Below are 55,800 nucleotides of genomic sequence, written 5' to 3'. Positions count from 1 at the left end.
ATTTCTTGCACGAGCCCTTGATGGAGCAACAGCTGGGAATATTTCTGTAGCTTCTGCTGTAATTGCCGATGCCACAGATGTAAAAAATCGAGCAAAAGGATTTGGATTGATAGGGGCTGCATTTGGATTCGGCTTTGTGTTTGGCCCTGCAATTTCAGCATTTGCAATTGGTTATTCAATCAAGCTTCCTTTTATCATAGCCGGCTCAGTTTCTATACTTGCGGTATTGGTTACTGCGCTCTTTCTCCCAGAAACCAATAAGCACATTGGACAAATTGAACATAAAAAATTATTTGACTTCCCGCGATTATGGCACGCATTATTTGAAGGACAGGTAGGTAGAACTTTACTAATCTCTCTTTTGTATGCAACCTCCTTTGGATTATTTATTTATGCTTTACAGCCAGTTGCACTAAAGGTTTTACATCTAACTCCTCAACTGCTTGCTGTTCTTTTTACAGTCTTCGGCATTGCCGGATTGATCACTCAAGCGATTATATTTTCTCGACTTACAAAGCGATTTAAACTGACTTCACTCTTTACATTCGCTCTTTTTGGGGTAAGTATAGTTTTTGCTTCATTATTTTTTGCAAACATTTTTTCCATTTTTGTGGGACTTTGTATTTTGCTGAGTTTAGGTAACGGAATTGTCAATCCTCTTACCCAAACGATCCTTTCTCGAGAAACTGATGCAAAATCACAAGGTTCAATTCTTGGTTTACAAGCTTCATACTTGAGTATAGGGCAGATTATGGGTCCTATAATTGGTGGCACAATAGCTCTTTATTCAATTCAAGCGCCATTTTTAATTGCATCACTTTTTTGCGTTACCTCATTTCTACTTTCAAGAAATATTATCCTCACTGTTCATAAGGAGTCTGCGTTCTCTTAAGTCCTACATCTCTGATACCATTAATGCATGTCGAGAAAAAAAAGCATATTTAACGATCTTTATAAAAAATGGGGAGGCAATGAGCGAGATCTTCACAATAAAATCTGGAGTAGACACGGTTCGATACTGAATCCACTTCAAAGCACTATGAGGCATGTAGCTGCTGGGTCGTTGGCAATTCTCTTATTTATGTCGCACCCCGTGACAACCTCCATTATTGCACAGGGACTACAGCCGGACATTGTTCCGGTTCAAGAAATTGTACATACTCAGGGAGAGCTCATATCTACCCTTTCACAGAACTTACCGCAGGATGTTTCAATTCTCACACCCGATCAGGAACTCAAAGTAGGTGCGGAACTATCGAAGTTTTTCAAACTTCCTATAAAAAGCAGCTTGGATGGTAAGCGTTTAAACAGAAGCTATGGGTATATTGGAGCAGAGCAACATCTTATGAGATTTGCTGGAGACACAATTCTTAATCATTTTAGTAATGCAGAAGAGCTCGATAGATTCGGAGCATCGGGGATGGCTCCAGGACGAGGTGCGTGGGGCTATTTTTCCGAATCATTTGATCAAATGACTCAGAAAGATATTGAACGAGAGAAGTATTATATTGCGGTTCAGACTTTTTTATCACCAGGATGGGATGAAAATACCAAGGAGTTGTATGAATTTTTTAAGTTTAGAAAAATGCTCATTGTAAATCCTGAAAACGGAAAGGCGATGGTAGTGGTAATTGGTGATGCGGGGCCATCACCTTGGACAGGGAAGCATCTAGGTGGATCTCCTGAGGTAATGAAGCATCTGGAGCGAGTTGATGGTTCGGCTAAAGGGCCGGTGTTATACTTTTTTATCGATGATCCTGAAGATAAAGTTCCATTAGGACCGATTGAGATTAATTAGCATGAGACAAACACCGAAACATTTCTATCACTCAATTGTATCGATGGACTCACTCCGCGTAAGGTTGGATCTTTTTGATCTGAGCGATCTTGATAAAGATCAATTAATGGAGCTGGCTGAACGAACTTTACATCATTCAATTTTAGACCTCGTACTGTCAGAGCTTAGTGACAAAGATAAGAAAATATTCTTAGAGCATCATGCATCTGAGAAGCATGAAGAAATCTGGAAATTACTAAATGTTAATGTGAAAAATATCGAAAATAAAATACAGGTAACAGCCGAAAATATTTCTCAACGACTTCACAGCGATCTTAAGAAAATGAGTAAACACAAATCCTGATCTTGACTTTAATATCTAATTTTTTTATCATTTATCCATGAATAAGCGACTCTACTTTATTTTACTGACACTGCTCATTCTCATTCCGCAGACCGTAACTGCAACCACACCCTCAGGAAATGAAGTTGAAAATCGTCCAGAAAAACAAGTCGAAAAACGGCTTGAAAACCGACAGGAACTCAATGAAAAATTTGAGGTGCGTAAAGACAAATTAGCGTCTAGAGCAGCCGAGATTAGAAGCAAAATACAGGAGAGACGAGAAGAGTTTAAGGGGCGACAGGAAGAGCTTGCTTCAAAAGCCGCAGAGACAAAGGAGAGGCTGAAAGAGAGGAGATTAGCTTTTAGAGAAAAGTTGAGCGAATTTAAGGACGACAAAAAAGCTTCGCTAGCCGCAAAAGTAGATGCCAATATCGATCGATTAAATAATAAACATACTGAAAGGATGACTAATGCATTAGAGAAGTTAAATGAGGTTGTTGGAAGATTAGAGGACTCAGTATCGTCTGCCAATACACTAGGTAAAGATACCGCGTCTACCGCCGCCGCATTATCTACAGCCAAGTCTAAGATTAGTTCAGCACAGACTAAGGTATCGGAACAGTCAGGAAAAGACTATGCCCCGGAAGTTACCGATGAAACGACCTTAGGAGCCGTAGTAAGTGCGGCCTTCAAGGCTTTTATGGTAGATATGAAGGCAACTCAGGCATTAGTAGTTGATGCAAAGCAAGCTGTAAGAACCGCTGCTGAAGCTGCTATATTATTGAAATAAAATGGATTCGGTAAACTCACCACTAACAAGCGCTCTAATAGTAAATCCTGTAAATCCAGAAGTTCAACCAGTGGTACAGGAAGCTCAGGCAGCCGTAACGGTTCCAAACCAAGGTTCTCCAAAATCCTCAAAAGCATTAATTGGTCTTTTAATATTTGCAATTGTGGCCGTACTTTGTTCTATTAGTTACTTTCTTTATGTCCGGTCAAATAATCAGCCAGCTACTCCAACCTCAGTTGTAGTAACTCCAGTTCCAACCAAAATAATGGTGAGTCCAACAACAAAAAATGAGGTTGAGACCTTGGATCAAATTGACACCTCCTTTCCTTCAACTGATGCAGCGAGTATCCAAAGCGACCTTCAAGGGTTATAATAATTCTCCATGCTAAAGATTTTTATCGCGGTTATCACGGTGTTGGCGCTTTTTAGCGGGATTATCATTTACAATGAGAGAAACAGTAAGGACAAATTAGACATCGTTTTTACCGGAGCAAAAACTCAGAGTGTTCCAGTTACAAATAATCAGATTTCACCAACCACAAAACCTATGCCAGACTCAAAGCTAATTATCGATCCTAAGGTGACCTATACCGCAAAGGTTTCCACTACGAAAGGTTCATTTACAATCGAGCTCAATCAAGGAGAGACTCCTAAGACCGTGAATAACTTTGTTACTCTAGCAAGTAAAGGATTCTATGATACTACGATTTTTCATAGAGTTATCAAGGGTTTTATGATTCAAGGAGGAGATCCAACCGGAACAGGTCGAGGAGGTCCAGGATATAAATTTGATGACGAAAAATTTATCGGAACATACACCAGAGGAACCGTTGCGATGGCTAACTCGGGACCAAACACGAATGGTAGTCAATTCTTCATAATGCATGAAGATCAGGATCTACCGCCAAACTACACCATCTTCGGTCATGTGGTAGATGGTCTAGATACTGTAGATGCAATTGCAACTCAAGAAGTAACCTACGGAGACTCAGGCGAACAGTCGACACCTGTCAGTCCCGTTAAAATAACTTCGGTCGAGATAGTCCCAAGTGTTACCGTAAAGTAAATACTTCGTCTGACTCGAGAACTTTTTTAATTATCTTCGTTTCGCCTCTGCTGTAGACTACCGTGACAAGAGGCGTTCCTGCACCTAGCTGTTTCTTAACCTCGATTTGACTTAATAAGCCAACTAAAGGAAGCCGATACTCAATCGTTACTGAGGTGCTTGACGCGGGTGGGGTCTCGAAATATAGTCCGAAGATTGTTTTATTATCTACGCGAGTCGTAACAATCTCATTGGTTACTTCTTGATTGTTCAGGCGCGCTCTAATCAATGTGATGTTCTTTGGTAGATATAATTGTAAGTAGTTTTTAAACGTTTCCTTATTTGGGGCATCTGAGCTTATAGGGTTCGAATATGTAGATCTGAAGGAATGAATTACAGAATCATTCGATTGGATGAGTTGAAGGTTCAAGGTCTTGTGAACGATCTCGTTAAGTTTATTAACCCCTACATTTGTATCAACTGGGAGTATCCAGTCTGGATAATAAAACTTTTGATCGCCTGAAGCCTGCAGATTTGACATTGCAGCTTGAAGTTCTCTATTTTGAAAGTACAGCACTAGGTTTTTTGATGTGATCGATCTATATATAAATTTTATAAGGACAAATGGAGGAAGTTCTTCGAGTTTGTGTCTGACAGCGTTACCTAGAGCCGCGAGAATTGAGCGCTTTTGTTTTGAACCAGGGAAAAAATTTGTTTCAATTTTCTTTTGAGTAATTGCAAAGAAGTTGCTGCTTGAGATAGTTGTCTGAAAATCCGAAAGTTCTATTGGTCCAGTTAAACGAAGTAAATCTTCGAAAGCCGAAGTGGTTACGCCAATTGCTCCGATATAATCCCTATTGTATGGAGGCACAGATTCTAGATATCTGAGTGCATTTTTTACATTCTGGCTAAAGTCTGGAGAAAAATTCGAGTCCCTGAGATATTCATTAGGTTGATTTAGATATTTTCTTACGATGGAGTGCGGTTCATGATGATCCCTAATCTGACCATCAATTTCATATACATCCTGTACCTCAAACTTTGTTAATGTGTAGTTCTTGAAAGTGATGAAGCCCAGAGATCCTATAAAACCACCTCCTGGGCGAAGTTCGTAGTTGTTATAAAAGAAAAGAACATAGTGGGCTTCGTATTTATTTCCTAATAGTTCAGGTAACTGGGAAGAGACGGATGAGATCGAGTCAGCGTAGGTAACAAGGTTTTTTAGCGGTAGAGTCTTCGATAACATCTTGATAAGAGTTGAAAGTGTTGACGATTGTTTTTGGACTAAAGCCAATGATCTCTGAATGTACTCAAAATCATCAGAAGTTTTCTCGGTTTTATTAAGTAGCGAAATAAATTTCCTTTGATGGACTAGGGAGTGGCTCAGAATATTGGTAAAAGGGCTGTAAATAAGCATCGCCGTATGGGCAATGAGAAGTACGGAGATAATTACGGAAAATAACAGGGTCTGAAGGGTTTTTCGCATCTTTCCAGTATAGTACACTTCGACTAGCTCAGTGTATCTGCGAACGAGTCAAGAATACGATATAATCGTGAGTATGAACAACCAAATAATATGCCCTCACTGTAAAAAATCATTCCTTCCTGAGGAGGGAATGCGACATCAATTAGATGAGGAGCGAGCTAAGTTTCGTAAAAATGAGGAAGCCAGGTTACGTAAAGAGGTTGAGGAGGAAACGTCAATTAAGTTGAAGGACAAACAAAATGAAACAGAGGAGTTGAGAGTAGAAAAACGAAAACTACAGGAAGAACTTCTTGAGAACAATAAAAAGGAAAGAGAACTGAAAAAACTACTCGAGGACAAGGATCTTGAAATGCAAAAAAAACTTCAGCAAGAGGAAGAAAAGATTAGACTCGATGCTCGTAAAAAGGTTGAGGAGGAACAAAGTCTCAAATTTCTAGAAATGCAAAAAAAAATGCAGGAACAATCGATGGCGTTAAAGGATATGGAGCGTAAACTTCAACAAGGGTCACAGCAGACTCAGGGTGAGGTGCTCGAGGAGTTCCTTGAGACCACTCTCAAATCACTATTTATCTACGATGAGATACAGCCTGTGCCAAAAGGAATACGAGGCGCAGACGTGATTCAGATCGTTAAAAATAATAGAGGAAGTGTTGCTGGGAAGATTATATGGGAGTCAAAACGTACAAAGTCATGGAGCAATGACTGGTCTTCAAAACTAAAAGAGGATAAACGAAGTGTTGGTGCCGATGAGGCGATTTTAATTACGAACAATTTACCTGCAGGAATAAAAAGCTCAGGAAGACATGAGGGATATGGGTTGCCGACTACGACTCGATTATTGGCTCTGCAACATTTCTACGAACGATGCTCTTGATGGTAGCAGGCGCAAAGGCCGGAGCAATAGATATGTCACAGAAAAAGATTTATTATTCCAATATGTTCACAGTGTTCAGTTTCGCAATAGAATGGAAGCGGTAGCGGATGCATTTGCTGAGAGAAAAGACGATATAGAGGTAGAAAAGCGCTACTTCACTAAGAAATGGGCAAAAGAAGAAAAACTTATTTCTGCAATTTTGAACAACAATGCAAGTATTCAGGGTGAGCTTGAGGCAATTACAGGCGTAAAATTGGACGATGATGTTTTAACCTTGGAAAGCGGAGAGGAGACTGAAGTACATGGATAAAAAAATTATTTCTTTTTTTACTCGTTGGAAGGTTATCCTGCCTTTAGCAGCGATCGTCTTAGTCTGGTTTTTTTGGCCGCAACCTAAACAGGTAATAAAAAAACAAATCTCCGCAAATTCTTCTTTATCAGCGGTGCCACAGTCATCAAAGGAGGTTTCAATCGCTTCGTTATTTGGAGTAAATAAAAAAGTAAAATGTTCCATAACTTCAGCAACTGCCTACATTGATGATTCAAAGATCACTGCAACGCTTATTGAGAATAAAAAAAGGAGCAGAATCATCTTCGATGGTGACTGTTTATATCGGTGGAATGAAGGAAGTAGTGGAGGTGACAGGTCCTGTGGACTCAAGTCCTATCTACCATTTGTATCACAGCTTGCGAGCAATGATTCTCTGAAAAAACTCTATCCACAGGTTGGAGAACTTTCAACAGCATGTAAGGAAGTCTCGACCATCGATCAGAAGTTATTCGAGGTACCAAAGAAAGTTCTTTTTAAGAACAAGAAGTTATTTTAAAAAAATGTCCTGGCTACGACCGACTTTCCCCAGCTCCGCTTTGGAGTGAGTATCATTGGCGCTGGTTCGTTTCACTTCTCTGTTCGGGATGGGAAGAGGTGGTTCCAAACCGCTCAAGCAACCAGGACAAGCACTATTATATCAAATTGTTTATAATTAGGAAATGGAAGATTTAAAGATTCCTTCTCACTCCCTCCTACATTCGTTTTGTATTCGTCCAAAAGCCAAGTTTGAAACCCAGATGGATAAGGAAGAAATCTTTCTCGTACTTCGAGCTCATCCAATCACTCAGCTTCCTTGGATATTAAACGGAATTTTTCTCATAATCCTACTCATATTTGTAAATATAGTTGCATCGCAAGTATTTAGCACCGGGCAACTTTTTATACTTAATATAGGTGTAGTGGCCTTCGTATTCGGTTATTACTGGTTTAACTTTTTATCATATTTTTTCAATGTTGGGATTGTGACAAATCACCGAATTGTTGATGTGGATTTCCATGCAGTTATTTATAAGGAAATTACCGAGGCAAGAATTAATAAAGTGGAAGACATAACTGCAAAGTCAGGAGGATACATAGCGTCATTATTTAACTTTGGAAATGTATATGTTCAGACCGCTGGAAATGAGCTCAACATTGAGTTCATAGCAATTCCTAGGCCAAGCGATGTTGTAAAGATTATTAACAGTATAATGCGATAAAATGCAGGAATTACTAAACTTATTTTCAACTAACAGATCGATATTCGATCTACTTTTTAAATTATTCGCAATCGTTATTAGTATCCTGTACCTTATTTATGCCTTTATTGTACTCAGACAATCTAGGCTCATGTTGCGCGCGATCGAGGAGACTGGTGGTACCGCAATTCGATTTATTTCAATCATTCAGGTTTTTCTTGCGATCTTCCTTATACTCCTCAGCTTTGGTATCATCTAATAATGATCACTTCTCGAGTAAGAGCCCATCTTAATCACGATCAGGAAAGCGGCATAAGCATCTTTAAGGAGGATAATGGTTTTTCGATTCTCTTGATGATTCCTGAGGAGCGTGATGCTGAGGTGTTGGGACGATACTGTCATTTCTTAAGCGAGTTTGTGACCTCTTCTTCCTTTCATAATGCGACGGAGTTTGATGGAGTGGTCTCCGATGCATTTCGGACCGCAAACCTGCCTCTTTCTTTTTCAATCGCCTGTCTTTTTCGACAGGACACCGTGGTTTATCTTAAGACCTATGGTGAAGGTACGGTCGTGCTAAGACGAGATGTGAGAACAGTGCCCTTAGTAAGTCACGGAGCATTTGCATCGGGAAAAATTGAGCAAGGCGATGAGATCGCTCTTTCAATTGGTGGAAAGGATCCCTTTACTAATTTAGACAACTGCGTACATATAGAGTTTGGGACAGAAGAGCGGTCTGAGGAACGAGTAGCTTCACCGGAGGTCAAGATCATGGCGCGATCTCAGGTGGGAAATTTTAGCAAGACAATAAAAGATCGTTTGAGTGGAAGAAGACCATTAGTTCTTCTTGCCGTTCTGGTTATAGGGGTGCTCTTGTCTATAAGTATTATCCGAAGTTACACGAATAAGACAGCGCAGGAGGACAGGCAGAACCTTGCAAAAATGAGTGAGTTGATTTCGCAGAAACTAGAGCAGGCGCAGGACGTATTTGAGCTAAACTCAGGACGATCGGTAGCACTTCTGTCCGAAGCTAAACAGGATCTGAAAAATCTGGAATCTAAACTCCACAGTACACATAAAAATGAGATAGAAGTGCTGTCGAATAAAATTGAAGAAACAGAGAAGAACATCCTCCAGAAGAACGTAAAGAAGGCTGAGGAGTTTATCGACTTAGGTCTTGAGGAGAAGGGCGCTACCGGAACCATGATGTGGAGATATGATGATAAGGTCGTGATCGTAAATCCTAAAGGAGCCGTTTACATCTTGTCTCTCGAGAAAAAAACTCTCGAAGCACGATCATCTCCCGCCTTGGTCGGAAGTAGTCTAGCCGGACTTGATGACTCTGTAGTGTACACGTATAGGAAAGGTAAAGGTGTGATAAAAATGGACCCAGAAGCTGCAAAACCCATAGTTGCAATAAAACTAGACAAAGACTGGGGAAACATTGCAGATCTGAAGGTCTTCAACAAAAACATCTATCTCTTAGATAGCTATAAGGGTCAGATTTATAAATACATCCCGACCGATGATGGATTTGCCACACGCTCTTCATATTTTAAGTCTGGTGCATATGCTCAGAATGCAACCTCGTTTGCTATAGATCAGTCTATCTTCGTTGCACAAACGAAACTAATCACAAAGTACACAGCTGGACTTCAGGACGGATTTAATCCAACCTATCCTAACGATGGTCCAACTATTGCACGAGTTATCACAGGAAGCGATGTAGACGATCTCTACATTTGGGATAGATCACATGGGAGTGTAGTAATTTTATCAAAAGGGGGAGATTACAAAAAAACGATAGAGTCGTCTGCCTTAACAAAGGCAACAAGCGTTGAGGTGTTCAATGGATCAGCTTACGCGCTACAAGGCTCCAAGATATTCAAGATAGACCTGAAATGATATAATGTGCGTATGAAACTACAAAGTGTTTCTGATCTGGAGCTAGTTGATCTTCTCCTGCAAAAAAACGATTCTGCTTTACGCGAACTAGTCCATAGATACGAGAAAAAGCTACATAATTTCGTTTACAAGAAATTAAGAAGCAACGAGGTTGCCCAAGAAGTTGTGCAGGATGTTTTTATTGAGTTATTCGATGCACTTAGAGGATACAAAAAAACTGCTTCGCTACAAACATACCTCTTTACCATAGCTAACTATAAGGCGATCGACTACATTCGCAAGCAAAAGATTAAGCGTGTTCTTTTCTCTGCTATACCCCCATTTATTCTCGAGCGTATAAAAACGATTTTAATCGATGATGAAATAGAGAAAAATGAGCTAGGTCAAAAAATAGAGACCGTAATTCAAAAACTACCGAATGATTATAAGCTCATCATACGACTCAAGTATATGGAGGGCTATCAAGTTGAGCGGATAGCTCAGGAAATGTCGCTAAGCTTTAAGGCTACGGAAAGTTTACTCTATAGAGCTCGGAAAGCCTTTATTAATCTATATAAAAAATCAACATGAACTTTGCCTATTTAAAACATAAATACCACGAGTCATTTATTGTGGACCCAAGTGATCTTGGCAATCCAACTCTCACCAAGATCTATAAAAGAGTAAGCGGGCGACTAAAGATAATGCCTTTTTTGTATCTAGTACCCATTTCGGTAATGGTAATTGTGGGAATCTCTTTGGTTTTTGGATTGTCCGTCGTGAAAATTGCCACCTTACTCCAGAATGGTATCTAAATTCAGATTTTCGAAGATCTCTTCTTTTGTTGCGTCATTTCTTATTGTCCTACGTCGGAGTATTTTACTAATCCTCACTCCATATAGGACCATGCGAAAGATAAGTCTAGAGACCGATAAGTTACAGATTTTCTGGATAGCCTTCTTTCTCGTCACGTATTTTTTAACAGTAGGTCTTGTTAAGATCTTAACTTTTATAGTGCTATTCGTTAGTACGATTCTTTTTATGCTTGCGGTTGGAATAAGTTTGAAAAAGAAGATAAAGATTTCGAGCATGCTCTTTACATTTAGTTATGGTCTTTTACCCACCACAATATGGTTTTATATGAGTTTGGTATTACTCTATCTCCTACCTCCACCACGTACACAGTCCCTTCAGGGAAAAGTATTTAGCGTACTGTATGTAAGCTTTTCATTATCGTTGCTCTTATGGAAGATAATATTGAGCTATCTGGCAATCAGATTTTCACTCAAGCTTGGGTTTTACTCAACAATGATTGCACTCATTTTTTATATAGGATTTATAGCTATTCTCAGCTACTTCGGTCTGACCCTTGGATTGTCTAAAGTTCCGTTCATCTAGTCGCGAATGATTTGGTCGCTAGCCACGACTCATATAGTATGAATGTACATAGAGATACAATTAAAATTAGGACGAAGGAGTTTTGTGAATTTATCGATATTACTGAAAAGATTGAGAAATTTCTCAAAAAAACAGGAATAAAGGATGGAGTTGTGAGTATTCACTCCAAACATACAACTCTAACCATCAGAGTAAACGAGCGGGAGTCTGGACTAATCGCCGACTTTAAAGACTTTATATCTAAGCTTATACCCAAGGATAATTATTACCGCCACAACGATCTGAGTGTGAGAACCGAGAACTTAGTCTGCGATCCAAACGCCTCAGACTGCTTAAATGCGCATTCACATATCGGTCACTTATTTATGGGAACGTCAGAGTTTTTGCCAATAATTGAGGGCAAATTAATGCTTGGCACGTGGCAACGAATTTTCGCAATAGAGCTTGACTGTAGTAGGAACAGAGAAGTATTTATTCAAGCTATGGGAGTATAACCTATGACAATCACTGAAAGAAGACCGGCGCGTGAAATGGTTGATGAAAAACGAGTATTTCTTCCTGATTTCCCACACACCCTGCCAGAGTTAAAAACTGCAGGGTATGACTCGGTTGGTCTGGATATTTTAATTGGAGCTACGGATCCAGCTACTGGCGGTCCAGTTTTTTTATTCGAGGTATGTGCCGAGACAGCCAAGACTAGAGCCGGACAGTTAACACACCCAAAAGAAACGATGAAACGTGACGAGTCTTGGAATCCTGAAACTTTTGATGATACTGTAAGACGGTGCTTAGCCGATGAACTTCTCATTGATGTTGTTGAAACCCCACTTTTCGCAGATTCTAATAGAATGTTGATTCCGACCGAAACGCATAGAATTAAAAACGGAGTTCGTGAAGGCTACAAAGCTTTTATTCTCGTACTGTGGTCGGACCAAGGATTTCCTTGGATGACTCAAGACGTAAGTACTCCAGAGGTTCAAGGTTGGAGGATAATGCCACTAGGAGAAATTCTCAATGGTGATCCTGAGGACTTTAGACCCTGTACGCAAGATATCTTTAAAAAAGCGATGGATGGCGGCTTCTTTCAACCTCCTCTAACTGCATTAAAACCAGTTGAGTTTAGGCCACAAAACCCAGGATTCGTATTTGATATTCGACTTAAAGATCTTCATGCTTAAAACTACTCCAAAAGTTGAAGGAATTTATCTTGCGGGCCCTCGTGGCTTCTGTGCAGGAGTTGCGCGAGCAGTGAATGCGCTTGATGAAGTTCTGAAATTACACGGAGCGCCTGTCTACGCACGACATGCAATTGTCCATAACAGAACCATTGTCGAACGTTTTGAAAAAAAAGGCGCAATCTTTGTTGAGGAATTGAATGAAATACCAGACGGAGCAACGGTTGTCTTTAGTGCGCATGGAAGTCCACCGAACTTCTTCAAAACAGCAAAGAAGAAAAAATTTAAGTTGTATGATGCCACCTGCCCTCTAGTTTTAAAAGTTCATATAGAGGCCAAAAAATACGCAAGCGATGGTTATTTTATTTTTTATGTAGGGCACAAAGGACACCCAGAGCCCATAGGCGTCATGGGCAACGTACCAACAGAATCAATCGTACTCGTTGAGTCCGCTGAGGAGGCGAGAAAGATCATGCCTCCACAGACCGAGAAATTAATTGTACTAACTCAGACAACGCTGAGTTTTGATGACACGAAAGAAATCTTGAATAGTCTCCAGGAACATTTTCCCACAATGATTCGACCTCCAGCCTTTGACATCTGTTATGCAACTCAGAACAGACAGGTCGCTGTGAAAGCGATGGCAAAAGAAGTAGATGTTGTAATTGTTATAGGATCTCCAGAAAGCTCAAATTCGGTACAGTTAAGAGAGACAGCAAAAAAAGAGGGTATTCCCGCATATCTCATTGATGGACCCGACCAACTCGAGCAGGGATGGTTTAGCAACGTTAAAAACGTTGGCATAACTGCAGGTGCCTCAGCTCCTGAGGATGTGGTGTTAGATGTAGTGAAAGCGTTAAGCGATGAGGATACCAAGATGAAAGAGCTTATTGTGAAGGTCGAGAACGTTAAATTTTTGCCACCAACAGGGCTGTCATGATGAAAAAAATAATTTTCATTAAGTTTGGTGGAAGTATTATTACCGATAAAAGTATACCTTTAACTCCAAATCTATCGACGATAGAAAGTCTTTCTAAACAGTTCGGTCGAGTAGCGAAAGAAATGTCCGATGAGCACTCGTTCGTGATTGGTAATGGAGCGGGATCCTTCGGTCACTATTTTGCTGACAAATACGATCTTGTGCACGGAATCCATACAAAGGACCAAATTGAGGGGTTTTCCACAGAGCAATACTACGATACGGATCTGAATCATTTAATTGTGAAGAATATTATGGTGCATCACCCACTCATACAAGCATTTCATCCGTCTTCCATGTTCTTAATGAGAGGTGGGAAGTTTAAAAAATGCTTAGTAGAGCCAATAATTAATGCCTTAACTCTAGGAATAACTCCAAGCATCTATGGAAATATCGTTACCGATGAGCAGTCGGGATGCTGCATATTGTCTACCGAAACAATCTTTCATGAGCTCATAAAACAATTTTCACGCAAGAAGATTCAGGTTGCTAAGGTCATATATCTGACATCGATAGATGGATTTCAGAGGGAGGATGGCTCGGTAATACAAAAAGTAGACAAAATATCTTTCTTGAAAAACGAAAAATACCTATATAACACAAAAGGATTTGATGTGACCGGTGGCATGAGGCAAAAAATTACAGAAGCATTGAAACTTGCTTCATTAGGAATTCAGACACATATCGTCAACGGAAATGAGAAGGATGTGCTAACTAAAATATTACTAAAGAATGAAGGTTTAGGGACGACTGTATCGTAGTTATCCGAGTATAGATTACCGAGGGCCAAACCTAGGCTCTACGTTTCTGGAGGGCGAGCTATTAAAACTCGGTATTGAAAAATTGAAACCTCCGTTTGAAGGGGTAATTATTCCAGAGTTTGGAAAGGCAATACTGAACACCGCGTTAAACAATACTAAGACAACAATTGCAATAAAGATTCCAATAAGAGCGCTTCGAATACGGGCCTGTGCTTTTTGTAGTCTATCCTTATCGCCACTTGATGTTACCCAACTAATAGCTCCCCACATCATGTAAACCAATGCGAGAATCCCAATTGCTACAAGAAAAGTGTTAATTAATCCAGCAATGAGAGTGGAAATATCTTGTCCAGGATTTGAGCCTCCAAGACCTCGTACTGGTGGAGTAATTTTTCCGAATACATCCTCTACATTTCCCATAGTTTATATAAATAAAGTTATTCCCGTGATCATGCTTACTACCTGTACGATTAGATAGCTTAAGAATATCAGAACGAGTCCAACGAGTGAGTAGGTAATTGTTTTTCGAGCTTTTTGGATTTTTTCTTGCTCCCCGCTGCTGGTGACGAAAGTAAACGCTCCATATAGGAGGATTGCCAAGAAAACTAGAGAGGCAGCAATCATAATCGTTGGAAGAATTTGATTGAGGAGTGTTCCGATATCCCCAAACTGTGCTACCGGATTGACCGATGGCTGGCTGATGTCAATCACGGCTAGCAAGCGAGAGTTCATAGATAAAGTCTATAAAAATTGTCGAATTGTTGCAACCTAAGCACGTTATAATAGATCGTTGCATGGTTAGCTATGTAGCAATATAACTATGAAGCAATTACAACACATTGCGATAATTCCTGACGGCAACAGAAGATGGGCTAAGCTTAATGGACTCCCAACAATTGAAGGGCATCGAAGGGGATTCGAGATGATTCAAAAGCTCGCTAAGTATCTTCGAAGTATTAATGTAAGAATTCTAACGGTCTGGGCTTTTTCTACCGAAAACTGGAACAGAGACAAAAGCGAGATAGATTATCTTATGGGCATATATGAACGCTGGCTCGACATAGACCTGAAAACTGCGTTAAAAGAGGAAATTCGAATCATTCATCTCGGACGAAAGGATCGACTAAACGAGTCTCTACGTAAGAAGTTGGAGGAGGCTGAAGAGAAGACGAAGCACTTTACCAAGTTTTATCTAGGCGTTGCGCTTGATTACGGCGGAAGAGATGAACTGCTGAGAGCAACTCAGCAAGTTCTAAGTTCTAAGTTCTCCCGACACGAAGTCGGGATCCGCGATTCTGAGGAATCGGGAAAAATTCTTAGTGAAAGCGATTTCGAACAGTTTCTCGATACTAAAGACTTTCCATATCCAGACCCGGATTTGATCATTAGAACAAGTGGTGAGATGAGAACATCTGGTTTCATGAGTTGGCAGTCTGCTTACAGTGAATACATGTTTCCCCCGATTCATCTTCCCGACTTCACGGTCGACGAACTGAAAAAATGTATCGATGAGTACAATCAACGACAGAGAAGATTTGGACGGTAGGTCGTAGAGTGCGAAACGTGTAGCGTGTGGCGCAAGCAATAATAATTCTTGCGATTCGCGTTGTACGATTCGCGATACGCGACTATAATTACCGCATGCAGAGTCCTTCATTTATTATCACCAATAAGATACTTTCATCGATATCTAAAATAGAGGCAGCAGAGGAAGTTATTAAACATGCGCCTCTTTTACCACTTTGGGAGAAGCAGTTTAAGGAAGACGCGGTAGTACGCGCTGTTTATCACGGAACGCACTTAGAGGGAAACCAGCTGCAAAAAGATGAAGCCAAAGATGTTCTTATGGGAAAGGACGTTGTGGCGCGACCCCGAGATATTCAGGAGATTATTAATTACCGCAAGGTAATTGAGTTGATCGATGAAGAAGTACGAAAAAAAATCGAGAATATTACAGAGCCATTCATCAAAAAAGTTCATCGCATAATCGTTACTAAAGTGCTAGATGAAGCGATGTCGGGTGAATATAGAACAAAGCAGGTCGTCGTAAAAAATTCCCAAACAGGAGAGGTTACCTTCACTCCGCCTTCCGCAATTGATGTGCCATTCTTGATGCGTGAGTTTACTTACTGGCTAAATCGAGATAGTACAACAGAACTTCATCCTGTTCTAAAGGCAGGAATAGCACACCATGAGCTTGTGAGAATTCATCCCTTTGTTGATGGAAATGGAAGAGTTGCGAGAGTCCTAGCTACTTTAATAATGTTACTAGGAGGATATGATATCCGAAGATTTTTTCACTTGAAGAATATTATGATAAAGACTCACATTCCTACTACGAAAATTTACAGAAAGCTTCGGCTGGAGATTTAACTGCATGGCTCGAATATTTCACCTGGGGGCGGCAATAGAGTTCGACAAGGTAAAGGAAAAGGTTCTCAAACTTTCACGGGACGTTAAAATGAAGGAGCGATTTGGTGGTAAACAGATCTATCTCAATGATCGGCAGGTAAAGTTGGTCGAGTATATTCAGGAGGTTGGATATCTTCAGAATCAGTCGTTCGGAACGGTTATTCAAGATGTATCTGAGGACACAATTTTGAGAGACATACAGGATCTTATTAAAAAGATCTTATCAAAAAGTTGGAAGCACAAAGGCTGCTCGCTATGTAATGGTTTAGAATTTTATATGAAATTTTCTGTATTCGCGAAACATCTTGAGGAGATAGAAAATGTCTCGTCAAGAAATGAAATAACTCGTCTTCTTGCAAATCTATTTAAACTACTTCAAGCTGATGAGATAGGAATGGGGCTATACTTAATGCAGGGTAGAGTGGCACCACTTTATGAATCGGTAGAGTTTGGAGTGGCAGAAAAGAGTATAGTGAAAAGTGCAGTGAGCGCAATGAATATAGAGAAAAAATACTTTGACTCAGAGCTTGGAAAAATAGGAGATGTTGGGCTTACGGTTGAGCATTTCAAGAAGCAGTTCAGTTCCTTCGAGGAAGAAGATTTAGATCTGAGAACGGTATTCGATCAGTTGCGATTAATTGCAGAGCAAAATGGCGAAGGTTCACAGGAGCGAAAAAGCAATATTTTGGCTCAGTTGATTAGACAGCTTGACCCTTTATCCTGCAGATACCTCGCCAGAATACCGATAGGAGCTCTTCGTATTGGGTTTTCGGATATGACTGTTCTTGATGCATTTTCGTGGTTGATAGCTGAGGACAAGACATTACGAAAAAAAATTGAGCAGGCCTATCATGTGAGACCAGATATTGGATTTATTGGCGAGGTTATTAAGAGTAAAGGGATGAAAGGCCTCGTGTCTGTACATCCAACCATGTTTACCCCAATTATTATGATGAGGGCGGAAAGACTATCATCTGGCGTAGAGATTATTGAGAAGATTGGAGAATGTTCGATCGAGCCGAAGTATGACGGTTTTAGACTGCAGATCCATTACGGGGGAAAAAGAGTAAAGATGATATCGCGAAATCTAGAGGATGTAACGCACATGTTTCCGGACCTTGTTGAAGCCATAAAGCATGAGGTTAAAGATGATGATATTATCTTTGAGGGAGAAGCGATTGGATACGATCCTAAGACGAACAAGCTACTTCCTTTTCAGGAAACTTCACAGCGTAAACGAAAGCACGGAATTGAAGAAAAAGCACTAGAGATACCTCTGCGACTGTTCATCTTCGACCTTCTCTATCACAATGGTAAAAGCTATATTGACGAGCCATTTAATGAGCGAAGAAAAAAACTGGCAACGCTCATTACCTCTAGTTCTAAGAATAAGAAGAACAGGATATTGTTATCGAGCGATACTGTGGTTAATGATCCGAAAATCGTTGAAAAGATGTTTGACGATGCGATAGAGCATGGACTTGAAGGGATTCTTGCAAAAAAACTAGACGGAGTGTATCAGTCTGGAGCAAGGGGATGGAACTGGATCAAGTTTAAGCGAAGTTACTCATCGAAGATTGATGATACGATCGACTGTCTCGTGATGGGGTACGACTATGGGAAAGGAAAGCGTACTGGATTTGGTATAGGAGCATTTTTGGTCGGAATTTATGATGATAAAAATGACCGATTTTTAACTGCGGCAAAAATAGGAACTGGACTGACTGACGACGAATGGAGAACTCTTAAAGCTCAAAGTTCTAAGTTGAAAGCTTCAACTAAACCAGCGCTCTATGATGTGAATGATGCGGCTTCCTGTGACGTCTGGGTAAAGCCAGGAATAGTTATGGAAATTAAGGCGGATGAACTCACCCGATCCTCTGTTCATACCGCAAAATATGCATTACGATTTCCACGGTTGGAAAGATTTCGTGACGACAAACGTCCAGAGGATGTAACCACTCTTGATGAATATAACGAGATGTTTGAGGCGCAGAAGAAATAACGGGGAATTGACCTAAATAATACCCGAATCCCAATCTGAACTTAGTGCTTGAGATTTGTTTAGGTTAATTAGAGCACTTAGAGTACTTAGAAATTTACTACACATTGTGTCCTCTATATGTCTTCAAAGTTCGGGCAGGATACTCCACCAAAAACTCATACGGATCTCTCTTTATTCTTCGAGCAGAAAACTGAGCTTCGAAGTGAGGATCGAACATTATAACTCCATTATGTTTATTGATGTGAACACTAATATCGATGTCTTCATGGAACTCGGCATTGTCATCGCAAAGTTCATCTTTTATTTCGTCCCAAATTTTTTTGGATATAGCCATGCTTGTGCCAAAAAGAGGAAAGTATCCAGAGATCTCCTTAAATAAGTAGATGGAAGCCTTAAAAAGGGGCTTAATGTTCTTAACTGGAAAGTCGTAGATTGTGGTTAGACCAATTAGCCCATCGATCTTTTTTCGCTTCGTAAAATTGTAAACGATACGTTCAATCCAGTTTGGTGGAAGAATTGAGTCCGCATCGCAGCGCGCTAGTACTTCTGATTTTGCCGAGCTGAAGCCCTTCGCTCGCGAATAGGTCATTCCCTGTCTAGTCTCCTTCACTATTCGCACATCAAACTCGGAGGCAATAGCAATGGTATTATCGGTGCAGTTATTGTCCACGACAATAATCTCAGCAGCTTTTATAGTTTGATTCTGAAGGCTTTCCAAACATGCTCGAATATATTTCTCTTCATTGAAGGTTGGGACAATAACCGATACTTTCATATAATCAATCATGAACCGCTTTATAGCGACCTATGTAATAGATAAATGATAATGCCATTATGAATCCTGCGATCATTATTGGCGTTGTGACACTGTATGCAGTAGCAATGATACCAGAAATTGCCGGAGGAATTGACTGAGCAAGCGCATATAGACTCGCGTTGATTCCCAGCACTTTTCCTTGGGACGAAGACTCATTATTAATACTAAGAAGTGAAATGATTCCGGTTTGAGTAAGGCCGTTCGTAACAGCAAACAATGCGGTGATTACATATAGGTGTAAGATTTCCACCTTCGGCAACAGGAGAAATGTCATTGTGCAACAGCCTAGAAGTCCGAATGCAAGCATCGCTTTGTTACCCAACACACGACTTATGAATTTAGTAAGAAAGATTTGGGTTATCGCTATCCACAGGCCTGCAAAGGCAAAATACTCACCAATGGAGACTTGAGTAAAACTATACCGCTTAAAAAGTAAGACTCCGAAAAATGATACGAACATAGTGAAAGCGAACTGGAAAAGAAATCCGACCAAAAAAAGCGTATTTAGTCTCTTGTGACTTAGAGCTGCTTTTATGTCAGAGATGGACTGGCCGAAGCGAAGTTTAAGTTGTCTTTTTTCATAAGGATGAGTTTCTGGTAAAAAAAGCCATGTGACAACTACGCTCACAAAGCTGAGTAGTCCAGCCATCAGAAATGGAGTATCGAGGTGGAACCAGCTAACTAAATTTGAGTCGGATAGCTTCCCACCGAGGTACGGTCCGAGTATAAAGCCAATTCCAAAAGCTGCCCCAAGTAGTCCGTAGACTCTTGTTCTGTCTTTAACCTCGGTGATATCCGCCGCAACAGCCTGCGCAATCGCAATATTGCCTCCCATAATTCCCCCAAGCACCCGTGATAAAAGAAGTATCGGAAAGCTGGTCATTCTAATTCCTAAAACTGCCAAAAAATAGGATAGAGAGGTTGCGGCAAGGCAGTAAAAAAGTATCTGTTTTCGTCCATATTTATCTGAGAGCTGGCCTAATATCGGAGCAGAAAAAAACTGAGCAAAGGGATACGCGGCAACAATGAGTCCGTAAAGTATATACTCCTGTTTAACTAACGGAAATAACTGATGAAGAATCGCGAGATTAAACTGTGTTTTTATGAAAAGTACGGGCAGAATGGGGATGATTATCCCAAATCCGAGAAGATCTAGTATAACAATGGTAAAGAGTATGCTTATTATTTTTGATTTCATTGTTGTTAGTATCGAGATCGATATATGATTATAATATGATTTTGTAGTCAACACATATGTCAGAGTTAATTAAAGAGTTAAGTATCATTATCCCAACTTTAAACGAAGAGCATTATCTCCCAAAGGTACTAGATCATCTAGCTGCACAAAAATGGGACGGCAAGCTTCAGGTAATTGTGGCCGATGGGGAGTCGACGGATGATACCGTTAAGATAGCGAAGACATATAGCTCCAAATTCACTGATTTTGCCATTGTGAGCTCTCATGACAGGACGATCGGAGGAGCGAGAAATGAAGGCTCAACAAAGGCGATGTACGATCACATGCTCTTTATCGACTGCGACATTTATCTTCCACCCCATTTCTTAAACGATTTTTTGAAGAAAATTCCATCTGATAGGTCGATGTTAGCATTTGTCCTTCATGTTCCATCGAAATTTAATGTCCTAGACTACCTTTGGACCTTTGCAACATTTGCTTTCTACTCGGTATATATGTTGTTTAATCCATTTTGCAGTGGAACCTTTCTTTTCGTGAGTAAGGATGTGTTTGAGAAGGTAAATGGTTTTAAGGAGGGACTACGTATGGCTGAGGATATCGATCTGAGTAACCGAGTTCTAAAGGCCGGAGCAAAGTTCAAGTTCTTATATAGACCGTTTGTGTACGCGTCAGCACGTCGCTTACATGAGATTGGAAGAATTAAGATGCTTTACTACTGGGCCAAGGGTTATTTTGACAGTTTACTCTCGCCAGACGGGACGAACAAAGCTGCCGATGACTATACCTTCGGAACGCACAAAAAAGGCCACTAAACTTCGAACTTAGATAAGATTGGGAAGTGATCCGAGTGAAAGACCTCCACTCTTTTGTTAGAAATTAGCTTCAGATTTCGATAGAAAACGTAGTCTAGCTTAAGTTTTATTGCAAATTTCTTAAAGAATGTCTGTCTCGATGTATAAAAAATGTTGTTAGTAGCTTCATGAAGATGGTGTTTGCTCAGAATATCTTCAAGTTTTCGTCTTCCGTAGGGATAGTTGAAGTCTCCAGCAATAATTAAAGGGCTTTTCTTTGGTACTGTAAGGTCACTGAGAGTGTTATTTAACTGCTTGATTCGCAACGAATTTGTGGCGTTGGGGGAGAAGTGGATGTTGTAGGTGCAAACTGGTATCCTATTTTTTTTAATTATGAAGTCTGTGCGTAGAACGGTGCGTGGATTGGTTCTATTTTTCAGTAAAAACGTTATCATCTGAATGACGCTACTTGGTAGATTGAAGCTTTTTGTTCTCTGAAGTGTGAATAGTGATGCTCTATAGAATGTGGCCACGCCGTAGATATTTTTGCCTTTTACGAAGCTGTTTGAGAAATCGGCCAGCTCGTAACCAAGCTCCATAATGGTCTTCATGCTTTCCTCATCGGTGGTTAGTTCTTGGAGAAAGACTATGTCAGGATCGCAGTCCTTCAAAACTGAGCGTAGTTCTTGTGATGCTTTGTTGTAGTGGAGGTTGTAGGTGAGGGTGGTGTAGTTCATTGAAATAAATTATAACATGCAGGATGTCCACAAACCGTCCACAAAATTCAATTAGCTATTTCAGAGCGCATGTAGACAGTCTAAATACTGTGAAACCATACTATAAGTCTACCTATTTTTAACCCACAAATTCCTATAGGCTTGACAACGTTTTTGGTGTTAGGTATATTCAAAGGAGTATGAGACCAAAGATTCAGATCTTCACTGCTCCGGAATTAAAGATGCAACGATTGATATATTTTGGCGATGACCAGTTCAAGAAGTTAAGAAGAAAACAGCTTAGTATTCCGGTCAAGCTTTTTAAGATGTGAGCAGGGTAAAAAAAAGAAGAGCATCACTACCGCTCGTGTAAGGGGACGACGAGTAGTAATGCTCTTTTTTCCCTCAATACCCAACACAATATCATAGCTATTTACCCTTGTCAAGTACCCTTACTATTTAGAGCTATACAAAGCCCCAAACCCATCGTTTGTGTTCAATATTTTTCTTCCTATCTGTTCAAACTTTTTCTCATAGAGATTTGGGTATTTTTCACGTTCGAATGTTGTCACAACAATGTAATCTATCTTATACTTTCTTAGTAGACTCTTAGTAAGTTCAATATCGCGTGATTCGTAGAGGGTAATAATGTCCGGAACTCTGTCCTGCACAATCTGAGAACTTCCTCTCCATAGCCATTCATGCACCCACCATCCTGCGACTGTAGGATTACCCGTATAGCTCGAAACCACATTAAGATCAGTGTAAGAATCGCCCTGCGCTTCAAGAATATTGACTTGTTTAGAGACGTGGGAGTTTAGATATCTAACGATCTCAGCGGACTCAGGATGACTATTTTCGAGCCATTTAATACCGTCTAGATTCGGCGACTTATTCATCTGACCATAAAAGGATTGGAATGAGAATAGAGGGTACAAAAGCACCAAAAAGAGACATCCACACATAAGTGCGCGAATAGCCGTATTTTGTAGGTTGAATTTGAGATGTGAAACTCGAAAAAGCGTATAGGAAATACCGATAGAACCAAGGATAAAGGCCTGATAGCCGAGCTTAAACATTGTATTTGCTCTGAAATGAGCAGGATAGATGTCCTTAGCATAGAAAAACTCTGGAATCCAGACCAAAACAAAACTAAAGGCTAGTGACAGAATCATAAACAGGTCCGTTCTGCTACGTTTTTGCCTTGTAATCCATGTAAGAACCGCAAGGCTAATCCAGAACTGTCCCCAGAGCAAAAACATCATCCAAAGTGGAGAAGGTTGACAGTTCCCTTTCTCAAAGAGAAATGGCCCTATTTTCTGAAGCTGAACAAGGAACTGAGGACTGCAGTTGACGCCAACTCCCGTAGCAAACGGCTTAAAAAACAGGGTGAATGGAAGGGAAAACAGTATGAAAAAGCCTGAGGTTAGTAAGGAAAATATGCCTGCCTGTTTTAGGTTTCTAAATATGAAATAAGAAGCAAGAAATACGAGAAGTAAATAGATGGGTCCATCGAAGGCGTTGGTCATGTAGTGAATGGCGGTCATAAAGCCGAATAATGCCGTATAACGTATGCGGTATAAGGTATCTCGTATTTGGGAAAAACCTGAAGCTTGATACTTGATGATTGATACTTTCGTAATTACAAAGAACGTAAATAAAAGGGCTATGGTGAGTAGCACGAATGGAATATCGAATACATGGCCGTGCAGATCTGCAACCACATACGAGTAGGAGGGGAACTCGTGAATGGTGAACGGTATGAACCGCGTTGCATTCGGATACCAATAGGTTGTTGGGTTAAAACCGGAAAAGATTTTCCAGAACTCTATCGGTTTTTCGTTAGGATAACCCTTGGTAAAAAGATAGATGGTATGAAGATTTCCCGCGAAGTTTAATAAAACTGTTCCGATGAGACCAAACAGTATTTGTTTGGTCTCGGAGATTGTCTTTTTGAGCTCAACTGAGGCTTGATTAACGATATTTATGACTAAGGAAAATGTCTGTGACGTTGCAAGTCCGAGTATGGTTGCAAGCACGAGATTATAGCCAATGGAAGATGGTATCTGTGTAAGTTTGATCAATGTGGCTCCGGTAAGGTGACCAAAGTAATAATAGTTAATGGGTTCGGGTATGTACCACATATCTGCCGGCGGGAAATATGTGGATTTGAGAATCGACTGCATGAATCCGTAATCCATAAACTTTTCTAGTCCATGGATTGAAGGTTCCTGGCTACGAATGAAGCTGAGAAATAAAAATGAGCACAAGAATAATAATTCCTCGATAACAATAGTTTTTGTTATGCGATAATTCTTCTTTCGTACTCGCCAGTTCAGGTAGCCAAGAACAGTGGTTACGATCATGATTCCAAGCCAACCATACGGGAATAGCCTCGTCACTCCGAGTACGAAAACTGAGTAGGTGATAAGAATAATTCCAACTGTCTTTGAAAAAGCGTAGCCTTTATCAATGAATGAACCGAACAGTTTTTGAGAGAAAGGAATGAAAATGAGTCCGACAGCGAAAAGTACAAAGTACCATTGAAGAGAATTTACGAGCCAGCTCATAGCTAATTATTATACTTGGTATAATACAATGAAGTTCGAATATCAAAATCCCAATAATCAAATAAAGTTCAAAATCTTAAATTCAAATATTTAAACTTTGTTTTTTGGATTTTGTTTGACATTTGAGCTTTGATATTTGGGCTTTAATTTTATGGATAAAACATTCAAACCAGCAGAGGTAGAAGAATCTTTATATAAGCAGTGGGAAGAGAAGGGTATATTTACCTCCCAACCAAACAAGGATAAAACTCCGTTTACCATTATCCTTCCTCCTCCTAACGCAAATGCGGATCTTCATCTTGGGCATGCGATGTATGTATACGAAGACATTATGATCAGGTACCGAAAACAGCATGGAGATGAGGTATTGTGGTTGCCGGGCGCAGATCATGCAGGTATTGAGACTCAGTTTGTTTTCGAAAAGCATCTTGCAAAGCAGGGCAAAAGCAGATTCGATTACGACCGTGAGACGCTGTATAAAATGATCTGGGACTTTGTACACGAGAACCGAGGAAAGATGGAAAACCAACTTCGTAAACTCGGCTATGCGCTCGATTGGTCGAAAAGAAAGTTCACGCTTGATGAGGATGTGGTGAAGATTGTGAAGGAAACCTTCAAACAACTATTTGATGATAAATTAGTTTATAGAGATAATCGTCTCGTAAATTACTGCACTCACTGTGGGACAAGTTTCTCTGATCTTGAGGTAAAGCATGTCGAACAAAAAGATCCTCTCTACTATCTTAAGTACGGTCCATTCATTCTCGCCACGGTACGACCAGAAACAAAGTTTGGTGACACGGCAGTTGCGGTGAACCCAAAGGATAAGCGCTACAAAGACTGGATTGGAAAGGAGATCGAGGTTGAGGGTCTCCTCGGTTTATTTAAGGTACGAGTCATCGGTGATGATGCGATAGATCCTGAGTTTGGAACGGGAGTAGCTAAGGTTACTCCGGCACATGACTTTAATGATTTTGAGATGGCGAAGCGTCACAATCTCGAGTTTAAAACTATCATTGATAAAACTGGTCGAATGACTGAGTTGGCGGGTCCTTACAAAGGACTTAAGGTCAAGAAGGCGAGAGAGCAGGTTGCGGAGGACATGAAGAATAAAGGAATGCTCGAAAAGGTAGATGAGGACTATGTTCACACCGTTGCCAACTGCTACAAATGCGGACGAGTGCTCGAGCCAATTCTTATGCCTCAGTGGTATGTGAAGGTGCGACCGCTTGCAGACCGAGCGATTAAGGCAGTTGAAGATGGCGAGGTAAAGTTTACGAACAAAAGATTTGAAAAATCTGCGGTGCAGTGGTTGACCAACTTTCATGACTGGAATATCTCTCGACAGAATGTCTGGGGAATTCGCATACCAGCTTACAGCTGTCAGAAATCAGATGTCAGTGATCAGAATCTGAAATCCGACAACCAAAAACCGAAAACTGAACGCTGGTTTGTGAGTGTTGGTCCAAACCAGACAAGTGTCAGATCTGTGGTGAGTGCGTTTTTGAACAGGAAACCGACACCTTCGATACGTGGTTTTCATCAGGACAATGGCCGTTCGCTACATTACAGTCTATTGGAAACGAATTTTCGAGTACTACTATCCTACTGCGGTTATGGAGACGGGGTATCGGACATTCTTCCTTGTTGGGTCTTCAAGAATGATTATGTTTGGGCTATATAGAACCGGTAAGGTTCCGTTCAAGGCGGTGTATCTCCACGGACTGGTACGCGTTAATGGACAGAAGATGAGCAAATCAAAAGGGAACGTGATTAATCCCTTGGCTATGATTGAGAAGTATGGAGCCGATGCATTACGTGCCGCACTCATCTTTGAGGTGGGAGACGGGACGGATCTGAGCATCTCGGATGACAAGATTCGGTCTATGAGAAACTTTGCAAACAAGGTTTGGAATATTGGCCGATTTCTCGAGATGAATAAGGGTAGTGGGCATTCCGATACCGACAAAATGTCGGGGGAGGAATCTAGCGAGGCGCTCCCTTCGGTCGCTGGATCTCTCGCTAGCGCTCGAGATGACAAAATAACCGGTCAGGATGACGAAAAAAATACTACGAATGACAAAATTAAGGAGCTCGAGAAGGAATTTGAGAGTATGGAAAAAGAGTTCCATAAAAATATGAAGGACTATAAATTTTCTGCCGCCTTTGGACTCATGTACGAGTTTATATGGCACCGTTTTGCCGATTTTTATATCGAGCAGTTGAAAGAAGAGCTACGAAATGATAATATAGAGGTTCGGGATTCTCTCACAAAGATATATTTAGAGAGCTTGAAGTTGCTGCATCCATTTGTTCCATTCATAACTGATGCGGTTTACAAACAATTTACAAACAAATTAATATTAGAAGTCTAAGGTCTATAAAGTCGAAGGTCCATAAAGTCACGACATTACAGACATTATGGACATTATAGACTTTTGACAGTCAATGAATTATGGGAAAACAAGTAAGCCAACCAAAGAAAAAACGCAGAATGCGAAAACACGGTTTCATGAAGCGAATGAGCTCTGCAAACGGTAAGAAAGTTCTTGCACGACGACGAACAAGAGGACGGAAGAAATTATCTGTGTAATTTCTATTCCTGCCTGCCGGCAGGCAGGTCTTATTTTTTATTAAATTTGAAATTTTGAATTTAATAAGAACTAAAAATTAAAAACTAAAAAATAAATACGTGATTACCCACAACTTCTTTAACGATATCTTCGTAATTCCCATCCTCAATATTCTTGTCGCTATTTATGCCGGACTACACGCTCTCGGACTTCCAGGAGCGTTTGGACTTGCGATAGTTGCTCTTACTGTCGGAATTAGATTCTTACTCCATCCTTTTTTCAAACAGCAGATTCATACCGCTCGCAAGATGACTGAAATTAAACCTCACCTTGATAGATTGCAGGCTCAGCACAAGAAAGATCCAAAAAGACTACAACAGGAACAGCTACTTCTGTACAAGGAGCATGGACTCAATCCAGCATCGGGTTGTTTATTCCTCATTATTCAGATGCCGATCTTCATCGGTCTTTACAGCACGCTAAATGTATTTTTACAGCATGGTGTGGGGGCTAAGACGGTTTCGCAAATTAACGGCGTTTTATACACGAAGGCAATTGCAATATCTCAGGTGATCGATCCTCAATTTTTAGGATTTAATCTAGCACTCTCTCCTCAGAAAGCTGGCATATGGTTTTATTACCTCATCCCCGTTCTCACGGGAGTTCTCCAGTACTTCCAGGCTGTAGCAACAACTGCACAGCCCGCTCAGAAGGTCGAGAATAAAAAAGCTTTAGCAAAGAAAGATGATAAGGATAAGAAACCCGATACTCAAGGAGATTTCCAGAAGGCAATGAATACTCAGATGAAATATATATTTCCGTTTATGATCGGATATTTTGCATTTACCCTGCCAGTTGGTCTCTCTCTATACTGGAATATTTTCTCGTTGTTTAGTATACTGCAGTACCGACGAGTAAATAAATAATTTTTAGTTTGAAATTTTTAATTTTTAGTCAATATTTAAACATTTCAAATTGAATTCAAATTTCAAATTACAAAATTCAAATTAAATATATGGACAAACTACAGATCGTCGAAACAGAAGCTAAAGATCTCCTTTCAAAAATTCTTGATAATGTTGATATCGAGGTAACCGAAGATCATGGACTATTTCATATCCTGATAAAAACTGAGACCGAAGCACCCGTTGTTATTGGTCGACACGGAGAGACGATCAAAGCGATTCAAAAAATTCTTGAGGTCGTGATGTATAAAAAGGTTGGCGAGTCAGTAGAGTTATTGGTCAATGTAAATGACTATCGTGAGAAGCAGACCGAGCGTCTCGCAGAGATCGCAGATAGATCGGCTCAAAAAGCTCTTGAATTTAAAGCCGCATCTTATATTCGAGGACTCTCAGCATATGAAAGAAAAGTTATTCATGAATATATAACTAATAAATATCCAGAACTTGCTTCATACTCAACAGGTGAAGGTAGAGATCGACGACTTGTCGTTGATATGAAAGAAAACGTCCCTGCTGAAGAATCTAAGAGCTAATCTTTAGAACTTGAAACGTAGAACTTAGAGCTTTCTAAGAATTCCCCATAGCATCTTCCCAATAGTCTCAGCAGATTGATTTAACTCCATCCACTGTTTTTCTTTTATCCAGCCCCTCTTGAAAGAAAAGTAAAGTAGATACTTTGTTTCTTTCAGAGATCCATAGGATATCTCTATAAAGTTTTTAAAAACAGCTTTACGTTGCCTCGCATATCCCTCGATATAATTAAGTACAACCGAAAGAGCGGCCCTTCTAAGTTGTGAAGTAGCGCCAAACTGCTCTTCTTTTGGAAACGTTGCCGTGCGGTCATAAATGGAATGGATGAATTTGTCCATGTATTCCTTTAGATCGCTATGGAAAGATGTCTGGCTAAGCATTGTTATGAGTTTTAAGCTCTACGCTCTATGCTACAAGCTTCAAAAAGGTTGTCAATGGATTATATGCTACAAACTGTGGAGTTTAGATTGCGGGGAGGTGCTAAAGTGAGTTATTGCCACCAAGCTAATAGTATAGCATAGATTTTGAGCCTTCAAACGCCACTTTCGTCTTTCGAAAAATTCCATTTTTCATAGCTGTTATAATCAAAATATGCCAGACAATCGCGAGGTACAACAACCAGAGGTTCGACAACCAGGTCAGTCGACCAATCAGGCGAACCAACAGGAGTCTGCAAGACAGATTCAGGAGCAGTTGGAGCAGGAAGTACGCGCTGTCGCCGATAATGCTTTGGAAACGAGACGCATAGCGGCAAGCATCAAGGATTCAGTTAAAGATAAAAAGGCAAGTGCTGAGGAACAAAGAAAAGCAACTCTTTATAAAAGTCGCGGAGGACCGGATGCGAGCCCTACTGATCGTGAACAGCTAAAGAAAGACCTAGTTCGAGCGTTAAAAGGCGTGGAGATGGGCATCGTTGAAGTTCCTTCAGAGGCGAATAAGGCTGTTCTTTTGAGTCTGTATCATAAGGTTGGTACCCAGCTCAATGGTACGAATGCGGCCTTTTTACAGCCTATCGTTTCGGGTCTCCTTGAAGGAGCTCAGTCGATTGATGATCTTCAGTCACAGTACGAGACTTTGAGGCAAGAGTGGGGTATGTTTGGCGAGGAGATCGTCAAAGATGTGTCGGATGCGATAGTGAAGGCTGCAGATGAAGGTAAGCTTGCGGTGAGCGGCGATCAAGCCAGAGAAATGTTCGGTTCAGCATCAATGGTTCCTCAGGATCAACATGGGGGTGAGCGAAGCGCGGAGCTTAACAGATTCGATAACGAGTGGGATCTTTACTATAGTAATTTTTTTACACTCGAAGACAGACCCGTTTTGGAGTCACTGTACTCAATAGAAAGACTTGGGAAATTGGTTGAGAATATTCGTAGCGATGTAGCTAGTAGACCGGCGAATCGTGGACTTGCTCAGGTTGATTTCGACAAATTGGTTTCCACCGAGTTTGAGGAAAAAATAGTTCTCACCTATGGCAAGATGTTCTCACGTGTCGATCAACAAAGACCGGACAAAACATTTGAAGAAATTGAGCAGGAAGGAAGTTTATATAGTTCCATTCGTGCCGTTGAGGCTCAGTTTAAGGGCGCGCTTGAGCTTATGTCAAAAAACGTGAAACAGGCGACCGAACTTCCCGAAAGTCTTCAAGGCCTGCAGCTTTATAAGCGTTATTCCATCGAAAGTCTTCGAGAGAAAGAACTGCCGATTGGAGATCCATCATCAAACGAAACAAAGTTACAACTTCAGTATAAGATTACGCCAGTTGCAGGCGTGGAGTCGGTTTCGCTTGCAGATTTCTTAACCGGAATAGCATCTGAGATAGTCCATGAAAACAGTATCCGAAGATATCTTCATAACGTTCAGTCCCTTTTCTTGCGACCCGCTGGTAAAGATGGATTCTGGAGCCAGGTTGCTGGGTATTCCGAGAGTATTAAATCGGAAGATATTGATGCGATGATGTTGCTACCAGATAGTGAAAAGTCGATCAGCGCCTATAGAATGTATGTAAAGTATCTTGAAGAGGAGTTTGCAAAGGTTGATTGGATTCATCAGCCCAATATGTTTAGTAGTGATCTTTTTGAGAATAAGTCGAAGCTTCAGCAGCGAGTATTTGAGGATCTTAAAAGGATGTATCCAGAGCTGAGTTCGGAGTCCGATAATTGGAGACTCCAGAGGGCTTTAGCAATGGGAGTAGGCCTTGCACGAGGCATCTTCTTATCGGAGGCAGAGATAGCTGCATTTGCCGATCCTCATATCAATGTCGAAAATGGAGCTCCTAAATTCACAAGTTACTTCACAAATGATAACGCAGCAACGGAGACACTCAATCCTCTTCATTTCTTTTTGAGATGGCAGGCAGAGAGCCTTACGATGGGGCCACTTATCTATATGCCAATCGACGCAGTAAATAAAAAGCTTCTACGTAAGTGGGATCATACTGAGCTATGGAAAAAGATGACGCAGTATCGAGACTCGTTTCAGAATGGCAAAGTTGTTTTTGGTAGCGATCCGAAGGATAAAACGCTTGGTCAGCTCTTTGTAGACATTCTTCCCAACTACGCAAAAGGAGGTTCGTTTATCACACGAGGTGGTTGGCGCATGACCAATGCCACGGAAGGATGGCTTTATGATGCCCAAGGTCATGAACTGGGAATATTTGATAAGTTTAAGGCTCTCGAGAATATAGGGTATGAGGCAGTTAAAACAATTAATCCAGCGGACAAAGGCATTCCAAGAGAGACAAAAGAGCAGATATTTACCTATCTTGCCAACAAATATTTATCTGGAGAAGTTCATGGTAGCGTATGGGACTATATAAAAGACCTTCCTGAAAAGGATCAGGAGAAGTTGTTTATGAACCGTGTGTACTCGAGGATGCTTTTTCAAAGAATGCCAACAAAGTTTGTCAGACTTGAACGTGATCGAGTATCGAAAAACGGTAAGAGTCTTTGGAAGATTGTTCGAGAGGAGATGGGGAGATATTTCCGCCATCAAATTTGATGAGGCGATGAAGGATCTTGCCTATGTTGAGGTTTGCGGTTAGAAACGATATTAGTAAAGAGATGAGGGAGCATTTAGCTTCACAGAAAGATGAGGATAAAGATCTAAGCAGCTTTGCTCCTTCGAAACCATATGTGGTCACCGAGGAATCCATTCGCAGACACATAGCGGATACACAACAACAAGAGAGGCCGTTTCACTTCTCAGATCGATAAACTCCGTTATGGCTAGGAGAAATACCTTGACATAGTAGCTGCGACCTTAACTAGCCCCAAAGGGTATCCATTTGCATTAGGTGCCGAAGAGTTAGATACGTCATTTATTGCGCTAAGAAATGCAGGTTCACGCGTACATGCGCGCGCACTCAGCGACACAACTCAGATCGAGATGAAGGTGACGCATAATCTGAAGGCATTTATGGGATCGCTACACCATGTGTCTATCGATCCAAATCACGACTTCAGTCCGTTAGTCAAGCATATTAAAGAGATGAAAGATACCATCGAGTCGGTACATGGTCACGAGTTGGCAGGACGCATTGCTCAGTATATGTCGACCCTAACGGTCGCCTACTTTAAAAAAGATGATGTGGCGAGAAACTGGAGAACAAAATTGGGGACGATTGATCGCGCAAACTCACTTGCAGCTGAGTTTGCTGGAACCCATTTAGGAGTTTGGGAATGGGAGGTTGCAGATGTTGCCAACTTCGTCACTGTTTTAGAGCGAGAACGAATCGTTGCAAAGATGGGCGCCTATGATTTATCATATCAAGGATCTACCGTGCCGGACATCGAGGAGAAAAAATTCCTGGGTGTGAAATGGCATAAAATTAAACACCATGAAGAAGAATTTGAGAGTGGTAAGTCGCTGCGTCAAAAACTGGGAGCAACGAAGATGGACATTTCGAAGGAGCTCCTTTCCAAATACGCTCCTCTCATGTTGATAGCAATGATATATACCCTCATGAAAGCGGCATTAAAGGAGCAATCCGATAAAAAATAATCAAAGATACCTATATAATGAATACGATGTCACGAATAAAACTCAGAAGCCTCTTTTTAATGATTTTGTTCTTTATTTGTCTTTCATTTACTGCGGGATTTAGTTTTGCTCAAACAACAGCTCCTGTCCCATCCCTACCCCAGTTTCCAACAGATACCGTAAGCAGTCTCAGTGCACAGTTTGACGGTAATGCCATTGGGATTACCTGTGGACTTCCCGAAGGTCTCAATAGATCGAGTGGAACGAGATGCTGCAATACAAATATCAGTACTGGCGAGATGCTCAAGAAGCCCTCTAGCCAGGTCGATAAATTTTTTTGCGTGAGCGATCTCCCTGGCCTTGGTACTGTCACAGATGCTATAGGCGGAATCATTGATGTTGGATGCTCGCTTGACCCATTCTGCGATTCGAGTGGACCTTCATCTAGCGTTGATATCTGTTTGAGTGATGGGGTCAAGTTGCTGCTTGATAAAACCTTTGAGCGAAGTCCGCTCGTGGCGCTTGAATCTATGGGGCCAGTCGCAGTTCCACAGCCATGTATAGAGGGTGGAGAACCAACCACGACCGATTACGCAAGCGCAAGCTGCAAGTGTGTACCGGCAAAAGAGGACGCAAATGGTGTGAAAAGACTATGTTCCCTCTATATGACCGGATCACGGGATATGCAAATCTGTAAGAGCTGTGCTTCTGGAGGTGGGTACTGGACGGGCATTGGTTGCATCAAGACTGATGTGGCAGGATTTACGGGATCTATAGTCGGAATCGGAATGGGAGTGGGAGGAGCAGCAACCTTCCTTTGTATCATCTATGCCGCCTTTATTCTCCAGACATCTAAAGGCAATCCTGAGAAAATTAAGAAGGCTCAGGAAAATCTGAGAGCCTGCATTACGGGACTGCTACTCATTATATTCTCGATATTTATATTACGCTTGATTGGGGTATCAATACTTCAGATACCTGGGTTAAGCTAACTGATCTATTCCAAAGACCGTCCAAACGAACGCGTTATCCTTGAGATCTGATTACTCAATAAGACAAAGAAGATGGGAATAAGAACGACTTTATTCTGGTTCGTTAGCAACGTGTCCGCCACCACTTCCACCTCCATCGCTGAACATCTTAGGAATCCAGCCTAACGGTCCCTTCCGATCCATCTTCCCAAGAAGTGGACCCATGGTGTACTTAATCTGTGAGTACTTACCAAGACCTCCCATAGCGCCACCACTCAAAACGGTTCCACCCATCAAGAAGGTACCAAAGCCGAACTTAAGAGGAGATCCTTTAATACCGAAGAACTCACGAATGAGTTTCCCTATATCTGGAATCATGTACATCAAGCCGATCGCCACGAGTACATTAAAGGCGTTTTGATTCACTCCAGTGTATAGGAATGGTGGTTGCCAGATATTTTGGAAATTATTATTCATAGCGAGTATAGCAGAGGATAGGGTTATGATTATGAGCGTGATCGGAAAGAGCGCGAGGTCGGCAACGAGAGATTTAAACCATTTCGAAAAGGCGTTTCTTCCGGGGAGAACTCCTGTAAGCAATATTAATGGAGCAAACATTATCGATATTACGATACGTAAATAGGCAGCAAAAAGCATGAATAAGATACGGAAAAAAACAAGAAGACCGGTTAATAATAAAATCAATAAGGACAATAAGAGCGGTACAAATAAAAATGCCAATCCTCCAATCATGAACACTGATGCGATAGAAATTATCGGTCCAGCAAGACCATCGGCAGTCCCAATATATCCAGCCTGACCTTCAATTAGGTACTTACCAATTGGTGGAAATTTAGTAAGTAACCACATGGAAACCGCAGTTGCAATCAGTCTAACCGTGGCATTTATTACGGGCGGTAACATAGACATGAGAGCAGGACCTAACTGAAACGTGTCTCCGTTCCAAAACACAAGATCGAAGAGTCTTCCAGTACCTCCGGTAGTAACGCTGTCAATAAACATTTTTTGAGTTTCTATTGGGAGCAGAGTCGTCCCCACAACCTTAACACCAATGATGGTCACGATATACATAAGATCAATGAGGAATCCGCCGATGGCAAATGAGAAGGAAATGAGTATGAGGGTAATTACGAGTCGTGGCAAAGCATTTGATAGTGTCACGACAGTCTGAGGATTGATCTTAAACCGAAACATGATCATGAATCCAACAATTACGATAAAGAGAACAATGAGGGTAAAGGCAATGTTACGAAACATCGTCCAAATGGAAGCCAATGGTCTGATGGCAGAGAAACCGATCCCATCTGTAGCATACGAATTTGGGATAAAGCCAGCATTTTGTAGCCCGGAGCGCACCCACTCAACACCGGATGCCGGAGGATTTGCATAAGGGAAGGTCATGCTCGAGGCAATAGCTCCAAAAAAACTGTGGTTAAAGTTCTTTTCGCCATCCGCCGGGTTGTTAGTACATGCTTCACCAAGAATGCCGCACATTCCCATACGATAAATCGCCACCATTATTTTTCCATTCTTCGTTTTTTGATACTCTGGATTATTGATCTCTTTATATATTTGTTTTCTATTTTCGGCTACCAAATCAACCCGTGGACCTTTTTGGGTATTGTTTTTAAACATCATTCCAAGCGATATATTTATGATCACCACACAGACAGCGACCATAATGAAGATTTGAGAGAAGAGTCGAGAGAAACTTCGCAAAGATTTAAGCATGATTTTATTCTATGGATTTGTACGTATAAAGTCAACGAAGGCTCATGGCTAATTCCCGTTAACCGACCAATGCCAACCTTCATAGCCAGAGCTCCCATCTCTTGTTTTTCCATAACCGTACTCAAAGAAGCCGTATTTACCCGCGTTTGTCGAAAGCCACTGAAAGCATCTATTCTGAGAAGCTGCTGCGTATTTTCGAGGAATGAGCGTCCCCGCACAGTTAAAGTCGATAGCCATACCCATTTGATGATTTGAATATCCCGGCGCTCCGCCACCTGGACAGCGAATTGTTTGACCGGGAGGCTTTGGGTATGGGGGTGGACTTCCCACTATTCCATCAATTTTGCACCAATTTTGATAAATACTAATTTGTCCGGCCATCGTTCTAAAGCTCCCACCACTTAATGGAATACCAGCTGCTGTCCATGCAGCGTGCATGTCGCTTACTTGTTTCGAAACCTGAGAATTAACTACCATGCCCGCAACTCTACATGTGCGTATTCGTGTAAGAACTCCATTCGTATACCCATCTGCAGGTCCGTAGTCGGTTCCTGCGGCGCAAGGTATGTTCGTAGTGTCTTTTCCGTAGTTTATATTAACAGGTACAACAGGAGAAGTCGTTGACTGCGTAGATGGTGACTGAATGATTTCGGATGGGGGGAGTAGTATCGTATTTAATCCCATCAATGTTTTGAAGACATTCACCATTGGTAGCATTTGTTTTGAAGGATCGTTTGGATTAGGTATTGACGTTGGAGATGTCAGAGGTTCTAGAACAGCCTCTTTCACTTCTTCTGGTGAGAACTCTATTTTTTGCTCTTCATTCGTAATTATAGGTGCAAGAATAGACTGCGATGTGAGAAATAATTCTGGACTTTTATTATAGATGTCAACAAGATTATTTTGTGTCAAAAACTGTTGAAATTCCTCATCTGCTTTTTCACCCTTTTTCTGCACATAGATTTTATTAGTAATCGCTGAGTAATCAACCGCAAGTGCGTCGGAATTATATGGTAGGAATCTCTGGATAGTAGATAAAGCATCTAACTTTACTTTGGGTAGAGGAGTTGGGGTAGCAACTTGCCTAGGGGTCGCTGAGATACCATTACCTCTGCCACTATTACCAGCTGTGCCATTACCACTAATACTATTATTATTGCCGCTGCCGCTGCCGCTGCTGCTGCTCCTGCTGCTACCGCCACCTCTTTGGTTATTTGGGATGTTGGTTGGTGAGGCAAACTGATCGCTCGTACTATCCGTCTGTGGTTTGGAGCGAAGAATTCCTAACACAATAAGAAGTGCCACAAGCAATACAGTTGTTACTACAATTATGATCGTGAATTTTTTATTCATCTATGTGTAAATATCAACTCATTCTATTGGAATCGGCCTTAACTTGTCAAATATTCAGAGCGCCTTAACAAGGAGGATTGTTGGTCACTGGTCTTCCTATGGTGTAGTAACCCCATAGATATTGAAAAAGTCCGGGTGCAAAGCGGCAGCCATAGGCTCCAAGATTGCCATTATCATAACGACTGCAACCACAGGCGTAGCACCACGAAGCTCGCTTCACCTCCAGACAGGAAAAATTTGAATCAGACGACTTACTATCGAGCTTTAACTTGTAAGCTGAGGCGTAGACACTGTCTATGATGTTCTCAACATACGGTTTCGGCCTATTGTAGTTCCCAAATTGGTTTACCGACTGACTATAAACCTCAAAATATCGAGGAATATAAAACTGCATCGGACCAAGATCGAGTCCGTCTCCTTTTGCAACCCCTCCGTCAAAGCATTTATGCGTGATTGGGAGTCCGGCTCCTGCCTGAGACCAAGCCAGAATGTTTGCAGAAGTTTCGGACAGGAGAACTCCGCATTCGTGGGCCATAACCGCTTTAATGAGAGGAGGAGGAGTTCCTACCCGTTGGCCAGCTTCGGCAAAAAGAGAATCGAGGTTACTAGGAGTAGACTGAACCGGTGAGGTGGGGTTGCCTACTAAGATCTTACCAGGGGTTGGAGTGGATGTTGGCAGAGGTATAGAATTAAGACCTACAAGTGTCTTAAAAATATTAAATACCGGCTTTATCTGACTCGAGGGGTCGTTTGTATTTATAGGCAGTGTCGGGGACAGTGATTGTGGAGGAGGAGAATCAACTATTGTTAAGTCCGAGTCAGCCTTCTGAGATTCATCTTCTCTCTCTCGATAATCGTCAAGCACTCGTTGCGCCTGTGTAATTAATGTTTGTGGTGAAATAGTGCCGGTCTTAAAATAATCATAGTTGTCACTTTCATAAATCTTTATTAGTTCTGGATCTTTAACTAAGAATTCTTCAAACTTCTGAGTTGCCTCGGAGGACTTTAGCTGGACGAAGAACTGATCAAGATCTTCAGAGTATGAGATTGCAAAGTCGTCGTTATCCTCAGGTTTTGTTCGAAGCGTGCTCTTTAATTTTTGTAGGGACTCAACCTGCTCCTTCGTTAGGGGGGTCGATTGTTGGAGCTTAGTTTGTTCTTGCTGTAAGGTTTTCCGCATGGATTCGCTCATTCTAGGTTGGGCGAAGTTATTACCAGTTCGAGTTATTGACGCTCTAGTAGGAATAGGTGATGAGGAGCTTTCATCTTTAGGCCGAGGGGCCGTAAAAAAATTAAGTGCAACAATTAGTGCAAACAATCCAACAACACATACCCCCAGAATAAGGCCAAATTTTCTATCCATATGATCATATTCATTCTACCGTTTATTCATCAGGTATGCGATATGATTATCTCGTTTTGACAAATTGGCAAAGATTAGTCACAATGATGAAATGCCCGATAATTTCACTCCGTTACCCAGTTCGCTCAGCCCAACGGGCCCCCTTCGGGGCGGAAAAGGTGCCGTCGATGTAAATGCAGTTCTTATAATTGTAGCGATTCTAATCACGCTTATACTAGCTGGACTGATGTGGTTTCTAATTTATCAAAAACAACTCGAGGAAAGCAAAGCAGATTCACTTACTAATTCTCAAACGCAGGTAATAAGAGATGTAGTGCCAGGGGACAACGAACAACCATCAACGGTTGCGACCCCACCCGCCATGATTAGTCCAACCTCAACTCCGTCAGCAACGCTAACTCCACTAGCCTCTCCAAGTGCTATCATTACTCAATGACCCAGGTACTATTATTTCTAATTCTTTGTGTGGCGCTTTTCTTTTTATCTCGCAAAACGATTCATACCTGCTTTTATTTTTTTTCGCGATTTCTCAAGCATCCACAGGCGGCGTACAGAATGATTGCGCTTTTATATTTCCCAGGAACCGCGATACACGAGATGTCTCATCTGGTGATGGCGATGATTTTGAATTTAAAGGTAAGAGATATAACTCTCATTCCAAAAGTCAGAGGCAATACTCTTAAACTGGGAACGGTCACGTACGAAAAGAGAGACGTCGTAAGAGGATTGATGGTTGGTATTGCACCTTTTTTTGCCGCTCTTTTTGCGTTTTGGCTTATCGATGCGTTCAAACTTCTCTATATAAACTACTGGAGTGGAGCACTTTTTTCCTACATTGTTTTTACTATCTCATCTACTATGTTTTCTTCTAAACAGGATCTCATCGATCTCGTATATGTAATACCAATAATAGTTGTCATCGGCGTAGTGCTCTTCGTGTTAAAGATTGATGTTAAATCTTTTCTTGTCATTTTTGATGTGAACTTGATGTCCCAGTTTTTTTCTGTCGTTAATTCCTTTCTCATCTTCTCGCTCCTACTAAATGGTGGTATGATTGTAGTGTTGAAATTAATTTTGAGAATACAACGATGATTGGAGTTTTACTTGCTCAGTGTGTAACTATAGGGGAGAACGGTCCGCAAATTTGTGGACCAGCCAAACAGTTTAATGGCACCGCGATCCAAACACCTGCCGATGTAGTTAATCAGGTTATGCCGTTCGCATACGGTCTTTCTTTGGTAATTCTTCTATTTGTTTTTATCTGGGGTGGATTTGATCTAATCCTTTCAAGAGGCGCTCCGGAGAAGATCAAAACAGCTAAGGCAAAAATAACATCCGGTATCATTGGAGTCATTCTTCTTGCAGTGGCGTACTTGATCGTTCAGGTAGCTTCTCGAATTTTCGGCCTTGGAACAGAGATCTTTTAATTGTTAAATAATCGGTAATTTCGTACAATACATCATCATGGCTGAGGACAATAAGTTAATAGTGCTTTCCGTCGGCGGTAGTCTAATCGTTCCAAACGGAGGCATAAATATTCCATTTCTTCAGAATCTTAATCACTGCATTCGTGAGCATGTAAAAAAAGGGCGACGTTTTTTTCTCGTATCTGGTGGTGGAAGACTTGCAAGAACCTATCGCGATGCAGGGAAGATGGTAATAGGATCCTTGACTCATGAGGATCTTGACTGGCTTGGTATACATGCAACGAGACTTAATGCTCATCTTCTAAGAACGATTTTTCAGGACATCGCTCACCCGAGAATCATAGACGACTACGAACGTAAGTTGGTGGACTGGCACGAGTCGGTGGTAATTGGCGCTGGTTGGAAACCGGGTTGGTCAACTGACTACGACGCCGTTGTTCTTGCAAGAGATTACGGAGCCAACCTTATTATCAATATGTCCAATGTTGATTATGTATATGATGGAGATCCGAACATCAACGTCGATGCAAAACCAATAAAGAACATTACCTGGACTGATTTTGAAAAATTAGTACCTACAGAATGGTCACCAGGAATCAATGTGCCTTTTGATCCAGTTGCTGCTCGTCTTGCTAAAAAACATGAAATCACCGTTGTGATAGCAAATGGAGAAAAGTTTGACAATCTAAACAAGATCATAGAAGGCGATAGCTCATTCACTGGTACAACCATCACTCCCTCAGTATAATCTGGTTCTATGCGTTTAGTATCCTTAGGGCTTCATAACTTTCGCAATATCAAAGATGCATCATTTACCATTGGTGAAAGACTCACCGTTTTTATCGGAGATAATGCTAAAGGGAAGACAAACTGTCTTGAGGCGGTGTATTTTTTAGTTCATGGGACCGGATTTCGCGAAGCGAAAGAGGAGGAGCTCGTTTTTTTTGGTGATAAACCAAGTACATACGTGGAAGGAGTTTTTACCGACGAGTCCGGAAAGATATCGTGCAAGGTAGGACTGGTCAGATCAGAGACAGGTTATGCAAAATCTTTTTTTATCAATAAAACCAAGAAGCAACTTAGGCAATACAAGCAAGAGCCTCGTGGGGTAGTGTTGTTTGCACCAGAGCACATCGAAATGCTAACAGGATCTCCAGATAAGAGAAGATCTTACTTTAATAAATTAATTTCACAGTTCGACTATCAGTATAAAAAAAGTCTCGATGCCTATGAGCGAGCAGTACGAAGAAGAAATAAAATTCTTGAGAATTTTGAAGATGTCATTAAACTTCGAGCCGAGCTTACTTTTTGGAATGAACTATGCATTCAAAATGCAAAGTATGTGACAAGTGTCAGGCAAAAGTACTGCGACTTCCTTAACAGCCATCCACTAATAGAAAGTAAAAAGTTTTGTATAGAGTATCTTAAAAACGAATTTAATCAATCTCAGCTTGATAGGTATGAAGAGCTTGAGTTGAAGACAAGGAGAACGATGTGTGGACCACAGAAAGATGATTTTCAGATTTTTCTCTCACAAAAAAAAGATACCACGGACAAAAACATTCAAAAGTTTGGTTCAAGAAGTGAGCAGCGACTGGCATTGATGTGGCTTAAAATTGCAGAAATACGATACTATCAGGAGGATTCTAAGTTTGATCCTATTCTATTACTCGACGACGTGTTCTCTGAGTTTGATAGTACGAACAAGGAAATGATTCTTGACTTAGTAAAGCAATATCAGACGATTGCCTCTACAACTGACTTGGAGATTGTACAGCTTGCCAAAAAACACAAGATTCCATCTGAGGTTATCAAGCTTTAATATTTTCTACTATCGTATGCCCAGTGTAATATAGCTTGGCGTTGTCTTGGGCGACAACCAAAATCCCCTCGTCTACAGTTTTTAGTAAGTTGAGAAATGTGACGCCGAATAGCTTTCCACCGCTTAATCTGTCGTTCATCATCTGCGCAGCGGCGTCCCATGTAATAGCGACAGTACCACTGGAACCACCCCCGTGGATCTTCATGATATATCCAACCCTTTTTCCGCCATACCTGAAGAGGTTGGCTCGCATTGACCTTAAAAAAGTTGAGTGTTGCATTATGTTTTTCTGCACATAGCTTTGCATTTTTAAACCAATCCTTCGGAAATTCTTTTCCACAGTCGGTCATATACTTACCACCGAATACACCGAGTTCGAGCATTTGTTTTGGTGTGAGATCTGGTTTAAAGTTAGGGTCAAAGTTTTTACCTATTGGTTCAGATAAGATATATCGATAGTTGCTCTGCATTTTATCAAGCACGGTTATCACAACCTCTTTCATATGAGTCTAGGGGGCAGAGGAACGAACTTACTTGTTCGTTTCGCATATTCTCGATAGAGAGGATTTTGGTTCTGTTTCTTCTCAAGAAGTGGGATACCCGAAACAAAAAGAATAAGTGTCGTTATTGTTAAAGGACTAATTATTGTCAACATTCCTCCAGAGGATAGAGCGAGTATGAACAATCCCCACCATTGAGTCACCTCACCGAAATAATTAGGATGACGTGAATATTTCCACAAGCCAGTTTGTAAGACCTGAGCCTTATCGGTTCTTTGATTTAAAAAGACAGCTAGTTGTTTGTCTCCTACAGATTCAAAGATAAATCCTAATATCCAAATAATTACACCAATATAATCGAAAATATTTAAAATAGAGGGACTTTCGATGTTCACAAATAACACCGGAGAGACTATAAGAAAAAGAAATAATCCTTGTAGCATGTAAACCTGTAAAAAAGACCTTATATAAAATAACGATCCCCACTGTTTGCGCCATTCAAGATAGCGATAGTCCTCCGCTTTATTTTTATTTCTTGCGTGAATATGCCAGGCAAGTCGAATCCCCCATATGCTAACGAGCATATTTACAAGGAACGGTTTAATTTCATAACTCTGATGAATGAAGAATGATGACCAAGCGAGGAATACAAAACCGAGTCCCCAAGCAACATCCGCAACATCATTTCTTTTCTTGATTACAGAAAATATGAACCAAAAACTCATGTAGATGAAAAGCAGTGCTACGAGTGTGAAATACGGGCTCATATCTTGAGGAATCTTATTACGTTATAGCTTATGTACGACACGGATGCAGAGAGTACCGTACCCCAGATAAGATCAACTACGGTTACAAGGATAGGCCAGTTCTTAATAGTAGCTAGATTGGTAAGGTCGTAGGTTGCATAGCAAATTAGCCCAAACAACGCCCCTAATAATAGCGCTTGAGACCATGATTGTTTCGCGAGAGATGGAGCAACAACAAAAACCACTAAGCCCACGATAAAAAGTAGATAAAAAATTATTGCCGCAGTCCAGTTAGGAGTTGCTTTCATCAAGTATCCTATTTGTGATTGATAAAAAGATTTTGCAATTAAACCTAACCAAACCATATCGATCGCAAAAAAAACAAACAGCGTTACCAGATACATTTTTATAAACATATTGATATATATTCTATCGTCTTTACTCCTCCAAGTCCAATACCTCATCGATTCTGATCTGAGCAACAAACTCAGGAACGTGCGAAACAAAGATCATCATCCCTTTATACTCATCAAGCGCCTGTGCAATTCTTGGAAGATGTCGGAAGTTGATGTGATTGGTTGGCTCATCAAGTATAAGAAGTCCGGGTTTTTGTAACACAAGCTGTGCAAATGCTACGAGTCCTTTTTGACCTTCTGAAAGCGTACCAATTTTCGAGTAGATATATTCATTTGTTATGAGAAACCCTGAGGCAACGATTCGAATTTCCTGTTCGTAGATTTTGCCCGTTGCTTCTTTCATAGTTCGTGAAAGAGACTCGTAGACTGTTTCGTCCGGATTCAAAGACGAGAAATCCTGTCGATAAGTACCTACCCGAATTCCCGGGGACATCGTTACACCTTTGGCCGTACCGTTTATTAGCGACTCGATGAATGTGCTTTTACCAATCCCATTTGGTCCGACGATGAGCAGATGTTTGTTTTTTTCGATAAAGACGCGAATATCTTTTGTGACTTCTTTATGATCCTGCATGACCGTAACCGATGTAATTTTGAGAAACTCATTTACCAGATCTTCTTGAGCCGGAATGGTAAATTGACGTATGGTCTTGTCCTCTCGTCGTACCGCAACCTTAGAGCTTTCCATTTCATCAGCTTTTTCACGCATTTTCTTTGCAACCAATCGCATACGTCCTCCCTTGTGGGCAAAAAAATTAGACTTATCTTTGTTTTCCTGGATACCTCGTTCCATCTGCGCATTCTGTCTTCTCTCCCGCTCAATTCTTAGCTCAATCTGCTCGAGCACATCATTGTAGTTACCGGCATACTGCTCAATTTTTTTCGTGTGACTATCGAGATAGAGGACGCCTTCGGTGAAGGCATTCAAAAACTCCGCATCATGGGAGATTACGATGACGCTTTTGGTGTAGTTAATGAGAAAGTCTGTAAGGTGTGCGATACCAGTGTAGTCTAGATTGTTGGTAGGCTCATCAAGAAGAAGTAGATCTGGCTCCTGGATCAGTGCAGATGCAAGAAGAAGTCTGGCTTGTTGTCCACCAGAGAACGACTTAATTATTTTGTCCAACGGTGCCTTCAAGTTAACAACGTCTAGTACCGCGCTTAGTTTCTTTTTTAACTCATGGGGGAGTACCTCGCCAAGATGCTTCTGGAAGTACTGTTCTACAGTAAGGCCCATCTCCTCAGGTGGAATGACCTGAAGCGCGGTTGCAATGATAATACGTTTATCGACATTAATTGAACCAGATGTCGGATTAAGTTTTCTTGTGATCAGTTTGAATAAAGTACTTTTACCGGCACCGTTCTGACCCATTAAAGCAACCTTCATCCCTTTACGGACAGAAAAACTCACTTCGTCTATGATGGTCTTGTTGTGCCCAAAGTCAAAGGAGACTTGCGAGAACCGTACGATCGTTTCCAAGGTCTAATTTTACCATAAAATTCCTCCGCATATTTTGAGCCTGAGCTTAGATGATATAATAGGTGTGGAAGGTTGGCTGAGTGGCTAAAGGCGCTAGTTTCGAAAACTAGTGGGAGCAATCCCTCACAGGTTCGAATCCTGTACCTTCCGCTTTCACCCGCCGAAGCCCAAAGGGCGGAGGAGGGCTTCGCTCGGGTTTCAGCGGACGAAGTCCGCCTTTAGATACACCATGCAAGTAAGTCTAGAAGGAGGGCTTGTACTTCATTAAAAATATCCCTCTCCATCGATCTAGACTCCTTATTTTGTAGCATATATGCGACTGACAACTCAAATCTACATTATTACTCTATTAACGGATTAAAGAATTAACGAATCCAATTCAGATGAAAATTACTAGATTTGAAGATTTCCCCATTTGGAAAGAGTCTATTAAGGTGGTTAAGGAAGTTTATAAGCTTACTTCCAATAAATACTTTAGTAAAGATTTTGGCTTAAGGGATCAATTGAGAAGAGCATCTGTTTCTATAAACTCAAATATTGTAGAAGGATTTGAAAAAAATAATAACAACGAATTCATTAGGTATTTAAAAATAGCAAAGGGCTCTTCTGGAGAAGTACGTAGTCAAATGTATATTTCGAGAGAAATAGATTATGTAACTGAAGAAGAGTTCGTAAAAATATCCAATCTACTTGACAATTTGTCTAGACAAATTGGTGGCTTTATCAATTATTTAACAAATAAGCGTATTAATAAAGAATTTATAACTAAAAATTAATGCGTTAATACGTTAATTCGTTAATGATAAATTGACTGTGAAATTACGATACTTGCTACTGTGTTTTATTTATATTCTTTTTGCTCCATTGGTTTTTGGACAGGCTTCAACAATAAAGATAAACGAGTTTCTTATTGATCCATCTCCCCAAATCGTAGAACTGATAAATACCGGTACCGAGATTGTCGATCTTTCCAATTGGCATATTGATGATAATGGGGGAACAACCTATTTTACGATTCCATCTGGAACTCAGTTATACCCAAATGCTTGTGTAAGTTTTTCTGGTAATTATAATTTCAATAGAACTACTTCCGATACCGTCAGGTTGTTTGACTCATCAGCTCCTCCAACCTCACTATCGGCCCATCTCATAGATGCTTTCGACTATAAAGCGAGTTCCGGATCAGGAGTTACTTTTCAGCGAATACCAGATGGGCAGTTGGTATGGGCTACAGGTGCTGCAAATTTTGATAAATATAACTTAACTGGATTATCGTGTGCATACATACCTTCTCCAACACCAACCTCGACTTCGTCTCCAACTCCCACCGAAACACCAACCCCCACAAGTACGCCTTTACCTACTCTGATTCCAACATTAATCCCTACCAATGCAACGTCGCCAACGAGTACCTCAATTCCCACACCAACTCAAATCCCAACATCAACTCACGCTCCTAGTTCAACACCCACGCAGATACCCACCGTAACCATAGTACCTACAAACACACCTGTCCCTACGGCTACAACAATTCCAACTTCTATACCGGAGATCGTAATAAACAATGTTTATTTATCTGAGGTTTATCCTAACCCAAACGATGGAGAGAATGAATGGGGCGAGATATATAACGACAACAGTTTTCCAGTCACCCTATCTAACTGGAGCATTGACGATGTGGAAAATACAGGGGCAAACCCTAAGTCATTCTCCGTTACCATTCCGGCCTATTCATTTCAGGTTGTTGATTTTACAAGTTCAGTTTTCAATAACGACGGTGATGAAGTGCGTCTGATAAACAACCGAGATCTATTAGTTGACTCATTTACATATACCAGCTCACAGAAGGGATTGAGTATTGGTAGGATTTCTTTTCTATCCTCCGGTTACTGTTTACAGATTGCATCGAAAAATATCAGCAATAATGAATGTATGGTGATTGAAAGTCCGACACCTACCGTAACCCCTACGCCAACCACTACTCCACTACAAACGCCAACACCTCTCCCAAGCCCGACCGGTATTCCAGAGATAAGGTATGTATATCTATCTGAGGTGTATGCATATCCAAATGAAAATGAACAAGAGTGGTTAGAACTCTATAACGATAATTCTTTTTCAGTGCAGTTACAAAACTGGAAAATAGACGACGTAGCAGATGGAGGATCTTCTCCAAAAAAAATCAACCTCACTATTCCGGGATATTCTTTTAAAGCGATAGATCTTTCGATATCAATGTTTAACAACGAAGGCGACACTGTACGTCTTCTTAACTCAGATGATTCGCTCATAGACACATTTGCATATGACTCATCGGAAAAGGGAAAAAGCGCAGGGCGCACATCGTTCGATTCCTCAAATTACTGTATTCAAAATCCTTCTAAAGAGTATTTCAATAACTCCTGTTTAATCGAGTCTTCGATAACCCCATCGCCAACTCCAAGTACAACTTCGACTCCGAGAATAACCGTTGGTCCGACGAGAACTAAAAGCGCAATTCTTGGTGAAGAAATCGCGAGTTATGAAAACAACGATGATTTAGTTAGGCCCTCCCGATACTATACAAGACCAACATTGAGTCATTCGCGATCGATTGAAGGCCATAAGGATACTCAAAAGGAAAAGGTGAGGACAGATCCAAGGATCAGGACGGTAAAGACCGCAACGATAATTTCTTCTATCATCTCTTTTTTGACAGCGGGGTTTCTCTTCATTAGAATCATTCTATGAAGAAATGGTTGTGGTATTGGGGTCCTCCAGTTCTGTGGATGATCACTATCTTCCTACTTTCTGCCCGAGAAAGAACCCAAGTTTCTGAGGTGTACGAATGGAATTTTGTGTTCTTCAAAACGCTTCATGTTATTGAATATGCGGCTCTTTATTTTCTCTTATTCCGCGCCTTCCTAAAAAATAATTCGAATGTATCGATGCGGAAAAGCGCTTGGGCTAAGGCTTTTATTGTTGCATTTCTATATGCAGCGAGTGACGAACTTCACCAGACTTTCGTTCCAACAAGAGAGGGAAAACCTCGCGATATCGCAATTGATACTATCGGTATGTTTTTGATGTATTCTTATAGTAAATATAAATATACATTTGTAAAACGATTCCTGAAATGAACGCAATAAAAAAATTCTTTTCTTACCTTTTTCTACCCGCTCAGCACAACAACTATCGAGCAAAGGTAATTCATCACGATGTATTAACAGCATATTTAGTTGTCGGATTTTTGTTAGTGAGTCTTAACAAGTTTGTAGTTCTACCTTTTGATAATGTTCTCGGACTGGCAAAAGACATCACTGTCACAAAATTGGTGGAATATACAAATGAGCAGAGGGTGAATAATGGATTAAAACCCCTTATCTACAATCAGAAACTTGCAACTGCAGCAGCAAATAAGGCACAGAACATGTTTGCCAACAACTACTGGGCACACTTTGGGCCAAATGGTGAGACCCCATGGCAGTTTATAACCGCTTCTGGATATAGATACGAATCTGCAGGTGAGAACCTTGCAAAAAACTTCTTGTACTCAAAAAACGTGGTAAGTGCATGGATGAACTCTCCGACTCATCGTGAGAATATGCTGCGTAAAGATTTCACTGAGGTGGGATTTGCGGTAGTCGACGGAGGCTTAGTTGGTGAGCAGACAACTCTCGTTGTACAGATGTTTGGTAGGCCATCTGAGGCAATTCAGGTGCAGAATAAAACTACGACTACTAAAAAAATTACTACTAAGAACTCGGTTCTCTCAGAGTTCACAACAGCTCAGATGGCGTCCGCTCCAAAGCCCATGATTCAACTACCATTCACCTCTACCCAACTAGCTTCAGGGTTTCTCATATTTTTACTAGGCATATTTGCCCTGGATTTTTATATGGCATCAAAACTTAAGCTAGTTAGAATGCATGGTAAAAGTCTTGCTCACTTCATCTTCCTATTTGCTATTGCTATTGCTACTATAATGTTGTTAGTTAACGGAACTATTTTATAGTTCGGTATAAATAAAATGAAAAAAGCACTGCAGGTGGAGTTAGGAGAGCACTATGTTGATTACCTTGTTTTAGCGACTGGGACAGTATTTTTTTTGATGTTTCTCAGATTTTTCCAAGGAGATAAATTTGCAAGTTACATGACAGTGCTTACCTTCAGTTCTTTCTATGTAGTCTGGGGTATCGGTCATCACATGAGAGACGACTCTGTCAATCTAAAGAATGTGCTAGAATACATCTTGATTAGTTTGGGCGTCCTGCTTTTATTAAGCGTCCTATTTTTTCGCTAATAACTATGAAAGGAATAGTACTTGCTGGTGGTAGAGCGACTCGCCTCCGACCGCTGACAAAAATCACTTCGAAACAACTTCTTCCGGTTTATAACAAACCGATGATCTACTATCCGATAGAGACCCTCATCAGAGGAGGAATAAAGGACATCTTAATAATAGTCGCCCCCGAATATGCTGGTCATTTTCTCCATCTGCTAGGATCGGGGAAGGAAATGGGAGTACGTTTTACCTATGAAATTCAGGAAGAGCCACGTGGTCTTGCAGACGCATTTATAGTTGGAGAACAGTTCATCGGAAAGGGACCAGTTACCATGATTCTTGGAGATAACATCTTCGATTTCGACTTCTCTGAGAGTATAAAGAACTTTTCAACAGGAGCAAAGGTCTTTGCAAAGGAAGTTGAAGATCCTGAACGATTTGGAGTGGTTGAGTTTGACACTAACCATAAGGCGCTTTCTATCGAGGAGAAACCACAAAACCCCAAAAGTAAGTATGCGGTAGTAGGTATGTATATATATGATAATAAGGTAATCGAAATTGCAAAGTCTTTGAAACCATCGGAGCGGGGAGAGGTCGAGATCACGGATGTGAACAATGCATATCTTCAAAAAGGAGAGCTACAGGTGGATATCATAGAAGGAATTTGGGAGGATGCAGGAACCTTTGATAGTTTACTTCGTATAAACAACTACTGGGCAGAGAAAGCCAAAAAGCTAGAAGCTGGTGGCTAGTATTTAAGTTACGTTATGCTCCTTGATACTTCCTGCTAATTTCTGTATTCTAATTGTATGGATCTAACACAAATTCTTGTTGCGGTTACTCTTTCTGTCACATCTCTCTTTATGATCCTGATCGGATATCAGGTTATTAAGATTTTGCAGGAGATTAGGGTGATGTTGAAGAAGGCGGAGACTATAGTAGAGAGCTTTGAGCGAGTAGGTTCGGGAGTCGAAAACGGCTTTAATGACATGATGGGTTTTGTTGGTGGACTAAAAAGCGTCTTTAAGATCTTAGAAATTTTCAGACAGAGACAGGGTTCTCGATCAGACGATCAAAATGAGTCAACAACACCATAATCCTTCTAATTTTTGGTTTGGTTTCTCACTTGGTACTATCATGGGAGTTGCTGGCGTGTATCTATTTGGTACCGAACAAGGCCGGAAGAATCTTCATAAGGCGCTGGAACTTACCGAGAATTTGGAGGAGACCGTTGAGAAGGCGATGGGAGGCGTTGGAGAAGAGTATATTGATGGACTCGCAGGTTCAGAGACAGTTGGCAGGGATAAAGGTGCCGAGGCAGGTTCAGTCGTAGAGGAAAAAGAATCTTTGCTTCAAACTCTTCTTAAAACAGTTATAGACTTTGCAGCGCGATCTCAGACCAAAACGCACAACTTTGAGGTAAGAAACGGCAAGGTAGTACACTAGTTCAATTGCACTTGCAAAATAAAAATACTTGCTGTATAGTATAGGAGTTTTAATAACAAACCCCGCATGGGCGGGGCGTTTTGTTTATAGAAACGATCCCTCAATAGTTGTTCGCGCCACAATACGAGATGCCTAAACTGACTAATACAAACGATCAACCAAGAAAAGAGCTCCTCATAGGAAAATCTGAACCAAATCTAGAGAAATTAGATTTGATCGAAATTCAAAAGAATTCTTGGAACCAATTTCTTACAAAAAATCTTCGTGAAATACTTCAAGAATTTTTCCCTGTGGAAGATTACACAGGGAAAAAGTTTACATTAGAGTTTGAAGATTTTTATTTTGGAGAGCCAAGATATCCTCTAGCACTTTGTAAAGCAAAAAAACTCACTTACGATACTCCCGTTTATCTAAAGCTTAAACTCATCAATAAAAAGATGAATCAAGAGAAAAAGCAGGATGTGTACTTTTTCAATCTTCCAAAAATGACAGATCGAGGCACCTTTATTATCAATGGTATCGAGCGCGTTGTGATAAACCAGTTAGTAAGAGCGCCGGGAGTATATTTCACCGCAGAGATTGACAAAACAACGGGATTAACCCTATACAACGCTGAGATCCGACCATACATTGGTGCATGGCTAGATATCACTATCAATAAAAATAACTTAATCGAGGTCAAGGTAAACAAAAAGAGAAAGTTCTTAGGATCTGCGCTAGTTCGTATCTTTGAAGGGGACTCAACCGCACAAATTCTTCAGTCCTTTAAGGATCTTGATCAATCACTCGTTGATAAATACATTCTCCCAACAATTAAAAAGGACGCAACTCAGAATAGAAATGAAGCAATTCTTGAGATTTATCGTAAAGTTAAGCCCGGAGAGCCTCTCATTCTTGATAACGCAGTTGAGACCATTAACAATCTTTTCTTCAACCATAGACGATACTCATTGTCTGACGTTGGACGATATAAAGTTAACAAGAAATTAGGAGTAGACCTAGAAATTACCCGAGAAAACTACCTCCTCACTAAGCAGGACGTGATCGAGACCATTAAATATCTTGTCTCTATGACAAATGGAGAGAAGTCATTTGATGATATTGATCACCTAGGAAATCGAAGACTTCGCACAGTTGGAGAGTTGGTAGGAATGTATGGTATTCGAGTAGGAATGGTGCGTGCCGAGCGCGAGATAAAAGAAAGAATGAGCTTAGTTGCAGGAGAGGTTAATGTAATTCCTTCACAGGTAGTTAACTCAAAACCTTTGACTGTAGCCTTAAACTCCTTCTTCAGAACAAGTCAGCTTTCGACAATCGTAGATCAAACAAATCCATTATCAGAGCTAGATAACTTGCGAAGAATTACAGTAGGAGGACCAGGTGGAATTGAGAAGGAACGTGCTTCATTCTCAATTCGAGATATTTCGGCCTCACAGTATGGACGCATCTGTCCAATTAGATCTCCTGAAGGTCCAAACATCGGAGTGGTCACCTATATGGCTTTATACAGTCGTGTAAACAAATACAACTTTTTAGAGACTCCATACAAAAAAGTCGAAAAGATTAAGGTTGGAAGTAAGATTATGGCAAAGGTCACCGATGCCTTAGAGTACTTCCAAGCAGACGATGAAGAGCAATTTTACATCACTTCCGATACGGTAAATCTAAGCAAAGATGGAATTATCACCGATGAATTTGTGGTCGCAAGACACAAAGGCGATATCGTGGAGATCCCAGCCGAGAAGGTAGACTATATCGATATCTCACCTCGACAAGTAATTGGAGCAGCCGCAGCAGTAATTCCGTTTTTACAAAATGACGATGCCAGTCGAGCCCTGATGGGTACGCACATGCAATGTCAGGCCGTACCGTTGGTTCAGCCAGAGGCTCCTTTTGTTGGAACCGGTATGGAGCGAACCATCTCACAGGCTTTGGGAAGAACGATCTACGCACCGGAAGATGGAGTTATTGAGTATGTGGATGGTCAGAAGGTCGTTTTGACCACAAAGAACAAGAAAAAATATGAGTATAACCTTGATCGTTTCATCAAGACAAACAAGGATGTTGTGTTTGATCAAAGACCACGGGTTGAGCTGAATCAAAAGGTTAAAAAAGGAGATTTACTCGTCGATGGACCAGCAACTCATGATGGAAGTATGGCTCTTGGACAGAATCTCGTTGTCGCATACACCTCACTGAACGGTCTAGGATATGAGGATGGATTTGTAATCTCAGAAAGACTGAGAAAGAAAGATCTTCTCACCTCAATCTCAAGTGAAGAGTTCATCGCAGATGTCGTTGACACTAAGCTAGGACCGGAAGAATTAACACGAGATATTCCAAATGTACGAGAAGAGGTCTTGGCCAATCTTGATAAGGATGGACTTATCGTGATCGGTACCGAGGTAAAAGGCGGAGATATTTTAGTTGGTAAAGTTGCTCCGAAGGGAGAGAAAGAACTATCTGCTGAAGAAAGATTACTTCGCGCTATCTTTGGAGAGAAGGCAAAGGACGTTAAGGACACATCACTTCGAGTGCCATATGGTAAACGAGGAGTGGTTGTAGGTATTCAGATCATCGATACAAAGAAGGACCCAAATGAACTAGAGCCAACCGTCATCAAGAGAATTCTTGTAACGATTGCTCAGCTGAGAAAGATTACTGTTGGAGATAAGCTTGCAGGAAGACACGGAAACAAAGGAGTCATCTCACGCATTCTTCCTGAGTGGGACATGCCTTATCTTGAGGATGGAACCCCAGTTGACGTTGTTATCTCACCACTCTCAATTCTTGCACGTATGAATCTTGGTCAGTTGTATGAGACAATGTTAGGATTCGTCGCACAAAAAGAAGGAATAAGAATGAACTTCCCGGTCTTTGAGAAGATACAGGAAGACTTCATAATGAATGAGTTGAAGAAATTAGATCTTCCAGTTGACGGCAAGAGAACCTTGTATGATGGCCAAACAGGTAAAGCATTTGATCGAAAGGCGCTTGTTGGAGTCGGATACATCTTGAAACTGATTCACATGATTGAGGATAAGTTCCATGCGCGATCAGTTGGACCTTACTCGCTTGTTACTCAGCAGCCTCTCGGAGGAAAGTCGCAAATGGGAGGTCAGAGATTCGGAGAGATGGAGGTCTGGGCACTTGAATCACATCGAGTTCCTGCCGTTCTTCAGGAGATGTTGACGATTAAATCAGATGATCTACGAGGTCGTGTAAAGGCCTTCGAGTCGATAATTAAGGGTCTAGATATTCCAGAGTCAAATGTTCCAGAATCATTCCATGTTCTTTTGAAAGAGCTGAACGCGTTAGGATTAGCAGTTGATTACATAAAATAATGGACGACCTACCAGTAGTTGATTTTAGCGGTCTAAAAATTCGCCTTGCGTCACCGGAGGATATCTTAAAGTGGGCAAAGGGAGAGGTTACGAAACCGGAGACAATTAACTACAGAACATTGCGACCAGAAAAGGATGGATTGTTTGATGAGCGTATTTTTGGCCCAACCAAAGACTACGAATGTTACTGCGGAAAGTACAAAAGAGTTAGATATAAGGGCATTGTCTGCGATCGCTGCGGAGTAGAGGTCACCACATCTGCAGTTCGACGTGAGAGAATGGGATTCATTAAACTTGCATCACCAATTGTTCATATTTGGTACTTCAAGGGAGCTGCAGCGCCATTAAGCACGCTACTCGATGTGCCTCCACAGGCACTTGAACGAGTAATTTATTACGCGTTATACTTGGTGACCGAGGTCAATGAAGATAAACAGAAAAAGACAGCGGTTGCGCTCGACGAGTACAAGCAAAAAGAGATTAAAAAAGAGGAAGAGCAGCACGAAAAAGACAAGGACGAGGTTCGATTAAGTTTCGATAAACAGAAAGCGGCTCTTGAGAAAAAGCTTAGCAATAAAGAGCAGGCGGCCATCGCGCTTCAGGAGCTATCCCTTAAGGAGAAGGAACAGTACAAGCAGGTCTCAAACAAATTCATTGAGAAAAAGGCTCAAAAGACAGCATTTTTTGATCGTGTAATTAAGATCGTAAAGTCATTAAGACAGAACGATCTTCTTGAAGAAGATGATTATCTCTACCTTAGAGAGTACAACCTTGAGAAATTTATAAAGGTCGGAATGGGATCTGAGGTCGTCTATGATACTTTATCAAATCTTGATCTTCAGGGTCTTTACACAAAGGCACTAAACGAACTACCAAAAGCAAAGGGTGAAAGACGAAACAAGTTATTGAAGAAGGTTCGTGTCATCGAATCCTTCATTAAGAGTAAGACGATGCCGGTATGGATGGTGCTCACCGTTCTTCCAGTTATCCCACCAGATCTTCGACCTGTCGTACAGCTTCCAGGAGGAAAGTTCGCCACCTCAGACTTAAATGATTTTTATCGACGAGTCATCAATAGAAACAATCGCTTAAAGCAGCTCATTGACCTTGGAGCACCTGAGATCATTCTGAGAAACGAAAAGAGAATGTTGCAGGAAGCTGTTGACTCTCTTCTTGATCTTCAGAAATCTCGAGGACGTTCACGAGCTCAAGGATCTGCCTCAAAGATTCAGAAATCGTTATCGGACGTTCTGCGAGGTAAGCAAGGACGATTCCGACAGAATCTTCTTGGAAAGCGCGTAGATTACTCTGGACGTTCAACAATTATCGTCGGACCTGAACTGAGAATTGATCAGTGCGGTGTTCCAAAAGAGATGGCCTTAGAGCTTTTCAAGCCACACATGCTACGAGAGATCATCGTCAGAGGTTTGGCACCAAACATCAAGAGTGCGAAGACATTCTTGGAGCACAAAGATCCTGTTGTGTACGACATTCTCGAAGAGGTGACGAAAAATCACCCAGTGTTACTGAATCGAGCACCAACACTACACAAACTCTCGATTCTTGCATTCTATCCAGTCTTGACCGATTCCTATGCAATCAAACTTCATCCTACTGTCTGTGCTGGATACAATGCGGACTTTGATGGAGATGCGATGGGATTGTTCGTACCTCTTTCAGCAACCGCTATTGAGGAGGTTAAGACAAGAATGTTGCCATATCAAAATCTATTGAAGCCGTCAGACGGATCTCCAATCGTAATTCCAAACAAGGAAATGGCTCTAGGTATCTACTACCTATCGACCATGGATAATGGATATCTTGATATCAAAGACGAAACCCTAAAAGCGTACGGCAGTCTCGATGAGGCGGTAACCGCGTTCCATCTTGATCAGATTAATGTTAGACAGCCAGTGTTAGTTGAGATTAAGGGTAGCGTCATTAGAACATCTGTCGGAAGAATTTTGGTCAATCAATTACTTCCTGTTGAGCTCCAGTTTATCAACAAGGATATAAAAGCCTCAGACGTCAAAGATCTGATCGTTTTGGCGACCAGAATTTACAAAGATAACCAGAAGGTTGGAGAACTAATAGATCGACTGAAGGAAATTGGATTTTGGGGAGCTACCATCTCTGCAGGACTTTCAGTCTCGGTTTATGACTGTAAGATTCTCGCCGACAAAGGAGCAATTATTAAGGAATCCGAGAAAGAGATCGTTAAGCTCGAGAAGAGCTATGAGCAGGGACTTCTTACCATCGAAGAAAAGCGAAGATTCTCAAACAAGCTCTGGATAGAGACAACTGAGAATTTAGCAGATAAAACATGGGCAATTCTAGACGAG

62 protein-coding genes, 1 tRNA gene and 1 rRNA gene (2 of these 64 only partly in view) are annotated in these 55,800 nt (G+C 41.0%); 48 read left to right on the top strand and 16 right to left on the bottom strand.

Features of this window, described 5'->3' with window-relative positions; translation table 11 throughout:
* From IPH70_04675 to IPH70_04650, 6 genes are all read left to right on the top strand, one after another.
* Positions 1-892: the 3' portion of an MFS transporter gene (locus tag IPH70_04675; GenBank protein ID QQR63766.1), read on the top strand. The gene continues 281 nt to the left of window position 1, outside the view; the window shows 892 of its 1,173 coding nt (coding positions 282-1,173); its start codon lies off the left edge, out of view; it ends in the stop codon at positions 890-892.
* A gap of 27 nt (positions 893-919) precedes the next feature.
* A complete protein-coding gene (locus IPH70_04670) occupies positions 920-1,798 on the top strand; it encodes a hypothetical protein (protein QQR63765.1) in 879 nt (292 codons plus the stop codon).
* Position 1,799: 1 nt separating this feature from the next.
* Entirely contained in the window at positions 1,800-2,141 is a 342-nt protein-coding gene (locus tag IPH70_04665) for a hypothetical protein (GenBank protein ID QQR63764.1), read from the top strand.
* A gap of 37 nt (positions 2,142-2,178) precedes the next feature.
* Positions 2,179-2,910, top strand: coding sequence for a hypothetical protein (locus IPH70_04660; GenBank protein QQR63763.1), 732 nt, complete (start codon positions 2,179-2,181; stop codon positions 2,908-2,910).
* A gap of 1 nt (position 2,911) precedes the next feature.
* Positions 2,912-3,283, top strand: coding sequence for a hypothetical protein (locus IPH70_04655; GenBank protein QQR63762.1), 372 nt, complete (start codon positions 2,912-2,914; stop codon positions 3,281-3,283).
* A 174-nt stretch (positions 3,284-3,457) separates the two neighbouring features.
* Positions 3,458-3,976: a peptidylprolyl isomerase gene (locus IPH70_04650; GenBank protein QQR64427.1), complete on the top strand. Its 519-nt coding sequence runs from the start codon at positions 3,458-3,460 to the stop codon at positions 3,974-3,976.
* On the opposite strand, the gene IPH70_04645 is transcribed toward IPH70_04650, so the two are convergent.
* Positions 3,963-5,441: a DUF4012 domain-containing protein gene (locus IPH70_04645; GenBank protein QQR63761.1), complete on the bottom strand. Its 1,479-nt coding sequence runs from the start codon at positions 5,439-5,441 to the stop codon at positions 3,963-3,965. The two genes, IPH70_04650 and IPH70_04645, sit on opposite strands and share 14 nt — an antisense overlap.
* 73 nt (positions 5,442-5,514) lie before the next feature.
* Between IPH70_04645 and IPH70_04640 the strand changes: the two genes are divergently transcribed.
* From IPH70_04640 to IPH70_04630, 3 genes are all read left to right on the top strand, one after another.
* Positions 5,515-6,315, top strand: a complete 801-nt coding sequence (locus IPH70_04640; protein QQR63760.1) for a DUF2130 domain-containing protein — start codon at positions 5,515-5,517, stop codon at positions 6,313-6,315.
* Between the two features lie 91 nt (positions 6,316-6,406).
* The gene (locus tag IPH70_04635; GenBank protein QQR63759.1) at positions 6,407-6,625 is read left to right on the top strand and encodes a hypothetical protein; all 219 of its coding nucleotides are present in this window, start codon (positions 6,407-6,409) and stop codon (positions 6,623-6,625) included.
* Positions 6,618-7,142, top strand: coding sequence for a hypothetical protein (locus IPH70_04630; GenBank protein QQR63758.1), 525 nt, complete (start codon positions 6,618-6,620; stop codon positions 7,140-7,142). Before IPH70_04635 ends, IPH70_04630 begins: the two co-directional genes overlap by 8 nt.
* Before the next feature lie 7 nt (positions 7,143-7,149).
* Here IPH70_04630 and rrf read toward each other — a convergent pair.
* Positions 7,150-7,268: ribosomal RNA gene (rrf, locus tag IPH70_04625) — 5S ribosomal RNA — on the bottom strand.
* Between the two features lie 37 nt (positions 7,269-7,305).
* Between rrf and IPH70_04620 the strand changes: the two genes are divergently transcribed.
* The 10 genes from IPH70_04620 (at position 7,306) to IPH70_04575 (ending at position 14,018) form a co-directional block, all read left to right on the top strand.
* Positions 7,306-7,845 carry a hypothetical protein gene (locus IPH70_04620; GenBank protein QQR63757.1) on the top strand — a complete coding sequence of 180 codons (540 nt, stop codon included), beginning with the start codon at positions 7,306-7,308 and terminating at the stop codon, positions 7,843-7,845.
* Between the two features lies 1 nt (position 7,846).
* The gene (locus tag IPH70_04615) at positions 7,847-8,083 is read left to right on the top strand and encodes a hypothetical protein (GenBank protein ID QQR63756.1); all 237 of its coding nucleotides are present in this window, start codon (positions 7,847-7,849) and stop codon (positions 8,081-8,083) included.
* 2 nt (positions 8,084-8,085) lie between these two features.
* On the top strand, positions 8,086-9,726 hold the full coding sequence (locus IPH70_04610; protein QQR63755.1) for a hypothetical protein: 1,641 nt from the start codon (positions 8,086-8,088) through the stop codon (positions 9,724-9,726).
* A 12-nt stretch (positions 9,727-9,738) separates the two neighbouring features.
* On the top strand, positions 9,739-10,296 hold the full coding sequence (locus tag IPH70_04605; protein ID QQR63754.1) for an RNA polymerase sigma factor: 558 nt from the start codon (positions 9,739-9,741) through the stop codon (positions 10,294-10,296).
* Entirely contained in the window at positions 10,293-10,520 is a 228-nt protein-coding gene (locus tag IPH70_04600) for a hypothetical protein (protein ID QQR63753.1), read from the top strand. Before IPH70_04605 ends, IPH70_04600 begins: the two co-directional genes overlap by 4 nt.
* Positions 10,521-10,611: 91 nt before the next feature.
* Positions 10,612-11,103, top strand: coding sequence for a hypothetical protein (locus IPH70_04595; GenBank protein ID QQR63752.1), 492 nt, complete (start codon positions 10,612-10,614; stop codon positions 11,101-11,103).
* Positions 11,104-11,141: 38 nt separating this feature from the next.
* Positions 11,142-11,597 (top strand): YjbQ family protein, encoded by a 456-nt coding sequence (locus tag IPH70_04590; protein ID QQR63751.1) that lies wholly within the window; start codon positions 11,142-11,144, stop codon positions 11,595-11,597.
* Positions 11,598-11,600: 3 nt separating this feature from the next.
* Positions 11,601-12,281: a hypothetical protein gene (locus IPH70_04585; GenBank protein QQR63750.1), complete on the top strand. Its 681-nt coding sequence runs from the start codon at positions 11,601-11,603 to the stop codon at positions 12,279-12,281.
* Entirely contained in the window at positions 12,274-13,218 is a 945-nt protein-coding gene (ispH, locus tag IPH70_04580; GenBank protein ID QQR63749.1) for a 4-hydroxy-3-methylbut-2-enyl diphosphate reductase, read from the top strand. Before IPH70_04585 ends, ispH begins: the two co-directional genes overlap by 8 nt.
* A complete protein-coding gene (locus tag IPH70_04575) occupies positions 13,218-14,018 on the top strand; it encodes a hypothetical protein (GenBank protein ID QQR63748.1) in 801 nt (266 codons plus the stop codon). The genes ispH and IPH70_04575 overlap by 1 nt, the downstream gene beginning before the upstream one ends.
* Before the next feature lie 15 nt (positions 14,019-14,033).
* On the opposite strand, the gene IPH70_04570 is transcribed toward IPH70_04575, so the two are convergent.
* Entirely contained in the window at positions 14,034-14,438 is a 405-nt protein-coding gene (locus tag IPH70_04570; GenBank protein QQR63747.1) for a hypothetical protein, read from the bottom strand.
* 3 nt (positions 14,439-14,441) lie between these two features.
* Positions 14,442-14,750, bottom strand: a complete 309-nt coding sequence (locus tag IPH70_04565; GenBank protein QQR63746.1) for a hypothetical protein — start codon at positions 14,748-14,750, stop codon at positions 14,442-14,444.
* 88 nt (positions 14,751-14,838) lie between these two features.
* Here IPH70_04565 and uppS point away from each other — a divergent pair, with 88 nt between their 5' ends.
* Genes uppS through IPH70_04550 form a run of 3 tightly spaced genes read left to right on the top strand, consistent with a single transcriptional unit; the run spans position 14,839 to position 18,435 of the window.
* Entirely contained in the window at positions 14,839-15,564 is a 726-nt protein-coding gene (gene uppS, locus IPH70_04560) for a di-trans,poly-cis-decaprenylcistransferase (protein ID QQR63745.1), read from the top strand.
* Positions 15,565-15,590: 26 nt separating this feature from the next.
* The gene (locus IPH70_04555; protein ID QQR63744.1) at positions 15,591-16,391 is read left to right on the top strand and encodes a Fic family protein; all 801 of its coding nucleotides are present in this window, start codon (positions 15,591-15,593) and stop codon (positions 16,389-16,391) included.
* A gap of 4 nt (positions 16,392-16,395) precedes the next feature.
* The gene (locus IPH70_04550) at positions 16,396-18,435 is read left to right on the top strand and encodes an ATP-dependent DNA ligase (GenBank protein ID QQR63743.1); all 2,040 of its coding nucleotides are present in this window, start codon (positions 16,396-16,398) and stop codon (positions 18,433-18,435) included.
* Positions 18,436-18,532: 97 nt separating this feature from the next.
* On the opposite strand, the gene IPH70_04545 is transcribed toward IPH70_04550, so the two are convergent.
* The gene (locus tag IPH70_04545; protein QQR63742.1) at positions 18,533-19,222 is read right to left on the bottom strand and encodes a glycosyltransferase family 2 protein; all 690 of its coding nucleotides are present in this window, start codon (positions 19,220-19,222) and stop codon (positions 18,533-18,535) included.
* On the bottom strand, positions 19,215-20,450 hold the full coding sequence (locus IPH70_04540) for an MFS transporter (protein ID QQR63741.1): 1,236 nt from the start codon (positions 20,448-20,450) through the stop codon (positions 19,215-19,217). The genes IPH70_04545 and IPH70_04540 overlap by 8 nt, the downstream gene beginning before the upstream one ends.
* A 56-nt stretch (positions 20,451-20,506) precedes the next feature.
* On the opposite strand from IPH70_04540, the gene IPH70_04535 reads away from it, so the two are divergent.
* The gene (locus tag IPH70_04535) at positions 20,507-21,262 is read left to right on the top strand and encodes a glycosyltransferase (protein QQR63740.1); all 756 of its coding nucleotides are present in this window, start codon (positions 20,507-20,509) and stop codon (positions 21,260-21,262) included.
* Here IPH70_04535 and IPH70_04530 read toward each other — a convergent pair.
* A complete protein-coding gene (locus tag IPH70_04530) occupies positions 21,259-21,978 on the bottom strand; it encodes an endonuclease/exonuclease/phosphatase family protein (protein ID QQR63739.1) in 720 nt (239 codons plus the stop codon). The two genes, IPH70_04535 and IPH70_04530, sit on opposite strands and share 4 nt — an antisense overlap.
* 434 nt (positions 21,979-22,412) lie before the next feature.
* Positions 22,413-24,527: a hypothetical protein gene (locus IPH70_04525; protein ID QQR63738.1), complete on the bottom strand. Its 2,115-nt coding sequence runs from the start codon at positions 24,525-24,527 to the stop codon at positions 22,413-22,415.
* A 151-nt stretch (positions 24,528-24,678) separates the two neighbouring features.
* Between IPH70_04525 and IPH70_04520 the strand changes: the two genes are divergently transcribed.
* The 5 genes from IPH70_04520 to IPH70_04500 all read left to right on the top strand — a co-directional run bounded on the left by IPH70_04520 (position 24,679) and on the right by IPH70_04500 (position 28,598).
* Entirely contained in the window at positions 24,679-26,211 is a 1,533-nt protein-coding gene (locus IPH70_04520; GenBank protein QQR63737.1) for a class I tRNA ligase family protein, read from the top strand.
* On the top strand, positions 26,144-26,902 hold the full coding sequence (locus tag IPH70_04515) for a class I tRNA ligase family protein (protein QQR63736.1): 759 nt from the start codon (positions 26,144-26,146) through the stop codon (positions 26,900-26,902). Before IPH70_04520 ends, IPH70_04515 begins: the two co-directional genes overlap by 68 nt.
* Positions 26,903-26,982: 80 nt before the next feature.
* Positions 26,983-27,120 (top strand): 50S ribosomal protein L34, encoded by a 138-nt coding sequence (gene rpmH, locus IPH70_04510; GenBank protein QQR63735.1) that lies wholly within the window; start codon positions 26,983-26,985, stop codon positions 27,118-27,120.
* 99 nt (positions 27,121-27,219) lie between these two features.
* Positions 27,220-28,026, top strand: coding sequence for a membrane protein insertase YidC (locus IPH70_04505; protein QQR63734.1), 807 nt, complete (start codon positions 27,220-27,222; stop codon positions 28,024-28,026).
* An 89-nt stretch (positions 28,027-28,115) separates the two neighbouring features.
* The gene (locus IPH70_04500; protein ID QQR63733.1) at positions 28,116-28,598 is read left to right on the top strand and encodes a KH domain-containing protein; all 483 of its coding nucleotides are present in this window, start codon (positions 28,116-28,118) and stop codon (positions 28,596-28,598) included.
* A 24-nt stretch (positions 28,599-28,622) separates the two neighbouring features.
* Here IPH70_04500 and IPH70_04495 read toward each other — a convergent pair whose 3' ends face one another.
* A complete protein-coding gene (locus tag IPH70_04495) occupies positions 28,623-28,976 on the bottom strand; it encodes a four helix bundle protein (GenBank protein ID QQR63732.1) in 354 nt (117 codons plus the stop codon).
* A 211-nt stretch (positions 28,977-29,187) separates the two neighbouring features.
* Between IPH70_04495 and IPH70_04490 the strand changes: the two genes are divergently transcribed.
* The 4 genes from IPH70_04490 (at position 29,188) to IPH70_04475 (ending at position 33,566) form a co-directional block, all read left to right on the top strand.
* Entirely contained in the window at positions 29,188-31,593 is a 2,406-nt protein-coding gene (locus IPH70_04490) for a hypothetical protein (GenBank protein ID QQR63731.1), read from the top strand.
* 23 nt (positions 31,594-31,616) lie between these two features.
* A complete protein-coding gene (locus IPH70_04485) occupies positions 31,617-31,808 on the top strand; it encodes a hypothetical protein (protein QQR63730.1) in 192 nt (63 codons plus the stop codon).
* A gap of 172 nt (positions 31,809-31,980) precedes the next feature.
* Positions 31,981-32,595, top strand: coding sequence for a hypothetical protein (locus tag IPH70_04480; GenBank protein ID QQR63729.1), 615 nt, complete (start codon positions 31,981-31,983; stop codon positions 32,593-32,595).
* Between the two features lie 26 nt (positions 32,596-32,621).
* Positions 32,622-33,566: a hypothetical protein gene (locus tag IPH70_04475; protein QQR63728.1), complete on the top strand. Its 945-nt coding sequence runs from the start codon at positions 32,622-32,624 to the stop codon at positions 33,564-33,566.
* 90 nt (positions 33,567-33,656) lie between these two features.
* Here the strand turns inward: IPH70_04475 and IPH70_04470 are convergent, their stop codons facing one another.
* From IPH70_04470 to IPH70_04460, 3 genes are all read right to left on the bottom strand, one after another.
* Positions 33,657-35,297: a hypothetical protein gene (locus tag IPH70_04470; protein ID QQR63727.1), complete on the bottom strand. Its 1,641-nt coding sequence runs from the start codon at positions 35,295-35,297 to the stop codon at positions 33,657-33,659.
* Between the two features lie 48 nt (positions 35,298-35,345).
* A complete protein-coding gene (locus IPH70_04465) occupies positions 35,346-36,650 on the bottom strand; it encodes a D-alanyl-D-alanine carboxypeptidase family protein (GenBank protein QQR63726.1) in 1,305 nt (434 codons plus the stop codon).
* 64 nt (positions 36,651-36,714) lie between these two features.
* On the bottom strand, positions 36,715-38,013 hold the full coding sequence (locus IPH70_04460) for a hypothetical protein (protein QQR63725.1): 1,299 nt from the start codon (positions 38,011-38,013) through the stop codon (positions 36,715-36,717).
* A gap of 91 nt (positions 38,014-38,104) precedes the next feature.
* Here IPH70_04460 and IPH70_04455 point away from each other — a divergent pair, with 91 nt between their 5' ends.
* Genes IPH70_04455 through recF form a run of 5 tightly spaced genes read left to right on the top strand, consistent with a single transcriptional unit; the run spans position 38,105 to position 41,262 of the window.
* Positions 38,105-38,449, top strand: coding sequence for a hypothetical protein (locus tag IPH70_04455; GenBank protein ID QQR63724.1), 345 nt, complete (start codon positions 38,105-38,107; stop codon positions 38,447-38,449).
* Complete coding sequence (locus tag IPH70_04450; GenBank protein ID QQR63723.1) at positions 38,446-39,105, top strand: M50 family metallopeptidase; 660 nt, start codon at positions 38,446-38,448, stop codon at positions 39,103-39,105. The genes IPH70_04455 and IPH70_04450 overlap by 4 nt, the downstream gene beginning before the upstream one ends.
* Positions 39,102-39,440, top strand: coding sequence for a hypothetical protein (locus IPH70_04445; GenBank protein QQR63722.1), 339 nt, complete (start codon positions 39,102-39,104; stop codon positions 39,438-39,440). The genes IPH70_04450 and IPH70_04445 overlap by 4 nt, the downstream gene beginning before the upstream one ends.
* A 37-nt stretch (positions 39,441-39,477) precedes the next feature.
* Entirely contained in the window at positions 39,478-40,188 is a 711-nt protein-coding gene (locus IPH70_04440) for a UMP kinase (GenBank protein QQR63721.1), read from the top strand.
* A gap of 9 nt (positions 40,189-40,197) precedes the next feature.
* Entirely contained in the window at positions 40,198-41,262 is a 1,065-nt protein-coding gene (gene recF / locus IPH70_04435; protein QQR63720.1) for a DNA replication and repair protein RecF, read from the top strand.
* Here the strand turns inward: recF and IPH70_04430 are convergent.
* The 4 genes from IPH70_04430 to IPH70_04415 are packed head-to-tail and all read right to left on the bottom strand — an operon-like array spanning position 41,259 to position 44,311.
* A complete protein-coding gene (locus tag IPH70_04430; GenBank protein QQR63719.1) occupies positions 41,259-41,765 on the bottom strand; it encodes a hypothetical protein in 507 nt (168 codons plus the stop codon). The two genes, recF and IPH70_04430, sit on opposite strands and share 4 nt — an antisense overlap.
* Positions 41,762-42,529 carry a DUF1295 domain-containing protein gene (locus IPH70_04425; protein ID QQR63718.1) on the bottom strand — a complete coding sequence of 256 codons (768 nt, stop codon included), beginning with the start codon at positions 42,527-42,529 and terminating at the stop codon, positions 41,762-41,764. Before IPH70_04425 ends, IPH70_04430 begins: the two co-directional genes overlap by 4 nt.
* Positions 42,526-42,924 carry a DUF2177 family protein gene (locus tag IPH70_04420; GenBank protein QQR63717.1) on the bottom strand — a complete coding sequence of 133 codons (399 nt, stop codon included), beginning with the start codon at positions 42,922-42,924 and terminating at the stop codon, positions 42,526-42,528. Before IPH70_04420 ends, IPH70_04425 begins: the two co-directional genes overlap by 4 nt.
* A 22-nt stretch (positions 42,925-42,946) precedes the next feature.
* Positions 42,947-44,311, bottom strand: coding sequence for an ABC-F family ATP-binding cassette domain-containing protein (locus IPH70_04415; GenBank protein ID QQR63716.1), 1,365 nt, complete (start codon positions 44,309-44,311; stop codon positions 42,947-42,949).
* A 159-nt stretch (positions 44,312-44,470) separates the two neighbouring features.
* Here IPH70_04415 and IPH70_04410 point away from each other — a divergent pair.
* The 11 genes from IPH70_04410 to rpoC form a co-directional block, all read left to right on the top strand.
* A tRNA-Ser gene (locus tag IPH70_04410) sits at positions 44,471-44,554 on the top strand.
* 233 nt (positions 44,555-44,787) lie between these two features.
* Positions 44,788-45,180: a four helix bundle protein gene (locus IPH70_04405; protein ID QQR63715.1), complete on the top strand. Its 393-nt coding sequence runs from the start codon at positions 44,788-44,790 to the stop codon at positions 45,178-45,180.
* A 37-nt stretch (positions 45,181-45,217) separates the two neighbouring features.
* Positions 45,218-47,134, top strand: coding sequence for a lamin tail domain-containing protein (locus tag IPH70_04400; GenBank protein ID QQR63714.1), 1,917 nt, complete (start codon positions 45,218-45,220; stop codon positions 47,132-47,134).
* Positions 47,131-47,523, top strand: coding sequence for a VanZ family protein (locus IPH70_04395; protein QQR63713.1), 393 nt, complete (start codon positions 47,131-47,133; stop codon positions 47,521-47,523). The genes IPH70_04400 and IPH70_04395 overlap by 4 nt, the downstream gene beginning before the upstream one ends.
* The gene (locus IPH70_04390) at positions 47,520-48,398 is read left to right on the top strand and encodes a hypothetical protein (GenBank protein ID QQR63712.1); all 879 of its coding nucleotides are present in this window, start codon (positions 47,520-47,522) and stop codon (positions 48,396-48,398) included. The genes IPH70_04395 and IPH70_04390 overlap by 4 nt, the downstream gene beginning before the upstream one ends.
* A 15-nt stretch (positions 48,399-48,413) precedes the next feature.
* Entirely contained in the window at positions 48,414-48,686 is a 273-nt protein-coding gene (locus tag IPH70_04385; GenBank protein ID QQR63711.1) for a hypothetical protein, read from the top strand.
* Between the two features lie 5 nt (positions 48,687-48,691).
* Positions 48,692-49,420, top strand: a complete 729-nt coding sequence (locus IPH70_04380; GenBank protein ID QQR63710.1) for an NTP transferase domain-containing protein — start codon at positions 48,692-48,694, stop codon at positions 49,418-49,420.
* A 57-nt stretch (positions 49,421-49,477) separates the two neighbouring features.
* The gene (locus IPH70_04375; protein QQR63709.1) at positions 49,478-49,765 is read left to right on the top strand and encodes a hypothetical protein; all 288 of its coding nucleotides are present in this window, start codon (positions 49,478-49,480) and stop codon (positions 49,763-49,765) included.
* On the top strand, positions 49,746-50,114 hold the full coding sequence (locus tag IPH70_04370; protein ID QQR63708.1) for a hypothetical protein: 369 nt from the start codon (positions 49,746-49,748) through the stop codon (positions 50,112-50,114). Before IPH70_04375 ends, IPH70_04370 begins: the two co-directional genes overlap by 20 nt.
* 128 nt (positions 50,115-50,242) lie before the next feature.
* The gene (locus IPH70_04365) at positions 50,243-53,458 is read left to right on the top strand and encodes a DNA-directed RNA polymerase subunit beta (protein QQR63707.1); all 3,216 of its coding nucleotides are present in this window, start codon (positions 50,243-50,245) and stop codon (positions 53,456-53,458) included.
* Positions 53,458-55,800, top strand: partial view of a DNA-directed RNA polymerase subunit beta' gene (rpoC, locus tag IPH70_04360; protein ID QQR63706.1) — the 5' portion only. Its footprint extends 1,449 nt past the window's final position; 2,343 of the gene's 3,792 nt are visible here — the first part of the coding sequence; its start codon is at positions 53,458-53,460; its stop codon lies off the right edge, out of view. The genes IPH70_04365 and rpoC overlap by 1 nt, the downstream gene beginning before the upstream one ends.

This window comes from Candidatus Roizmanbacteria bacterium (assembly GCA_016699265.1).
Lineage (GTDB): Bacteria > Patescibacteriota > Microgenomatia > UBA1406 > GWC2-37-13 > CAZLQR01.
This window is presented reverse-complemented; position numbering and strand designations above follow the sequence as displayed.

What these genes read in the sequence shown, in the direction of transcription:
- IPH70_04670 (QQR63765.1), top strand. Translation starts at nt 920, where the DNA reads ATGTCGAGAAAAAAAAGCATATTTAACGATCTTTATAAAAAATGGGGA.
- IPH70_04665 (QQR63764.1), top strand. Translation starts at nt 1,800, where the DNA reads ATGAGACAAACACCGAAACATTTCTATCACTCAATTGTATCGATGGAC.
- IPH70_04660 (QQR63763.1), top strand. Translation starts at nt 2,179, where the DNA reads ATGAATAAGCGACTCTACTTTATTTTACTGACACTGCTCATTCTCATT.
- IPH70_04655 (QQR63762.1), top strand. Translation starts at nt 2,912, where the DNA reads ATGGATTCGGTAAACTCACCACTAACAAGCGCTCTAATAGTAAATCCT.
- IPH70_04650 (QQR64427.1), top strand. Translation starts at nt 3,458, where the DNA reads ATGCCAGACTCAAAGCTAATTATCGATCCTAAGGTGACCTATACCGCA.
- IPH70_04645 (QQR63761.1), bottom strand. Translation starts at nt 5,441, where the DNA reads ATGCGAAAAACCCTTCAGACCCTGTTATTTTCCGTAATTATCTCCGTA.
- IPH70_04640 (QQR63760.1), top strand. Translation starts at nt 5,515, where the DNA reads ATGAACAACCAAATAATATGCCCTCACTGTAAAAAATCATTCCTTCCT.
- IPH70_04635 (QQR63759.1), top strand. Translation starts at nt 6,407, where the DNA reads ATGGAAGCGGTAGCGGATGCATTTGCTGAGAGAAAAGACGATATAGAG.
- IPH70_04630 (QQR63758.1), top strand. Translation starts at nt 6,618, where the DNA reads ATGGATAAAAAAATTATTTCTTTTTTTACTCGTTGGAAGGTTATCCTG.
- IPH70_04620 (QQR63757.1), top strand. Translation starts at nt 7,306, where the DNA reads ATGGAAGATTTAAAGATTCCTTCTCACTCCCTCCTACATTCGTTTTGT.
- IPH70_04615 (QQR63756.1), top strand. Translation starts at nt 7,847, where the DNA reads ATGCAGGAATTACTAAACTTATTTTCAACTAACAGATCGATATTCGAT.
- IPH70_04610 (QQR63755.1), top strand. Translation starts at nt 8,086, where the DNA reads ATGATCACTTCTCGAGTAAGAGCCCATCTTAATCACGATCAGGAAAGC.
- IPH70_04605 (QQR63754.1), top strand. Translation starts at nt 9,739, where the DNA reads ATGAAACTACAAAGTGTTTCTGATCTGGAGCTAGTTGATCTTCTCCTG.
- IPH70_04600 (QQR63753.1), top strand. Translation starts at nt 10,293, where the DNA reads ATGAACTTTGCCTATTTAAAACATAAATACCACGAGTCATTTATTGTG.
- IPH70_04595 (QQR63752.1), top strand. Translation starts at nt 10,612, where the DNA reads ATGCGAAAGATAAGTCTAGAGACCGATAAGTTACAGATTTTCTGGATA.
- IPH70_04590 (QQR63751.1), top strand. Translation starts at nt 11,142, where the DNA reads ATGAATGTACATAGAGATACAATTAAAATTAGGACGAAGGAGTTTTGT.
- IPH70_04585 (QQR63750.1), top strand. Translation starts at nt 11,601, where the DNA reads ATGACAATCACTGAAAGAAGACCGGCGCGTGAAATGGTTGATGAAAAA.
- ispH (QQR63749.1), top strand. Translation starts at nt 12,274, where the DNA reads ATGCTTAAAACTACTCCAAAAGTTGAAGGAATTTATCTTGCGGGCCCT.
- IPH70_04575 (QQR63748.1), top strand. Translation starts at nt 13,218, where the DNA reads ATGAAAAAAATAATTTTCATTAAGTTTGGTGGAAGTATTATTACCGAT.
- IPH70_04570 (QQR63747.1), bottom strand. Translation starts at nt 14,438, where the DNA reads ATGGGAAATGTAGAGGATGTATTCGGAAAAATTACTCCACCAGTACGA.
- IPH70_04565 (QQR63746.1), bottom strand. Translation starts at nt 14,750, where the DNA reads ATGAACTCTCGCTTGCTAGCCGTGATTGACATCAGCCAGCCATCGGTC.
- uppS (QQR63745.1), top strand. Translation starts at nt 14,839, where the DNA reads ATGAAGCAATTACAACACATTGCGATAATTCCTGACGGCAACAGAAGA.
- IPH70_04550 (QQR63743.1), top strand. Translation starts at nt 16,396, where the DNA reads ATGGCTCGAATATTTCACCTGGGGGCGGCAATAGAGTTCGACAAGGTA.
- IPH70_04545 (QQR63742.1), bottom strand. Translation starts at nt 19,222, where the DNA reads ATGATTGATTATATGAAAGTATCGGTTATTGTCCCAACCTTCAATGAA.
- IPH70_04540 (QQR63741.1), bottom strand. Translation starts at nt 20,450, where the DNA reads ATGAAATCAAAAATAATAAGCATACTCTTTACCATTGTTATACTAGAT.
- IPH70_04535 (QQR63740.1), top strand. Translation starts at nt 20,507, where the DNA reads ATGTCAGAGTTAATTAAAGAGTTAAGTATCATTATCCCAACTTTAAAC.
- IPH70_04530 (QQR63739.1), bottom strand. Translation starts at nt 21,978, where the DNA reads ATGAACTACACCACCCTCACCTACAACCTCCACTACAACAAAGCATCA.
- IPH70_04525 (QQR63738.1), bottom strand. Translation starts at nt 24,527, where the DNA reads ATGAGCTGGCTCGTAAATTCTCTTCAATGGTACTTTGTACTTTTCGCT.
- IPH70_04520 (QQR63737.1), top strand. Translation starts at nt 24,679, where the DNA reads ATGGATAAAACATTCAAACCAGCAGAGGTAGAAGAATCTTTATATAAG.
- IPH70_04515 (QQR63736.1), top strand. Translation starts at nt 26,144, where the DNA reads ATGGAGACGGGGTATCGGACATTCTTCCTTGTTGGGTCTTCAAGAATG.
- rpmH (QQR63735.1), top strand. Translation starts at nt 26,983, where the DNA reads ATGGGAAAACAAGTAAGCCAACCAAAGAAAAAACGCAGAATGCGAAAA.
- IPH70_04500 (QQR63733.1), top strand. Translation starts at nt 28,116, where the DNA reads ATGGACAAACTACAGATCGTCGAAACAGAAGCTAAAGATCTCCTTTCA.
- IPH70_04495 (QQR63732.1), bottom strand. Translation starts at nt 28,976, where the DNA reads ATGCTTAGCCAGACATCTTTCCATAGCGATCTAAAGGAATACATGGAC.
- IPH70_04490 (QQR63731.1), top strand. Translation starts at nt 29,188, where the DNA reads ATGCCAGACAATCGCGAGGTACAACAACCAGAGGTTCGACAACCAGGT.
- IPH70_04485 (QQR63730.1), top strand. Translation starts at nt 31,617, where the DNA reads ATGTTGAGGTTTGCGGTTAGAAACGATATTAGTAAAGAGATGAGGGAG.
- IPH70_04480 (QQR63729.1), top strand. Translation starts at nt 31,981, where the DNA reads ATGAAGGTGACGCATAATCTGAAGGCATTTATGGGATCGCTACACCAT.
- IPH70_04475 (QQR63728.1), top strand. Translation starts at nt 32,622, where the DNA reads ATGTCACGAATAAAACTCAGAAGCCTCTTTTTAATGATTTTGTTCTTT.
- IPH70_04470 (QQR63727.1), bottom strand. Translation starts at nt 35,297, where the DNA reads ATGCTTAAATCTTTGCGAAGTTTCTCTCGACTCTTCTCTCAAATCTTC.
- IPH70_04465 (QQR63726.1), bottom strand. Translation starts at nt 36,650, where the DNA reads ATGAATAAAAAATTCACGATCATAATTGTAGTAACAACTGTATTGCTT.
- IPH70_04460 (QQR63725.1), bottom strand. Translation starts at nt 38,013, where the DNA reads ATGGATAGAAAATTTGGCCTTATTCTGGGGGTATGTGTTGTTGGATTG.
- IPH70_04455 (QQR63724.1), top strand. Translation starts at nt 38,105, where the DNA reads ATGCCCGATAATTTCACTCCGTTACCCAGTTCGCTCAGCCCAACGGGC.
- IPH70_04450 (QQR63723.1), top strand. Translation starts at nt 38,446, where the DNA reads ATGACCCAGGTACTATTATTTCTAATTCTTTGTGTGGCGCTTTTCTTT.
- IPH70_04445 (QQR63722.1), top strand. Translation starts at nt 39,102, where the DNA reads ATGATTGGAGTTTTACTTGCTCAGTGTGTAACTATAGGGGAGAACGGT.
- IPH70_04440 (QQR63721.1), top strand. Translation starts at nt 39,478, where the DNA reads ATGGCTGAGGACAATAAGTTAATAGTGCTTTCCGTCGGCGGTAGTCTA.
- recF (QQR63720.1), top strand. Translation starts at nt 40,198, where the DNA reads ATGCGTTTAGTATCCTTAGGGCTTCATAACTTTCGCAATATCAAAGAT.
- IPH70_04430 (QQR63719.1), bottom strand. Translation starts at nt 41,765, where the DNA reads ATGAAAGAGGTTGTGATAACCGTGCTTGATAAAATGCAGAGCAACTAT.
- IPH70_04425 (QQR63718.1), bottom strand. Translation starts at nt 42,529, where the DNA reads ATGAGCCCGTATTTCACACTCGTAGCACTGCTTTTCATCTACATGAGT.
- IPH70_04420 (QQR63717.1), bottom strand. Translation starts at nt 42,924, where the DNA reads ATGTTTATAAAAATGTATCTGGTAACGCTGTTTGTTTTTTTTGCGATC.
- IPH70_04415 (QQR63716.1), bottom strand. Translation starts at nt 44,311, where the DNA reads ATGAAGGTTGCTTTAATGGGTCAGAACGGTGCCGGTAAAAGTACTTTA.
- IPH70_04405 (QQR63715.1), top strand. Translation starts at nt 44,788, where the DNA reads ATGAAAATTACTAGATTTGAAGATTTCCCCATTTGGAAAGAGTCTATT.
- IPH70_04395 (QQR63713.1), top strand. Translation starts at nt 47,131, where the DNA reads ATGAAGAAATGGTTGTGGTATTGGGGTCCTCCAGTTCTGTGGATGATC.
- IPH70_04390 (QQR63712.1), top strand. Translation starts at nt 47,520, where the DNA reads ATGAACGCAATAAAAAAATTCTTTTCTTACCTTTTTCTACCCGCTCAG.
- IPH70_04385 (QQR63711.1), top strand. Translation starts at nt 48,414, where the DNA reads ATGAAAAAAGCACTGCAGGTGGAGTTAGGAGAGCACTATGTTGATTAC.
- IPH70_04380 (QQR63710.1), top strand. Translation starts at nt 48,692, where the DNA reads ATGAAAGGAATAGTACTTGCTGGTGGTAGAGCGACTCGCCTCCGACCG.
- IPH70_04375 (QQR63709.1), top strand. Translation starts at nt 49,478, where the DNA reads ATGGATCTAACACAAATTCTTGTTGCGGTTACTCTTTCTGTCACATCT.
- IPH70_04370 (QQR63708.1), top strand. Translation starts at nt 49,746, where the DNA reads ATGAGTCAACAACACCATAATCCTTCTAATTTTTGGTTTGGTTTCTCA.
- IPH70_04365 (QQR63707.1), top strand. Translation starts at nt 50,243, where the DNA reads ATGCCTAAACTGACTAATACAAACGATCAACCAAGAAAAGAGCTCCTC.